Genomic DNA, 55,817 nt, shown 5'->3' with positions numbered 1-55,817 from the left:
CCGGGCGTAGGCGACGATGTCCGCGGTGCCGCCCGGCCCGCGGGCCGGCAGGCCGTCCCACACCGCGAACAGGTGGTCGCAGCGGTCCACCACGGCCTGGCCGGCGGCGAGATAACCCGCCTCGCACGGCTCGGTGAACGGCATCGTGATCACCGTGGCCGCGGCCCGCAGGAAACCCTCCAGCCGGGTCCGGCCGCCGTCCGGGGCCAGCGTGCCGGCGTAGTCCGCCCACGGCGACGGCAGGATCGCCTCCAGGGTGCCGCCGGCTGCCAGCACGTGCGCGGCGAACAACTGGTCGGCGCCGTCAGCCAGGCTGGACACGCCGAGCAGATTCGCGCCGGTGGGCAGCACCCGACGCCAGTGGTCCACCGCGCAGCCGGCGATGCCAGGCGGCAGCGACCGGTGGCCGGTGACACCGAATCGCACCTGGGTTCCCCTCACGACGGCTCGCCGGGCGGCGCAAGCACCCCGACGATGCGTCAACAGATCGACTGGTGGGGAAGCTCGGGAACGTAGCGGTCCCACTCGTCGGCGTCGAGCCCGCGGCCGGCGATCGCGCAGGCCTGCCGGGCCGGGTCGGCGGCGAGTTCCGGCCGCACCGTGGTGTCCCAGACGGTGATGTTCCGGCTCTCCGTGCCGAACCCGCCGCCGGCCGCCACGGTCCGCCCGTCCGGGCTGATCGCCGCGAAGTAGGTCTGCAGGTCGGGGGTCTTGACGGTGGCGAACGGCACCGGGGTGGCGGGGTCGGCCAGGTCCCACAGCATCATCGCGTCGTCCAGGCTGGCGCTGGCCACGGTGCGCCCGTCTGAGCTGAACGCGACCCAGCGCAGCTGACTGGTGTGCCCGGTCATCGTGGCGATCCGGGTGGGCTGCTGCGGGTCGGCGACGTCGAACACCATGACCGTGGCGCCGTCGGTGCCGGCCACCAGGGTGCGCCCGTCCGGGCTGAACGCCAGCGCGTTGGCGGTGTAGGTGCTCCAGTCCTCCTTGAGCGCGATCGACGTGAGCCGCGCCGGGGCGGACCGCTCGGCCAGGTTCCACAGTGACAGGTTGTAGCCTTCGCCGGCGGCCATGGTCTGCCCGTCCGGGGCGAACGCGAGCGCCGACACCGGCGCGTTCAGCGGCAGCACGGCCAGCGACAGGGGTTGCCGGGGGTCGGTGAGGTCCCACAGCGAGGTCCGGCCGTCGCGCCGCCCGACGGCCAGGGTGTGCCCGTCCGGGCTGAGCGCCACCGCGCGTATGACGTCACCGGTCTCCTTGACGGTGGACAGCAGGGCGGGCCGGGTGGGGCGGGTCAGGTCGAACAGCGTGACCGTCCGGTCGGAGCCGGTGACGGCCAGCGTACGGGCGTCGGCGCTGAGAGCGGTCCCGGACACCGTGCCACCGACCAGCGGCACGACATCCCCGCGGACCGGATGGGCCGGATCGGTCAGGTCCCACGGCACCGCGGCGCCCTGCTGGCCCACGGCGATCAGTGAGCGATGGTCCGGGCCGTACGCCAGTCCCACGATCTTCCCGGGGAAGGGTCCGGGCAGCACCGCTGCCACGTCCCGGGCGAAGCGCCCCCGCGCGTCCCACAGCGTCGCCGTGCGGTGGCCGCCGGCGGCGGCCAGCGTCCGCCCGTCCCCGGCGAAGGCGAGCGACCGGATCGGCCCGGCGTCCGCGTTCAACGTGGCCAGCAGGGTCGGCAGCCACGGGATGGTGTCGTCGTCGACGCTCCACAGCGCAGTCGACCCGTCCGAGTCGGCCAGGGCCAGCGTGGTGCCGTCCGGGCTGAACGCCATCGCGCTCAGATGCGCCCCGCCGGTCGCCGCCAGCTGGGAGAGGCCCTGCCGCGGGTGGGCCGGATCGCTCAGATCCCAGAGCCAGACGTAGTCGCCGGTGCCCTCGACGGCCACCAGCGGCAGCTTCGGGTTGAACTCGATCGCCGCGTCGACCATCGGCTCACCGAAGATCAGAGCGAGCGTGGCGCCCCGCACCGGATGGGCCGGATCGGTCAGGTCCCAGACCGCGACCTCGGCGCCGCTGGTCACCCCGGTCCGCCCGTCCGGGCTGAACCTCAACGCGGACACTCCCGGCAGCGTGGCCAGCGTGGCCGGGGCCGCCCCACGGACGTCCCACAGGACTGTGTTCTTGTCCCGGTTGCTGGTCGCGACGGTGTGCCCGTCCGGGCTGAAGGTCACCGCCACGATCCCGGCGGCGTCGGTCAGCGGCGCCATCCGGACCGGCCGGGCCGGGTCCGCGAGGTTCCACAGCGCCGCCCGCGGGCCTCCGTCGAAGACGGCGAGCGTACGCCCGTCCGGGCTGGCCGTCAGGGCCTCGCCCGCCGTCCCGGGCACGGGCACCGAGGCCAGGCGGACCGGCTTCGCCGTGTTCGCCGTGTCCCACAGCGACACCGTCGCGCCGGCGTCGACTGTCGCGATCACCTGCCCGCTGACCGGGGCGACGTCGTCCACCTCACCGAGCGCGCCGGCGTAGTGGGTGGACATGACGAGATGGCTGACCTGCTCGCGGGTCGGCGCGTCCGGGTTCAGCCGCTGCGCGGTGGCGCCCAGCATGAGGGCCTTTTTCGGATCGTCCAGGATCATGGCGCGCGCCCGCGCCAGCAGCCGCCGGCTGATCTGGGCGCGCTGCTGCGCCGCCGCCTCCTCCCGGGTGCGGTCGGCCTCCTCCTGCGCCTGCTGGGCCAGTTTCTCCTGCCGCTCGCGCTCCTCCTCGGCCTGGCGGGCCAGCTCCCGGTACTTCTCGGCGAGCTTGCGCTGCTCCTCGGCACGCGCGGCGGCCTGGTCCGCGAGCACCTGTTGCCGCCGGGCGTTGGCCATCTCGCGCTCGGCGTTCCGCTTCTGCCGTTCGGCCTCCTCGCCGGCGCCGGTGGCCCGGGCCTGCATCCGCTCGGCGGTCGCCTTCTGCCGTTCCGCGCTGATCCGGTACCGCGCGGCGGCCTCCTGCTCGCGCTGCGCCTCGGCGGAGGCCTCCACGGCCAGCGCCCGCTGTTGCTGGGCGAGCAGCGTCTGCCGTTTCGTCTCGGTCTGCGCCGCCCGGGCCCGGTCCTCCTGCACCCGGGCGTTCTCCAGCTGCCGCTGCGACTCCTGGGTGGCCCGCCGGGCGTTGCCGCGCTGCTGCGTCGCCTCCTGCTGCTGCAGCTGGGCCTCCAGCACCGCGGCGTTGGCCCGGTCCACGTTGCGCACCGCGACCATCCCGGTCAGCGACGCCACCATGGTCAGGGCCACCAGCATCGCCACCGCCACGACGGACAGCCGCCGCGCCCGCCGGTGCTGCCGGACGTCCTCACCCTCCAGCTCGTCCTTGCTCATGCCGTGCATCGGCGCGGCGAGCTGCGCGATGGCGTCGCGGAATCGGACGTGCTGCAGGCTCAGGTGCAGGTCGTCGCGGGCCCAGCGCAGGTCCAGGAACAGCGGCTCCTCGGCGAACACGCCGCGCAGCGCCGCCGGCACCGCCGTGGAGTCCGCGGTGAAGTCCTGGGCCGCGGAGTCCCACTGCCACTCGCCGTCGGTGACCACCGGCAGGATGTGGTCGGCCGACTTCGTGGCCAGCCAGTGCTCGATCTCCCGGTTCACCCAGGGCGAGCGCGCCGCCTCCGGAGAGGCGAGCAGCACGAAGTGGTTCGAGCCGTCCAGTGCCTGTTGGATGGAGGTCCACAGCTTGGGCGTCACGCTCAGCCCGGTCTGGTCCCGGAAGATCCACAGTGCGCGGCGCCGGTGCCAGGGCTTCGCCAGCCGGTGCAGACCGCGTTGCACTGCCGGCGCGAGCCGTCCGTCCGCGGCGTGGCTGTAGGAGATGAAACCATCGAAAGGCATAGCTGTTCCCGCGGTCGGCATGATCGGCGGGGACCGATTCTCCATGTCACCGGCCCGGAGGTAAAGCCGCGCGCCCCGCGCATGGCGGGACGCGCCGCCATGTGGTTTGATCTGTCTGGGCCGGGCATCTTCCCCCGTGGATGCCCGGCCCCTATAAACGCTGGGCCCCCGATGAAACGCTGGGCCCCCGACGAGCGCTCAGCCGTCTTGGACGCTCAGCCCTCTTGCACGCTCAGCCCGCGCATGCGGGGTCGGCTGGCGCGCGGGTCAGGCGCCGGTCGACGCGGCCTGCGCCGCCTGCCACAGGGCGATCTGCACGCCGACCACGAAGACCTGCAGCGGCAACGGCAGGCCGGGCAGATCGGCCTCGATCGACCCGGACCAGGGGCTGGTACGCCGCAGCCAGCCGGTCGGCACGCCGCCGGTCAGCATCTCCTGCCGGCTGCTGAAGATCGAAGGGCGGCGGAACTCGTACGCCCGGTCGCCGGCCTGCACTGTCCAGTGTTTGCGCCCGGCCCGCTCGACCAGGGCGATCTCGGTGCCGGCCGCGTCGAGCATCCGGTACTTCGTGCCCCACCCGTTGGCCCGTACCTCGAAGTGCTGCCCGTTGATGCCGACGCTGCCGCCGCCGCGCCACCACGACGGATCCCACACGGCAACCGGGCGGCCATCGCTCTCGATCTCATAGCGGCCGTGCCACATGCTTGCTTTCCGTGCCGTCAACATGACCCGACGGTATCGACGGCGTGCCAATCGGGCGCGGCGGGCCGAGGGCTCCCTTTTCCCCCGATGGTGGTACGGCCCGGCCGGCGCCGCCCGCACGATCCCGTCCCGAATAGCGTGATCGTCATGAGAACCCGACGCGGGGCGCCACCGGCCCGGGGTGTGCGATGAGGACCGTCCCGCTCGGTGTGACCGGCCGAGCCGTCCCCAATGTCGTCCTCGGCATGATGCGCATCGCGGACCGGACCGACGACGAGATCCGCGCCCTGGTGCGCGCCGCCCGCGACGCCGACGTCGACTTCTTCGACCACGCCGCCGTCCACGGCAGCCGGCAGCACCACTGCGAGGAGCGGTTCGCCGAGGCGCTGCGGCTCACGCCGTCCGCGCGCGCCGAGATCACGATCCAGACCAAGGCGGGCATCGTCCGGGACGGGTCCTGCGACTCGTCGTACGACCATCTCGTCTCCTCCACCGAGGAGTCGCTGCGGGCGCTGCGCACCGACTACCTCGACGTGCTGCTCCTGCACGGCCCGGACGCGCTCGTCGAGCCGGAGGAGGTGGCCCGGGCGTTCGACGACCTGGAGTCGGCCGGCAAGGTCCGCGCGTTCGGCGTCTGCGACCACACGCCGCCGCGGATCGAACTGCTCAGGACGGCCGTACGCCAGCCGATCGTGGTCAATCAGCTGCAACTGTCGATGACCCACGCGCCGGGCGTCGCCGCGGACCTGGCCGGGACCGGCCATCCGGTGGCGCTGGACGGCGGTGGGGTGCTCGACTACTGCCGGGTGCACCGGATCACCGTGCAGGCGTGGTCGCCGTTCGAGGCCGGCTTCTGCACCGGCACGGTCCTCGACTCGCTGGAGTACGCCGACCTGAACGCCGTGGCCGACCGCCTCGGCGAGCGCTACGGCGTCCCCGCGATCGCGATCGCGACCGCCTGGATCACCCGGCACCCCGGCGGGATGCAGGTGGTGCTCGCAACCGCGGCGCCGGAGCGGGTGACCGGCGCCGCGCAGGGCTCGGACGTGCCGCTGACCCGCGCGGAGTGGTACGAGTTGTCCCGCGCGAGCGGGCACCGCGCCCCGTGACGGTCGTACCCCTTCAGGGGTTGCGGTAGGTGATCGCGGTCGGGGCGGTCCAGTGCCGCACCATGGCGATGATCCGGAACAGGAAGACCGCCACCGCGGCGCACGTCGCGACGACCGGCATGGGCAGCTCGGCGCGGTACGCGAGGGCGACGACGGTGGCTCCGGCGGCGGCCGGGATCGCGTAGAGGTCGGTCTCGACACGGACCAGGGCCGGGGTCTCGCGGGCGGTGATGTCGCGCAGCACGCCGCCGCCGACCGCGGTGACCACGCCCAGCAGGATCGCCTGGACCGGGCCCAGGCCGTGGTCGAGCGCCTGGAGCGTGCCGGTCACGCAGAACAGGCCGAGCCCGGCCGCGTCGAAGACCAGCACCGGGAAGGACAGCCGGCGCACCAGCGGGTGGGCGAAGAACGTCACGACGGCGGCGGCCAGCGGGATGATCAGGTAGACGACGTCGCGGAACGCGGCCGGGGGAGCGGTGCCGATCACGACGTCGCGGACGATGCCGCCGCCCAGGGCGGTCAGCAGGGCGAGAACCACGATGCCGACGACGTCGAAGCCCTTCTGGATCGCCATCAGGGCGCCGGAGGTGGCGAAGACGTAGAGGCCGACCAGTTCCAGGGCGCTGACCATCGTGCTCGCGTGCATGGGAAGCAGCTTGTCAGCCCACCCGGGCCGGGCGTCGGGCGACCGGACCGGCGATGCCGCCGCGGCCGCGTCTACGAACCGCCGGAAACGGGTATCAGCACGGCACCGTTGTGAGGAGGGCTGTGCCAGATGGACAAGACCACGATCGTCAAGGCCGCGCTGCCGATGGCCACCACCGCCGCCACCGCCTGGATCATGAAGAAGACCCGCCTGCCGGCCATCGCCACGCCGGTGGTCAGCGTGGCCGTCGGCGGCGTCGTCGCGAAGCTGGCCCAGCGGATCCGCTGAGCCGAGGCCGGTCACCGTGGACCGGCCTGCTGGTAGACGTCGGGCACGCCGTCGGCGTCGGTGTCCAGTTCCTCGGCCGCGCACAGCCGCTGATAGTGGCGGTTGCGGACGCGCAGGACCACGGTGGCCAGCAGCGCCGCGACCAGTGAACCGGCCAGGATGCCGATGCGGGCGTGCTCGTCCTGCTCGCTGCCGGCGCCGAACGCGAGCTCGCCGATCAGCAGCGCCACGGTGAAGCCGATCCCGGCCAGCAGCGACAGGCCGAGCACGTCCCACCAGCTCACGCCGTCGCCGAGGGAGGCTCCGGTGACCCGCCGTACCAGCCAGGTGGTGGCCAGGACCCCGGCGCACTTGCCGAGCACCAGGCCGGCGACGATCCCGATCGTCACCGGGTCCCGCAGCGTGGCGCCGAGGCCGCCGGTGACCGGCACCCCGGCCGCGAAGAACGCGAACACCGGCACCGCCACGCCTGCCGACAGCGGCCGCCACCGGTGCTCGAAGTGCTCGGCCAGGCCGGGGCCCGGCCCTTCGGCGCGGCGCGGCACCGGCACCGCGAAGCCGAGCAGGACTCCGGCGACGGTGGCGTGGATGCCGGAGGCGTGCACCAGCGTCCAGGTGGCCGCGGCCAACGGCAGCAGCAGCCACCAGGAGCGCACCCGCCGCTGCACCAGCACCGCGAACAGCCCGAGCGGCGCCAGCGCGGCCAGCAGCGGCAGCGGGCGCAGCGAACCGGTGTAGAACACCGCGATGACGACGATCGCCAGCAGGTCGTCGACGACGGCGAGCGTCAGCAGGAACGTGCGCAGCGCCGCCGGAAGATGGGTGGAGATCACGCCGAGGACCGCGAGCGCGAACGCGATGTCCGTCGCGGTGGGCACCGCCCACCCGGACAGCGCGCCCGCGGAGGAGCCGGCGTTGATCGCCGTGTAGATCAGCGCGGGGACCGCCATGCCGCCGACGGCAGCGGCGACCGGCATCACCGCCCGGCGCGGATCCCGCAGGTCACCGGCGACGAACTCGCGTTTGAGCTCCAGACCGGCGACGAAGAAGAAGATCGCGAGCAGGCCGTCGGCCGCCCACTGGGCCAGGCTCAGGTCCAGGTGCCAGGCATGCGGGCCGACGCGCAGGGCGCCCAGGTCCCGGTAGGCCGGCGCCCACGGGGAGTTCGCCCAGAGCAGGGCCAGCACCGCGGCGCCGAGCAGCAGCGCGCCACCGACCGTCTCGGCGCGCAGCACGTCACCGATCCGGCGGGTCTCGGGCCAGCTGCCCCGGCCGAAGAGGAAACGGCGCGGAGTGGACGGTGTTCCGGTCACGGGACTCCTTCACCAGGGCACGACAAGATCGTCGCCGACCAGTCTTCCCGGCACACCTGCCCGCGAACTTACCGGCTCACTGCGGCGACCGCAGCGGCTCACCGCACCTGGCCGCGTGTGTCTGGCGGCGACGAGCTCGTGCTGTTCCGGCCGGGCCTGCCGGCCGTCGACGCGATCCGGCCGGCCGAGCGGGTGGTGACCGACGTCCCAGCCCGGTCCGGTGCCGGTCGTCCGAACAGCCAGTGCACGTCGACCGAACAACGCATCGACGACCATGACCGATATCGCCCAGAGTGGTGCGGTGACCTTCAACGCGCCGCCCGCCTCCCGCAAGAAGCCCGGCTGGAAAGTGTTCGCCGGTGTCGCCGCCGGGGTCCTCGTGCTCTGCTGCGGCGGTGTCACCGCCATCAACGCGTTCACCGGCGCACCGGCCGTCACCAGAGCCGCGGACACCACCCTGCCGGCGGTGGCCGCGCCGGTGAGCCGGAGCGCCTCGCCGGAACCGGCCGCCACCACGGCCACTGTCACCTCGAGGCCGAGACCGGCCAGCAAGCCGGCCGTCACCAGACCGAGCACCACCACGCCGGCGACGACCAGGCCGCCGGCTACCAAGCCGGCGACGAAGCCGGCGACGAAGCCGGCGACCAGGAAGCCGAGCACCGCTTCGACACAGTCCGGGGTGCGTCAGGGCGCGTTCTGCTCGCCGGTGGGCGCCTACGGCACCACCAGCAAGGGCACCCTGATGCGGTGCGCCAGCAAGGACGGTGAGCAGGCGCGGTGGCGCAAGGTCTGAGACCCGCCGGCTCAGAGCCCGGCCGCGTCGTCGTACCGGCGGCGCAGCTCGGCCATCTCCGGCTCGGACAGCGCCTGCGTGAGCGCGAGTTGCGCGTAGCGTTCCGGGAACATCTGCCGTAGCCGGTCGACGTACTTGACCTCGGCGGTCGCCTCGACCACCTGAATGCCCGGAGGATCGGTGGACAGGTCCAGGATCACCGGGCCGGCCAGCTTGACCGCCACGTCCCAGGGGCGTTCCGGCTCGGCGACACCGCACAGGTGGAAGCCGTAGACCGTGCGCACCCCGGCGAGCGTGGTGGCCTCGGCCGGCTCGAAGCCGTAGACGCGGACCCCGCAGATCACCGCCGGATCGGTGGCCGTCTGCCCGGTCCCGTGCCCGGCGTGCTGGTGCTGCTCGGGGGTGGACTGCTCGAGCGTCGTACGCATCCGGGTCATGATCTGTTCGCGGATGTCCGTGGGCTGGGCCCGGGAGCCGTCCGGCTCGTACAGGGTCACCACCGCGGCGGCCGCGGCCAGCAGGATCACGGCGGCCCAGAGGTAGCGGTAGCGGAAGGTCATCTCGTCTCCACGTCGTCACGGAGCCTGTGAGGTCCCGGCCCAGGACCTTCGGTGGACGTCCTGGGCCGGGAAGCCGATCAGGCGAAGGTCACGTCGCTGCACCACATGTAGGCCTGGTCCTGGTGGGAGGCCTGCCAGATGACGAAGAGGATGTGGTGGCCGGTGTATCCCGAGGTCGAGATGTTGAACGAGATGTTCTGCGCCGGCGCGTACCGTCCGGTCTGCGTGATGAAGTCGAGGTTGCCCCAGCCGAGGCTCTGCGTGGCCGGGTTGTACCCCTGCTTGCTGACGTAGACCCGGAAGTAGTCGGCGCCGTGGCTCGCCTGGTCGTACAGCTGGACGGTGAAGTTGCGGGACACGGTGGTGGTCTTCCAGGCCCCGGGCTTGTTGAGGCTGTCGTTGCGGGTCAGGCCGTTGCTGCACAGCTGCCCGTCCGGGGTGCGGGCCTGGAACTGGCCGCCGAGGCCGTCCCGCAGCGCGCTCATCCAGTTCCACATGGTGTCCGGGTTGGCCTGGAACGCCTGCCAGCACATCGGGTCCTGCTGCTGCATGGCCGGGTTGGTGTGCTGGCTGCCCCAGGTCTTCCAGCACTGGTAGGCGCGGGAGGCCGGGTTGACGATGGTGCCGTGTGCCTGCGCCGCTCCGGCCCAGGGCAGCAGGCTCATCATGGTGGCCAGCGCCACGATCAGCACCTGGACCGGCCGTCGAGCGGATCGGTGGGATTCGCGTGGGGGCACGATGGATCCTCCATTCTTCGGCTTACGGGGATGGGAGCGCTCCCAGCACCATGATTGCAACAATGTGTCCAGATATCAACTGATGTCTATGACGATGGCATGTTCCGGTGCGCGTGGGGAAGACGGGACCCGGACAGAAGGAGCGGGAATGATGGATCTGACGGTGGAGCGGGCCGGCCCGCACGACTTCATCGCACGCAACGGGCGGGGCGCCACGGTGCGGGTGGGGCGCACCGGCGCGCCCGGCGCGTTCACCCCCGGCGAGCTGCTGCAGCTCGCCGCCGCCGCGTGCGCCGCGATCACCACCGAGGAGCTGGTCACCCGCCGCGCCGGCCCGGACGCCCGGATCGTCGCCGAGGTGGACCACGAGCGGGCCGCGGGCGCGCGTGAGTACCAGGCGCTGCGCGTGCGGCTGCGCGCCGACCTCTCCTTCCTCGACGACAGCACGCGCGAGCGGGTGGTCCACGCCATGCGCATCGCGGTCGAGCGGCAGTGCACCGTCAGCCGCACCGTCGAGCGGGGCGCCCCGGTCCGCCTGACGATCGACACGGGAACTACCCAGGTGTAGTTCCCGCCGGCCGGGCATCGGTGTGACCTGCGGCGGGTACGCCGAACGGGTGACCGTTGAGCCGGTGATGCCCGACCATGTCGCACCGATGCTCGCCGCCGCGGGAGCGATACCCGCCGGCGCCGGGTGGGCGTTCGAGTTCAAGTTCGACGGCGTACGGGCGGTCGCCTACGTCGACGGCGACCGGCTGCGTCTGCTGTCCCGCAACCACAACGACGTGACCTCTACGTACCCGGAGCTGCGGGAACTCACCGCCCGGCTCCGGGGCAGGCGGGCGATCCTGGACGGCGAGATCGTCGCGTGCGAGCCGGGGGACCGGCCCTCCTTCGCGCGCCTGGCCGCCCGGATGCACGTGAGCTCCCCGCCCCCGGCGCTGCTCGGTTCCGTGCCGGTCGTCTACTACGTCTTCGACCTGCTGTGGCTCGACGGCCGGTCGCTGCTGGACGAGCCGTACCAGGTGCGCCGGGCGGAACTGGCCGGGCTGGCCCTCGACGGCCGCGCGGTTCGCACGCCGCCCGAGTTCACCGGTGTCGACGGGCGCTCGGTGCTGCACGCGGCCGAGCTCGGCGGCCTCGAGGGCGTGGTCGCCAAACGGCTGTCCGCCCCCTACCGGGCCGGCCGGCGGTCGGCCGACTGGACGAAGGTGCCGCTGATCCGTACCCAGGAAGTTCTGATCATCGGCTGGAGGCCCGGCGCCGGTCGCCGGGCCGGCCTGATCGGATCCCTGCTGCTGGCCGTCGAGGACGGTGGCCGGCTGCGGTTCGCCGGGCACGTGGGCACCGGATTCACCGACGTCATGCTGCGTCAGCTGGGCGAGCGGCTGGCCCCGCTGCGGCGCACCACCGCGCCGGTGCCGGACGTCCCCCGCGAGCACGCCCGGCACGCCCAGTGGGTCGAGCCCGGCCTGGTGGGCGAGGTCGCGTTCCGCAACTGGACGGCGGAGGGCCGGCTGCGGCACCCCTCGTGGCGAGGGCTGCGCCCGGACCGGGCCGCCGGCTCGGCCCGCCGGCGCCCGGACCCGGTGGCCCCCGCGGGAGGACAGGTGCGCGGCGCGCTGGAGACCCCCGACGGCCGCTGGCGGGTCGAGGCCGTCGCCCGCGGAAAGGACCAGTTCTACCGGCTGATCCACGGTGACAACGTCGTCGACGGGCTGGTCATCGCTACCCTGCACCGCCTGCTGGCGGAAGCGGGCGTCGACCTCGCCGACCTGGTCGAGGTCCACGAGCCCGGACCGACCGCCGGGCGGCGCGGGGTGGCGTGACCGAGCCGGATCACTTCCTCAGCCGGTGCGCGGACAACCTGTCCAGTGCCGCCGCCGCTGCCCCCGCCGCCGCTGCTGTCTGCCGGTGCTAACTGCTGCCGGTGCCGGGCTCGGCGCCGGGGCGGGCCTGATTCAGGGCTGCGGCCAGGCCGGAGTGACCGCGGCGATCGCCAGGTCGACCAGGCCGTCGGCGTAGTCGTCGGTGAGCGGGCCGGTGCGCAGCATCCAGCGGTGATAGAGCGGCCCGAACAGTAGCTCCACGACCTGGTCGAGGTCGAGGCCGGGGCGCAGCCGGGCGGTGCGCAGCCGCTTCTTGACCGCGTCGAGTTGGGGTCGCAGCAGCCGGTCGCGGACCTGCGCGGCCAGTTCCTCGTCGAGCAGCGTCTCCACGGTGATCGCACGGGTGGTCTCGGACAACGCCGGATCGGCGAATTCGGCCACCGTGGCGCGCATGACCAGGAGCAGGTCGGTCCGCAGATCGCCGGTGTCGGGCAGCTCCCGACCGGCGTTCTCGGCGGCCTCCACCATGGCGTCCAGGACGACCGCCCCCTTGCCGTTCCACCAGCGGTAGATCGTCTGCTTGCCGACGCCGGCCCGGGCCGCGATCGCCCCGATGGTGAGGTCGGCGTATCCGGTCTCGGTGAGCAGCGCCCGGGTGGCCTCGAGGATGGCGCGGCGCGAGCGCTCGTTGCGGCGGGCGGGGTCCGGAACCGACATGACGTCACTCTATCGCAACGAGACGATCCGTCTCGTCTTGACAGGCGGCGTTCACGTGCGGCACGGTAGGAGGACGAGACGAGACGACTCGTCTCGCACTGAAGGGACCTCGCATGCCGCACATCGCCATGGTCAGCATTCCGTTCCACGGGCATGTCAACCCGAGCCTGGAATTGCTCGGCGCCCTCGTTGCGCGTGGCCACCGGGTCTCGTACGCCAATGACGTCTCGTGGTCCGGTGCGGTAAGCGCCATCGGCGCGGAGCTGAAGCCCTATCGATCGACCCTGCCCCGGGACGGTGACGGTTGGAGCGGAGACATGATCGACCAGCTCACGCTGTTCCTCGATGACGCGATGGCGATGCTGCCCCAGTTGCGCGCCGCTTTCCACGACGACAGGCCCGACCTCTTCCTGTACGACATAGCCGGTGCCCCGACTCGCCTGCTCGGCGCGGAGTGGGGGATCCCGGCGATCCAGCTGTCGCCCACCTTCGTCGCCTGGCAGGGCTACGAGATCCCGAGTTTCGCCGACGACCCCCGCGGCGCCGACTACTACCGCCGCTTCACGACGTGGCTGACCGAGCAGGATTCTCCGGTCACCGACGGACCATCCTTCATGGGCCGGCCGGACCGTGGACTGGCGCTCATCCCGCGGGCCTTGCAGCCGCACGCCGACCGGGTGGACCCCGAGGTGTTCCAGTTCGTCGGCCCGCTGCTCGGCGAGCGGGCCGACGGGGAGCAGTGGACCCGGCCGGCCGGCGCCGAGAAGGTGCTTCTGGTGTCGCTGGGATCGGCGTTCACCAGGCACCCGGACTTCTACCGCCGGTGCATCGCCGCCTTCGGTGCGCTGCCCGGCTGGTACACCGTGCTGCAGATCGGCAGCGAGGTTCAAGAAGGAGAGCTGGGGGAGATCCCGCCGTCGGTCGAGGTGCGCTCGTGGGTACCGCAGCCGACCATCCTGGCCCAGGCCGACGCGTTCCTGACGCATGCCGGGATGGGCGGCAGCAGCGAGGGGCTGTTCCACGGCGTGCCGATGATCGCCGCGCCGCAGGCCGCGGACCAGTTCACCAACGCGGAGCAGCTGGCCGCCCTCGGGGTGGGCCGGGTCGTCGACCTCGAGACCGTGACCGCCGAGCAACTGCGGGCCGCGCTGGTCGCGCTCACCACAGATCCCGCGGTCGCGGAACGGTGTGCGGCACTGAGCCGGGAGGTGCGCGCGGAAAGCGGCGTGGAGCGGGCCGTCGGCCTGATCGAAGCGGTGCTCGACCATCGTTGATCACGCTCCGTCCCCGCGGCGCGATCTCCGCCGGGCCAGCGTGCCCAGGATGATTGCGAGGAGGCCGAACGCCAGGGCCGCGTAGCCGCCGACGATGCCGTTCCCGGTACCGGGACCACCGTCGGCGGTGGCCACCACCACGCCGCCGACAATCATCCCCGCTGCTCCCGCTGCTCCCGCTGCTCCCGCCGCTTTGGCCGCTTTGGCCGCTTTGGCCGCCGAGAGTGACCCGGTGGTGACAGGACCGCGCGTACCGGCGGAGGCTTCAGCGGCCCCGGTGGCTTCAGCGGCCCCGGAGGTTCCAGCGACTCCAGCCGTTCCAGCGGTCCCGGGAGGTCCGGCGTCGAGAAAGCGGCCCGTGCCGGCGCGGTTGGCCAGGGCCAACGCACCAGCGATCACGCCGGCCACCGCGACCAGCGCGGCGACGGTGGCCACGGTGCGGTCGGTGGTCGGCGCATAGGTCGCGGCGAACAGAGACATGAACATGCCGCCTCCTTCGGGGGAAATTCGATGGCACCGATCGTGGCCGCCGGACGGCCCCGGCGCATCGTGCCGCTGTGGGCTTCTCCCGCTGCTGCGGGCGTGGCAGCGTCCCGTGATCTGCCGCGGTCGTAGTAGATCGGACCACTGCGCGCGCATGATTCGCCGGTGGGCCGGGCCCGGCTATGGTGCCCGCATGAGCGGTACGCGGATCGAAGGCCGGGACTGGCTGCTGGGCGTCGGAGTCGCGGCGACCCTGGTGGTCGGCGGGCTGGCCGAGCGCCCGGCCGCCTCCGGCTCCGTCCTGCTCGGCTACACGTTGCTGGCCCTGGCCGGCCTGGCGCTGACCGCCCGTCGGCGTGCCCCGGTCACCGTCCTGGTCGTCACTGGACTGTGCACGGTGGCCTATCAGGCCACCGGGTTCACCGTGTTCGCCGTGGCCTACCTCGTCGCCGTCTACGCGGCGATGCGCGCCGGCCGCCGCCTCGCGACCGGATCGACCAGTCTTCTCATGCTGGTCGCGCTGCCGGCCGCCGCGATCGCCGCAGGCCGGCCCGCCGCGGAGGCGTTCGCGCAGGCCCGGGCAGTGCTGGGGGTGGCCTGGCTGGTCGCCGCCGCGGCTGCCGGTGAGGCGCTGCGCCAGGCCCTGCGGCAGGCGGAGGAGGCGGAGCGCACCCGGGAACAGGCCGCGCTGCGCCGCGCCGGTGAGGAGCGGCTGCACATCGCCCGGGAACTGCACGACACGCTGACCCATCAGATCTCGGTGATCAAGGTGCAGGCGGAGGCCGCCGTGCACCTGGCACAGAAACGGGGCGAGCCGGTGCCGGAGGCGCTGCTGGTGATCCGCGACGCCGGCCGGGAGGCGGCCCGCGAGCTACGCGCCACCCTGGAGGCGCTGCGTGACGACGACCGGCTCGCGTCGTATGGTCTCGGGCAGCTCACCGATCTGGTCGAGCGGGCCCGGGCGACCGGGCTGGACGTCTCTCTGACCGTCGACGGGCGCCGGGACGGGCTGCCCGCCGCGGTGGACCGGACCGCGTACCGGATCGTGCAGGAGGCGCTCACCAACGTCGCCCGGCATGCCGGCGCCACCAGCGCGTCGGTCCGGATCGGCCACCACCCCGGCCTGGTGACCGTCCGGGTCGACGACGACGGCTCGGCGACTCCGCAGACGCCGCCCGTGCCCGGGGTCGGGCTGCTCGGCATGCGGGAGCGGGTCACGGCGCTGGGCGGCAGCTTGTGCGCACGGCCACGTCCCGAGGGCGGATTCCGGGTCAGCGCCGAGCTGCCGGTGGAGCAGGCGTCGTGATAGGGCAGGTGTTGGTAGAAGGCCCCCGGCCTGGTGGTCAGTTCGGGGCCGGGCGTCCTGGCTGGTCTCAACTCAACGGTCAGGCGGGCGTCGTGATCGGGCTTGTGCTGATCGGCGGTCCCGGTCTGGTCACCAGTGCCGGGTCGGGCTTGCCTGCCAGTGCCGGGCCGTCGGTGGGGCGGGCGTCGTGATCCGGGTGCTGCTGGTCGACGACCAGCCGCTGATCCGCAGCGGATTCCGGGCGCTGCTCGACGGTGAGAACGACATCGAGGTGGTCGCCGAGGCCGGTGACGGCGCCGCGGGCGTGGCGCTGGCCCAACGGCACCTGCCCGACGTGATGCTCGTGGACATCCGGATGCCCCTGGCCGACGGCATCGAGGCGACCCGCCGGGTAGCCGCCGACCCGTCCCTCGCCGGGGTGCACGTCGTGATCCTGACCAACTACGGGCTCGACGAGTACGTCCTGGACGCGCTGCGCGCCGGTGCGGCTGGGTTCCTGGTCAAGGACATCCTTCCGGAGGACTTCTTGTACGCCGTGCGGGTCGCGGCCCGGGGCGACGCGCTGCTGGCGCCGGCCATCACCCGCAAGCTCATCGACCGGTACGTCACCCAGCCGCCACCGGCCGACGCCGCCACCGTGCTGGGGCACTTGACGGCACGCGAGCGCGAGGCCGTGGCCCTGGTCGCCCAGGGGCTGTCCAACGACGACATCGCCACCCGGATGGTGATCTCGCCGGTGACCGCGAAGACCCACGTGAACCGGGCGATGACCAAGCTGCACGCTCGTGACCGTGCCCAGCTCGTGGTCATCGCCTACGAGACCGGCCTGGTCACCCCGAGAAGCGGTAGCCCGTGAAGCGAGCCCGACTACGGTGACGGGAAAGCCGTCACGACGCGACCACGCTGACCGGCGTCGCGGTCCTCCTCTGGCGCTTCCCGCTTCACTGGGCTGGGTTGCGGTGGTCGGGACGTGATCAGGGGCGAGTTGCGGTGGTCCGGATGTGATCAGGGGCGCGTTGCGGTGGTCGGGACGTGACCAGGAGCGGCTGGCGGCGGTCCGGACGTGACCAGCCGCTACTCCGTGCTCTACGGGGCGGCGTTGCGACAGCTCGGAGGTGATCAACTGGGTATGAGTCCCGATAACGTGCCATCCTCACCTCGTGGTGGGCGCTTGGCGTGACCGAGCGCGCACCGTGGCGGCATGAAGAAGCTGACCAGCATCGTCACCGCCGCCGCGGCGACCGGGATGGCCCTGTTCGTCCCCGCCGCCGCGCACGCCTCCACCACCGCGCCGCACTGCACCGCGGTCCGTCCCACCTCGGACTTCTACGCCGGCGGCCGGATCGCCACGACGCCGATCACCGACGACAACGCGAGGTGCCGCACCATCTCGGTGTCCGGCATCCGGGACGTGGCCGACCCGGCCGACAACTGCCAGACGTTCCTGGTGGCCCTGCTCTCCGCCGACGGCCGCGATCCCACCTACACCGAGCCGGTGCAAGCCTGCTCACCCACGCCCGGCGTGCGCACCGTGCTCGCCACCGGCGTGCCCACCGGGACCCAGTACCGGGTGCTCTACCAGGTCGACTACATCGACCCGCAACCGCAGCAGGTCCGCTTCACGGTCTGGCACTGAGTTCCGTCCGGCGCCGCCCCTCCGGCGCCGCCCGCCGGGCCTTGTTCGCCCGGCGCCGCCCTCCCGGCGCCGGGCGCTCATCTCGCCTCGTCAACGCGCCGGCCCTCCTCACCTCCGCCAGGTGCGCCGCGGCGGGGCCCACCACATCGTCTCGTTGAGCTGGGACTCCTCACCTCCGCCAGGTGGGCCGCGGACCACTCGGCCAGGTGCGCGAAGAGCGGGACAAGGATCTGCCCCAGCTGGCTGATCTGATACTCCACCGTCGCGGCTACGAGTTGGCCGGGCCGGCGCTGAGTACGCCCCGGGAGGGCGCCGCGATCATCGGTGAGCTGCTGGGGGAGCCGGTGGGGTTCGCCGAGCCGAGCCGAGCCGAGCCGGGCCGGGCCGGGCCGAGCCGGGCCGAGCCGGGCGCAGGCGCGTCCCGGGATGCTGCGGTTCATGCCGGAGCCGGTGCCCGACGGCACCGTGGACGTCATCGGCCGGCCCATCGCGGCGCAGCAGCGGATCAGCCCGCACGTCGAGCAGGTTCCGGGACGGGCGCCACGGACCTTCGCCGACGTGCGGCCGCCGCGCCCAGCGTGCCGCTCGAAAGCCCGTGAACCGTCATCCCGCTGGACCCACCGGCGACCGTCCCGGCGAAGATCGCCAGCCAGCGCAACCAGGGCGCCCGCGGTCGGCCCGGTCCATGCCGGGTGCGCGGCCGGGGAGGTCAGCGCCCGCACGAACAGGGTCTGCCCGACAGAGCCCGAGGTCGCTGTCGGACGAGATCAGCGCGGTGAACGCGTACCCCATGGTCTCCAGGGCGGCGAGCCGGTGCCGCCGGCGACACCGATGACCAGGCCGTCGGTGAGGTCGAGACGGCGCCGGCGGGGAACGCGGTCAGGACGATCACCGGGATCGAGGGAGGAAAAGGCGGCCAAGGTCCATTGACGTCGGTTACCGGGAGATGACAGCGTTGTCATAGAAAAGTTTCGTTCGCGTCCGATGGGGAGCGTCTGTGCGCGATCTTGTTCGAAGGAGGGTCGCCGCCGCGGCCTCTCTCACTCTGGTGACGGGCGGCCTGGCGCTGGCACCGTCCTCGTCCGCCGAAGCCACCACCCGCCACCGGCAGAGCGTCGTCTCGGGCGACGCCCGGTTCCAGGTCCTCTCGCCGACCCTGATCCGCACCGAGTACGCCCCCGGCGGCCGGTTCACCGACTCCGGCACCTTCAACGTGGTCGGCCGCGACGACTTCGCGCCGACCCGGTTCACCGAACGGATCTCGCACGGCTGGCTGACCATCGACACGGCCGCGGCCACCCTGCGCTACCGGGTCGGTTCCGGTCCGTTCACCAAGGACAATCTGAGCGTACGACTCAAAGCCGGTCACCAGAGCGTGCTCGCCGAGCCGTGGGCCGGCACGGGCGCCCCCGACTGCGCGCCCGGCGCTCTGTGCGAGGCCGAGGCGCTCGCGCTCAACGGGCCGAGCGCGGCGACCGACCACCGGGACTTCACCGGCCGGGGCTTCGCGGCCGGCTTCGAGGGCACCGGCCACGCGCTGACCTTCGCCGTCACCCCGGCGGCCGCGGAGACGCGGCAGCTGACCGTCCGCTACGCCAACAGCACCGGTGGGGACGGCCAGAACGTCACCCGCACGCTGACCGTCACTGTCGACGGCGCCGCGGCCGGCACGCTCAGGCTGCCGCCGACCGGGAACTGGGACACCTGGGCGCTCGCCTCGCTGCCGCTGGAGCTGACCGCCGGCCGGCACGAGATCAGCCTGGTCCGGACGGCGAGCGACTCCGGCAACGTCAACGTCGACAGTCTGGCGGTGCTCGCGCCGGGCGCCGCGTACCCGGCGCCCACCCCGCCCGCCGCGCAGCCGTGCGCGTTCGGCGCCGTCTGCGAGGCCGACACCGGCACGCCGGCCGGCGGGGCACGGCTCGCCGACGACCACAACGGATACTCCGGCGACGGCTTCCTGGCCGGCCTGGAACGTACCGGAGCGGGGGTCGCCCTCACCGTGACCGGCGTGCCGCGCGCCGGCGACTACCGGGTGCAGCTGCGCTACGCCAACGGGCCGGCCGGCAACCAGCCGGTGCAGAGCCGGACGGTGACGGTGGCCGCGAACGGTGGCACGCCGGTCCCGGTCGTCCTGCCGCCGACCAGTGGGTGGGACTACTGGCGTACCGCATCGGTGGTGGTCGCCCTCAAGAGCGGGACCAACACGGTGGCGCTCGGCTGCCCCACCGATCAGAGCTGCAACGTCAACGTGGACACCGTCGCGGTCGCCGCGGAGAACGCGCCGCTGCTCGCCCCGCACGCGCCGCTCGGCGGGTACCGGCGCGGCCTGGACAACGTCAACGGCGGCGCGCGCACCTACGGCGGGCTGCTCTACCAGGACGGCTGGTCGCTGGTCGACGACTCGGCTTCGGCGCCGCACCGGGCCGGCGTGCAGGACGGCTACGTCTTCGCGTACGGCCAGGACTACCGCCGTGGCCTGCGGGAGCTGTCCACCCTGACCGGGCCGACCAAGCTGCTGCCGAAGTGGGCGTACGGCGTCTGGTACTCGGAGTACTACGACCGTACCGCCGCCGGGTTCCAGGACATCGTGGCGCGCTTCACGACCGAGGGCGTGCCGCTGGACGCGTTGGTCGTGGACACCGACGTCAAGGCGCCGGACAGGTGGAACGGCTGGTCGATCGACCCGGCGCGGATCCCGGACTGGAACGCGTTCGCCGCGCAGCTGCGCGAGCAGGGCGTGCACACCGGCCTGAACATCCACCCGAGCATCCTCGGCTCCGACCCGCACTTCGCCGGGGCGCAGGAGATCGCGAAGGGCAAGCTGCAGCGCACCGGCTGCAACGGCGGCGCCGACTGCTACGTGTTCGACTTCGGCGACCCCGACCAGCTCAAGGCCTACTTCTGGCTGCACGACCAGATGGGTGCCGACGACCTCGACTTCTGGTGGCTGGACTGGTGCTGCGACGCCTCCCGCTCCACCAAGGCCGGTGTCACCGGGGACGCGTGGATCAACCAGCAGTACGCCGACCGGACCGGCTTCGCGTTCTCCCGGGCGTACGGGTCGCTGCAGGCCGGCGGCTACGGCAACCCGGGCCCGGCGCCGACCGGCCCGTGGGCCGACAAGCGCACCACGCTGCACTTCACCGGCGACACCATCTCCAACTGGGAGACGCTGCGGTACGAGGTCGGCTACACCCCCGGTGAGTCGGCGGCCACCGGGCTGGCCGCGGTCAGCCACGACATCGGCGGGCACACCGGCGGCCTGCAGGAGCCCGGGACCGAGCCGGGCAGCACGAAACTGCCGGACGACCTGTACGCCCGGTGGGTGCAGATGGGCACGTTCCAGCCGATCGACAGGCTGCACTCCAACCACAGCGACCGGCTGCCGTGGCAGTACGGCCCGGCCGCGAACGCCTCCGCCAAGAAGTTCCTCAAGCTCCGGAAGAAACTGCAGCCCTACACGTACGCGGCGGCGGCCGAGGCGACCCGCACCGGCACCCCTATCGTCCGGGCCATGTACCTGGCGTACCCGGGGGAGCAGGAGGCCTACGCGACGGCCGGCAGCCAGTATCTGTACGGTCCGGACCTGCTGGTCGCCCCGGTGACCACGCCGGGTGGGACCGCGTCCACCACGGTCTGGTTCCCGCCGGGCAACACGTGGACGGACTACTTCACCGGCAAGCGGTACGCGGGTGGCACCACCGCCACGATCACCACGACGCTGGACACCATGCCGGTCTTCGTCCGCTCCGGAGCGGCGAAGCCGTAAGCACGGACGAGTGGACGCCGGGCGGTGTGAACGCCCGGCATCCCGCCGCCGGGGTCTACGGGTCGAGGCGCAGACCTGGGTGGCGGCCGGCGACCGAGCGCATCCGCCACTTGTTCGGGAAGCAGGCCAGCAGCGCGTCGTCGCGGACCCGGGTCATCACCTCGATGCCGGCCTCGCCGCGCAGGATCTCCCGGCCGGCCGCGTCGGTGCGGGCGGTGATCTCGTACGGCAGGTGCTGGACCTGGACCTTGACCCCGAACTCGGCCTCGAGGCGGTAGGTGGCCACCTCGAACTGCATCGGCCCGACCGCCGCCAGCACCGGTGACTGGTCGCCGCGCTGCTCCGAGCGCAGCACCTGGACCACCCCCTCGGCGTCCAGCTGCTCGACACCGCGCCGGAACCGCTTGAACGCGGCGGTGTCGGTGGTCCGGATCACCGCGAAGTGCTCCGGCGGGAAGGACGGCAGCGGCGGGTACTGTACCGCCTTGCCGACGTAGAGCGTGTCGCCGATCCCCAGCGCTGTCGCGTTGACCAGGCCCACCACGTCACCCGGGAAGGCCTCGTCGATGGTGTCCCGGTCCTGCCCGAACATCTGCTGCGCGTACTTCGTGGTGAACGGCCGGCCGCTGCCGCCGTGCGTGACGATCATGCCGCGCTCGAACCGGCCGGAGTTGATCCGGACGAAGGCCACCTGGTCGCGGTGCGCCTTGTTCATGTTCGCCTGGATCTTGAAGACGAAACCGGAGAAGGAGCCCTCCACCGGCTGCTGGTCGCCGGAGGCGGTCGGCCGCGCCGCGGGCGGCGGCGCGAGCTCGATCAGGACATCGAGCAACTGGCGTACGCCGAGGTTCGCGACCGCCGCGCCGAACAGCACCGGCGTGCTGGCGGCCGCGAGGAACGCCGCCTGGTCGTGGTCCGCGCCGGTCATCGCGAGCAGGTCCAGCTCCTCGACGGCGGTGTCCCAGTCCCCGCCGAACCGGGCCTGCGCCTCGCCGGCCTCCATCTCCTCCTCGATCGCCAGGTCGGCGCCGCCGGGGGAGCGCTGCATCCGGATGAACTGCTTGGTCCGCCGGTCGATCACCCCGTGGAACTGCCCGGCCGGGCCGACCGGCCAGGTCAGCGGAGTCGGGCGCAACCCGATCCGCTGCTCGATCTCGTCCATCAGCGCGAGCGCGTCCTGCCCGGGCCGGTCCCACTTGTTGATGAACGTGATCACCGGGATGGCGCGCTGCCGGCACACCTCGAACAGCTTCAGCGTCTGCGGTTCCAGGCCCTTGGCCGCGTCCAGCAGCATCACCGCGCTGTCCACCGCGGTCAGCACCCGGTAGGTGTCCTCCGAGAAGTCGGCGTGCCCGGGGGTGTCGAGCAGGTTGACGACGGCGTCCCGATAGGAGAACTGCAGGGCGGCGGAGGTGACCGAGATGCCACGCTGCTGCTCCATCGCCATCCAGTCGGAGACGACGCCCTTGCGGTCACCCTTGCCGTGCACCGCGCCGGCCTGCCCGATCACTCGCGCGTGCAGCGCCAGCGCCTCGGTCATGGTCGACTTGCCGGCGTCGGGATGCGAGATCACCGCGAACGTGCGCCGCCGCGCCGCCTGTGCGGCGACTCCCGCCGCTGCTGCCAGCGCGCCTTGACTCACTGTTCGACCCCTCAGTCCGTACGCCCGGCCTGCAACTCTAACGGCGTCCCGGCCCCACGCCGGAGTGACCCCGCTCGCAGCCCCACCGACGACCCGGCCCAGACCCCGCCCGCATCCCCGCGAGGCACCCTCCACCGCGAAGCAGATCATGGCCGTCTCCGCCGACGAGGACGAGGTGACCTGCCGGATCGTGGTCGACGGTCAGGTGCTGGCGGAAGTGACGACGACCCGGGTCGCGGGCGGCACCCCCGGTCGCCGGGCGGAGCACGTGGCCTCAGGCGGCCGGCGCCGATCGTGATGCTGGCGGGGTAGTCGGCTGCGAGGGCGGGGATACGGGGGCGGAAGCCGTCCAAGGCCGTAGGAGGGGCAAGGCAGCCATGGAAACCGTCCCGGGCGAGGACCTGGCCACCGCGCTGAGCGAGGTGGCCCGGTTCCTGCACAGCGAGCACGACGAGCAGAGCACCCTGGAAACCATCGCGGCGGCCGCTGTCGACACCGTGCCCGGCGCCCGCCACGCCGGCCTGATGGTGGTGCGGCGTCACCGGGAGATCGAGACCCGGGCCGCCACCGACGACGTGGTGCGCGACGTCGATCAGGCGCAGCTCGACACCGGCCAGGGCCCCTGCCTGGAGGCGGTCTACCAGCGGAAGACGGTGCGGCTCGGCGACCTGACCCGCGAAAAGCGGTGGCCGGTGTTCGCCGAGCGCGCCGGCGGGCTCGGCATCCGCAGCATGCTGTCGTTCCAGCTCTTCGTCGAGGATGACAGCCTCGGGGCGCTCAACCTGTACGCTCCGGAGCCGCAGGCTTTCGACGACGACTCGGAACACATCGGTGCGCTGTTCGCCGCGCACGCGGCGATCGCGTTGACCGGGGTCCGGCAGCAGGAACAATGCGGCGACGCCACCCAGGTGCGCGATCTGATCGGCCAGGCCAAGGGCATCCTGATGGAGCGTTACCAGATCACCGCCGACCTGGCGTTCGGGCTGCTGGTACAGGTCAGCCGGGGCACCGGGACCAAGATGGTGGACGTGGCGCGGCACCTGGCCGACACCGGCGATCTGCGCCAGTAGCGCGGACGCCGGTCAGTGCGGCAGCGCGCGCAGCGCCGCCACCACCGGGCCGGGCGCCCGCAGCGGCAGGAAATGGTCGGCGCCGGGCACCCGTACCAGGCGGCAGCCGGGGATGCGCCGCGCCGCCTCCACGCAGGCCGGGACGAACGACGGGCGTTCCGGATCGCCGAGCAGCAGTACGGACGCGACGCCGACGCCCTCCAGGCTGATCAGGCAGTCGTGAGAACCGAGAGTTCCTACGACTGCCTGATCGTGGAGGGATGTGGCCGGCTCAGACCGTGGCGCCGAGCTGCTTGTGGAGCTTCGCCAGAGCCTTGGTGAGCAGGCGGGAGACGTGCATCTGGGAGATGCCGATCTGCGCCGCGATCTCGCTCTGCGTCATGTTGCCGTAGAACCGCAGGCTGATGATCTTCTGCTCGCGCTCGTCCAGCGTGGCCAGCGCGGGCCCGAGGGCGACCCGCAGCTCGGCGTGCTCGAAGCCGTTGTCCTCGCCGCCCAGCGTCTCGGCGAGGGTCGTCGTGCCCTCGGCGTTGACCGGGGTGGACAGGCTTGTGGAGTTGTAGGCGCGGGCGCCCTCGAGGCCCTCCAGGACCTCTTCCTCGGTGATGTTCAGGTGCTCGGCGATGTCCGCGACCGTGGGGGAGCGGCCCAGCGTGTTGTGCAGGCTGCTGTTGGCCGCCGTGATGGCCAGCCGCAGCTCCTGCAGCCGCCGCGGGACCCGCACCGACCAGGTCCGGTCGCGGAAGTGCCGCTTCAGCTCACCGATGATCGTCGGGATGGCGAACCCGGCGAAGTCGATGCCCCGCTCGGCGTCGAACCGGTCGACGGCCTTGATCAGGCCCAGCACGGCGACCTGGTAGAGGTCGTCGACCGGCTCGCCGCGCCCGGCGTACCGGTTGGCCAGGTGCCGGGCGAGCGGCAGCCAGGCCTCGATCGTGTCGTCCCGCAGGCGGGCCCGCGACGGATGCCGCGCCGGAAGCGCTGCCAGCGCGGTGATCAGCTCGGTGCTGCGATCCTTGGACGTCTCGAGGTCCGGCGTGGACGTGCTGGTGGCGGGATTGGCGACGGTGGTCAAGGGGGAACTCCTTGCGTTCCGGGCTGGCGATCGAAGTGGCACCGCTATTCCCACCCCGACAGATCTCCTAAACCTCGGATCCGGGTTCGTTCCCCATCGCCGTCGGAGCCGATCGCCGTCGACGATCGCCGATGCCTGCCGGCTCTGTCCAGCCCTGCCCGGTGTGCCGGGCCGGCGGCGGTCACGCTCCCGTCCGGGGCGACCGGATCGACACGCTCACGGCAGCCGGCCCGGGACGGCGGCCCCTGTTGCTGAACGTGTTTCGCTTACTTATCCTCCCGGTGAACATCCTGCTGAACCGGGAGGCGCCGCCGTGGTGATCGTCGTCGGGATCGACGGGTCCGGTACGTCGCTGCGCGCCGGGGCGTACGCCGTCGGCATGGCCCGGCGGCAGGGCGCGCGACTGATCGGCGTCTTCGTGCGGCCGCCGTCCGGGGGCACGCTGTCGCTCGGGGATCCGTTCGGCGCGTCGATCGCCTCGGCCTTCGCGCGTCCCGAGGCGGTGGAGAGCGAGTTCCGCGACACGCTGCGGCGGGAGCGGCTCGCCGTCGACTTCGAGACCGTCGTGCGCACCGGGGACCCGTTCACCGAGCTGTGCCAGGTGGCGACCGAGCGCTGGGCGGACGCGGTGGTCGTGGGCCGCTCGGAGCGAATTCTGCACCGGATCGCCGGCTCGGTCGCCGACCGCCTGGTGCGCTGCGGCCGCTGGCCGGTCACCGTGGTCCCCTGACAACAGGGCCGCGGTTCCGCCGGGTCGAAAGGGCGGTGAAGGGCCGCGCTCCCGCGAGGACGAGAGCGTAAGAAGGGCCGGCGCGCCATGACGACGCGCCGGCCCCGGGGTGAAGCGGAATCAGCAGGTGGGCTCACCGGACTGGGCCGGCAGGCTGACCGCGTTCCACGCGGCCTTCACCGCGTTGAACTGGGTGCAGCTGCCCGGGTACAGGTTCTTCGCGGCCTGCAGCGTCCAGACCCGGTACTTCGCGTACGACGAGCTGGAGGTCTTCAGCAGCATCGCGTTGTACATGATCTTCATGGCGGTCTGGATGCCCAGGCCGGTCACCGTGCTGCCGTTGCAGGTGGAGCTGGCCGGCTGGCCGTTGCCGCTGCTGCCCTGGGCCAGCAGGTAGAACCAGTGGTTGCCGGGGCCGGCGGCGGCGTGCACCTCCTGGCTCGGGGTGCTGCTGGAGTAGCAGTTGCTGTCACCGGCGAGCGACGGGTTGTACATGTACCGGATCGGGCCGCTGCCGACCAGGTTGATCTCCTCGCCGACCTGGTAGTCGAACGGGTCGTTCGGGTTGTTCGCGTACGCCTCGGTGGCCGCGCCGATGGTGTCGGCGACGAACTCCTGGGTGCCGCCCTTCGAGATGCCGCCCGGGGTCTTGTCGTCGATGCCGTGGCCCAGCTCGTGACCGACCACGTCAGCCGAGGAGATCCACTTACCGGCGGTGTTCTTGCCGATCTGCACCTGGGTGCCGTCGTAGTACGCGTTCTGGTCGTTCAGGCCGACCCGGATCGGCCACGCGCCGCCGGAGCCGTTCTGGCCGTTGCGGCCCAGCCAGGACGAGAGCATCCCGACCTGCTTCTGCGCCACGTAGAGCGCGTCGACGCAGCCGGTCTCCTTGTTGGTGCCGGTGCCGTTGCCCCAGACGTTGTCGGAACCGCTGAAGGTCGTGTTGTTCGACGCGTCCTGGCAGCTCAGGTTCGTGACGCTCGGGTCCTTGAGCGAGTACGTCGAGCCGGACTGGGTGGTGTTCAGCGACACCGAGCCGTTGATCCAGCCGGTGCCCGTCCCGGTGGCCTCGGTGACGTGCTCCTCGGTCGAGAGCACCGTGCCGGTCAGCGCGTCCACGTCGACGGTGAGGCGGCTGACGCCCTCGGCGCTGGTGCCGTTCACCGTGGTCTCGTACGCCAGCTTCGCCGCCGTGCCCTCGGCCGCGACCACGACCAGCGACGTGGCCTCGACGCCGGTGACGGTCTTGAGCTGGCTCTTCGCGGTCGCGATGGCCGCGCTCTCAGAGATCGTGGGCGTGGTCGACAGCTCGCCGATCGGGTTGTTCTGGGCGACCGACGTGTACCGGGTCTGTCCGGCGTCGTCGGTGACCACGACCAGGTCACCGCCCTTCACCGCCAGGCCCTTGTAGGTCCGGTCGTAGGCCGAGTAGGTCAAGCCCTGCGACTTGATGACCTGGCGCCGCTGGAAGGCGTCGTGCGCGCTCGCCTTCAGGGCGGCGGGGCGGGCGGCGACCACGGCGTCGGCCCGGGCGGCCGCGTCCACGGCCGGGGTGGTGGGCTGCGCGGCTGCCGGACCGGACACCGCGACCATCGCAGAGGCGGCCGCGGTTCCGGCTGCCAGCGCGATGACCAGGGACTTTCTTGCCATTCTGGTACTCCTTCCCCGCCCGTGGGGGTAGCGGGCGGGCTCGATCTCCGGCGCGGCGAGGTGGCCGGCACCGGGCGAAACAGGAGTGACGCTATAAACATATGTGGATCAGTGAAATAGGGAAAACCCTTGCTTTCCGGTACGGGGCTCGCCGCGATTCCCGCGAGTCGTGAGAACTTCGCAGCTCAGACCACACGGCGGCCGCATCGGTCCGGCCCGACGGTTAACACTGGCGTGACAAACCCGTGACACGGGAGCCGCCGGTCAGCGTGCGCACGGAAGTCCGCGGGCCGTTCCGGGGAGCCCCGCAGCCGCTCGGCATTGCCGGTACCGGTCGCCGGCGCGTCCGGATGCGACAGTCCACGACGCGGGCTCAGGCCGGGTAGCCCGGATCCGCGGCCACGTGGACCGGGCGCGCCACGTCGGGGGAGCAGGCGTGGCCGTGTTGATCCCGGCGCCGCTGCCCGGATGGGACGCAACGTCGGTGACTATCCGCTCGCCAGCGCCGGGAAGGACCGCCGAGCCAGCCGGGGGGAAGTAGCCGGGCACCGCGCCCGCGGGGGTGTCGTGCTCGTCGGGGCAGGGCCGTGATCGTAGGGCCGGCAAGGGCCCGCTGCGGCGCCGTCCCGGATGAGAGGGTCAGATTGATATGACCCAGATCTTCCCCGGATCTACGTACATTACGACTTCGACCTCGATCAGGTCCCTTCCCCACCCCCCCATGGAGGAACGATGCGGGTCCGACAACTTACCTGCGCCGGTGTCGCCGCGGCGCTCACCGCCGCCCTCGCGGTCACCGGCGCGGCCTATGCCGACTCGGCCCCGCCCGCTGCGGCCGCGGCGCCCACGGTCGCCGCCGCGCCGCCGGTGATCAGCGCGGACGTCTCGATGGCGCATCTGCAGAAGCTGATGGACTTCGCCCGGGCCAGCAACAACACCCGGGTGATCGGCAGCGCCGGCTTCACGTCCACGGTCTCCTACCTCAAGCAGCAGCTGGACGCGCTGGGCTGGCAGACCACCGTGCAGAACTTCACCACCGGCGGCAAGGCCGCGGCCAACGTGGTCGCCGAGTGGCCGTACGGGGACGCCGCCCACGTCGTGATGGCCGGCGCGCACTCCGACTCGGTAGCGGCCGGCCCGGGGATCAACGACGACGGCTCCGGCGTGGCCGCCCTGCTGGCGAACGCCGCCGCGATCTCGGAGGCCAAGCTCCGGCCGCAGAAGCGGATCCGCTTCGGCTTCTGGGGCGCCGAGGAGCAGGGCGACGTCGGCTCCAGCTACTACGTGTCGCACCTGGCCAGCGGCGAGTCGAAGAAGATCGACGCGTACCTGAACTTCGACATGATCGGCAACAAGCCGGAGAACGGCCGGACGGTCGGCTGGAGCCTCTACGTCGAGGGGCAGTCGAACGGGCTGAACGCGCCGCTGCGGACGTACTTCAGCGCGCAGGGCATCACCGTCAACCCGTCGCTGGACACCGACGACCGCTCCGACCACGCCGCGTTCAAGCGGGCCGGCGTCAAGGTCACCGGCGTCAGCTCGGTCCGCAGCCTCAGCGCCCTGGGCGCCTGTTACCACAAGGCCTGCGACGACCTGACCGACGTCGACCGCAACAGCATGGCGCTGGGCTCGAACGCCATCGCCGCGGCGGTCTGGTCGCTCGCCGGCTGACCGGCGTCCTGATCACCTGGGCGGTGCTGGCCGCCGCCGCCCTGGCCGGCGAGGTCAGCCTGGTGCTGCTCGACCTGGACGGCTTCAAAGAGATGAACGACACTCACGGCCACCACGCTTCGCGGACCTGATGCGTACGGCGGACCGGCGCATGTACCACCACAAGCACGGTAAGAGCGGACGTACGGCGGACCGGGACGGTTACGCCGCGACGCGGTGAGCATCGCCGGCTTGGTGACGGCTCCCGGCCAGCCGGCCGGGAGCCGCCGACCGGTTCAGAGGTGGCGCCAGAGGCCGAGCAGGCGCTCGGGCTCGCCGGCGACGAGCCGGATGATCCGCCACGCGCGCCGGCGCCGGCGCGGCCTGGCCGAATACAGATACACCCCGGTGACGGTGCAGAACAACATCGCGCACGTGATCGCCATGCCGGCCAATCCGCAGGTCATGTGAGTTCCCTCCTCGTGTCGAGCCGCTTTTTCGGTGCCCTGCCGCGAAAGTGCGGCCACTGGCTACACAATCGCCGTCGCCCCGGCCGCCGTCACGCCTTCTTTCCAATCTTTTACAAACTTTCCGGCGCCTGCCGAATGCTGCCGACGCGATCCTCCGGAGGAGGGCTTGTGATCTATTCGACTTCTCCAGATACTGGCACTTCCAGTCGCGCCTTCCTTGTGGAGAGAAGATGAACGGTCCTCTGCGCAGGCTTCGTGACGCACTCGAAAACCTGTACCTGGACGCCGGGGCCCCGTCCACGCGGAAATTGTCCTCGATGTCCGGCGGCGCGATCAGTCACACCTCGGTCGGTCAGGTGCTGCGGTGTGATCACCTGCCCACGTGGCGGACGATGTGGCTGGTCGTCCGGTTGCTCGGCGGCGGGGACGACCTGGAACATTTCAAAGAATTGTGGAATTCGGCGAAAAACGCGTCGGAATTCGAGCCGGCGGCACCCGGCGAAAGCGTATCGGACGGTGCGGACGACTGGAACGTGTTCGATATCGGAAGCGTCCGGCGGAGGCTGGCGCTGAAACCGCACCCATTGATGCGACTTCTCACCGACGTGCGGTCCGCGATCGAGCCGGTAGCCGCGTTCCTGGCGGCGGAGCATCTCACCGAGGCGGATGCCGACAAGCTGTCCGGCCTGGCCCGGCAACTGCAACAGCTCGGCCGGGACGAGCTGTTCCGCGCCGACGACGAGAGCGGAGCCGACTGGCGGGAGAGATACCGGGCGGTCGACGTGGAATTCCACGTCACGATCCTGCGCGGCTGCCGGAACGACTTCTTCTCCGGTTGCACCGGCCACGTGACCGAGGCCCTCGACTACCGCATCCGCCACGACCGGCTCGGCACCGGCGGCAACAAGCCGTTCCCGGACGCTCCGACCTCTATCGCGCTGTGGTTGCACCGCGGGCTGGCCGCGGCGATCCAGCAGCGGCGGTGCTCGGCCGCCGAGGCGTTCTCCCGCGCCATCCTGGCCGAGATCCGCGAGGGTCCGCTGCCGGAGTCCGTCGCACAGGCGCTCCGCGGCGCGTACCAGTGCCTGGACCCGGCCCTGTTCGGCCCGGGGCGGGCGGACTGGTCATCGTTCGAGGCCGAGATCGTGCACCTGCTCGACAGCGAGGTGTGGCCGGGCCGCTGAGACGCCGACGAGGCCGGCCGGGATCGTGCGCCTGTTCGACAGTGAGGTGTGGGCCGGGCCGCCGAGATACCGATCCGGTGATGCCGGAGTAGACCCGGGAACGCCCGGGTATGCGACCCGGCGTCCGTTCACCCGTTTATTTCGGAGGCTATTGTGACCCAAACGTCCAGCACCGATGTGATCGACATCCTGACCAGCGACCATCGGGACGTGACGGCGTTGATCGGCGAGATCTGGTCGGTCACCGACCCGATGATCCGCCGCGATCTGACCGACACCGCGATCAGCGAGCTGGTGCGTCACGCCGTCGCCGAGGAGATGTACGTCTACCCGGCGATGCGCAAGCACCTGCCCGACGGGGAGAAGTCGGTGGAGCACGACGTCAAGGAGCACAAGGAACTCGAGCAGCTGATGAAGCGGCTGGAGGCGGCCGACGTCACCGGCGCCGAGTTCGACGCCACCCTGCGCCAGCTCGAGACCGTGCTGGCCGACCACGTGCGCGACGAGGAGGCGGAGCAGTTCCCCGAGCTGCGCCGGCACATCCCGCGCGAGGAACTGGTCGAACTGGCCGGCAAGGTGGAGACCGCGAAGAAGCTGGCTCCGACGCGGCCGCACCCCGGCGCGCCGAACAACGAGCTGTTCCACAAGCTGGTCGGCCCCGGCGTGGGCCTGGTCGACCGGCTCCGCGACAAGCTGACCGGGCGCGCGACCAAGTGAGGCAGAGGGGCCGGCGTGCCGGCAGCCGGCCCCACCTCCCGAGGATCAGCGGACGTCTCCCCATGGGATGGCCGCTGGTCCAGCTGGCGGCCGCGCTGCCCGGCCGCGAGGTCGGCTCCTTCGCGGTGGCCCACGCCGCCGTCGGCAAGTAGGGGCCGGTCAGCGCCGTAGCGTGCAGTAGGTGGTGACGGTGGCATCCGGATCGCTCTCCGAGGTGATGGTGACCGCCACCCTCCCGGGCCGCCGCCCGGCGTGGACGTCCACCGTCGCCGTGCCACCGCCGGCCACCCCGATCACCGTGCGGGTCAGCGAGGCGCCGGGCGCCGAGACGCGGAACACGTCGTCACCGCGGCCGGTGTTGCGGACCGCGATGGCACACTGCTCCGAGCCGGAGCGCGGCGACGCCGCCACCCCGCGCGCCCGCGGCCCGGCGCCGTCCAGCGAGCGCACCGCCACCTCGTACGACAGCACGCCGTTGCGGTCCCGCCGCCGGTCCAGGACGTAGAAGTGCAGGCGGTTCGCGGTGTCCACGTATTCGAAGCGGCTGCCCGAGCCGGTGCCCGCGTGGAACAGCGCGTCGGAGAGCTGCCGGTAGTCGCCGATCGTCATCTTCTGCGGTGTCCCGTCCGGCAGAACGAAATCCACCTTGTCGATGTCCTGCGGATTGGCGTCGACGGTCCAGATGAACGGCGCGTCGTCGGCGTTCTTCGTCTTCGCCAGCAGCACCCCGGAGTCCGGGGTGAACGAGTCGAATCCGATCCGGTCGACCACTTCCAGCGTGTAGTTGTCGTACCCGCCGCCGTCGCAGTACGGGTCCGCGGCTGGATCGCAGGCGGCGCCGTGGTCACCGCCGTCCAGGGTCACGTTGATGCCGGCCAGTCGCCGGCCGGCGGGGTCCACCTCGCGCGCCGTCACGCTGGCCAGCACGACGCCGGACTCCGCCAGCGCGTCGCGGGACAGTCTCAGCACCGCGCCGTCGTCGACGATGCCGAGTTTCAGCTTGTTGCGCAACATGTGATGGGCGCCCATGGAGGATCCCGCGGTGCCCGGGATCAGCCACCGGCTGTGCGGCCCGCCGGGCCCGTTGAACGTGCCGCGGCTGAGCATCTCCCACGGCCCGCTGTAGTCGCGGCGCGGCGGGAAGCCGTACGGATTGTTGTAGTTGTCACCGATCCCGAGGATGTGGCTGAACTCGTGCGCGTAGGTCGACATGCCGGAGCTCTCCGCCTGCAGGGAGCTGCCCCGGGTGGCGTTGGGCCAGATGTTCGACGAGGCCTGCCAGGAGGTCCAGTCGACGTAGCGGGTCGCGTTCCAGTTCGGCAGCGACTCGTCCGGCGGCCCGAAGCCGTCGGAGACCTGATCCCTGCCGGCGAACTTCATCTGGCCGAACTCCTGCCAGGTCGACGACTCGTCCTGGCCCGCGGACAGGAAGAAGACGAAGTCGAACGAGGCCGCCTTCTCCGCGCCGACCGCCGTGGTCCAGGCCGCTTGCGCGTCGGTACGCAGGTCGCGGCCGCACCGGTCGCCCGCCGGGCAGCCCAGTCCCCGCTGCATCGAGTTCTCGATGCCGTACTCGTGGCTCTTGCCCGGCAACTGGTAGACCCCGAACTCGCTCAGCTCGATGCCGTACCGCCCGTTCGAGTCCTCCATCCAGTACTCGTGGATGGTGTGGCCGCGGTTGAGGCCGCCGGGCTTGTTGAGGAAGTCCCGGTAGAACGCCGGAACCGCGGCACGGTCCAGATTCTGTACGCCGGACGGGTTGCCGTAGATGGTGGAGTTGGCCGGCTGCGTGACCACGAACGGCTGGTTCGGGAAGTCGACGAGCACGAGCGCGCCGCGGAAGGTGCGTTCCGAGCCGCGTACCGCCGGATCGGCCCAGTCGGTCCCCGGCACCTGCCGGTAGTCCGACCAGGTCATCGTGTCCGGCAGCTCGTAGCGCTGCGGGTCGATCGGCGCCGGCCCGCCACCCGGGTGCGCCAGCGCGGCCGCCTCGTCGGCCTGCCACGGCTGGGTCCACGGCCAGTGCCGCGTCCGCCAGGGTGTCTGCGGGTCGGTGTCTCCCGGCGGCGCGGCGGTCGCCGGTGTCGCGGCGAGGGCGCCGGCCACCGTCAGCACCGCGACGGACATTGCCGAGAACAGACGCCGCGCCGAAGTCATGGCGCCATCCTGGCATGCCTATCGATACATATCAATGATTATCGCGCAGGCCGTCGAGCAGGAAGCGCAGGCGGCGCTGGTAGTCCTCGCGGGTCTGCTGGGCGCAGGCCTGGACGATCGCGCCGCGTTCCAGGATCAGCCAGGCCAGGTCGTCGGCGGTCAGGTCGTTGCGGACCACGCCGGCCCGTTGCGCGTCCCGCAGCAGGCCCAGGGCGAACCGCTGTGCCCGCTCGCACAGGCTCAGCAGCGGCTCGGAATCCGGCAGGGCACGGATCAGCACGTCGTTGACCGCCGGCTCGTCGTACTGCAGAAGCCACATCCGCAGCAGGTACTCCTCGAACCGGGCGAGCGGGTCGGCCAGTTCCCCGACCGCCGCGATGATGCCCTGGATCCGCTCGGCGACCAGCTCGTCGACGATCGCGTCGATCAGGCCGCGCCGGCTGCCGAACCGGTGGTAGATCGTGCCCTTGCTGACGCCGGCCGCGCGGGCCACCTCGTCCAGCGGGGTGGTCAGGCCGCTCGCGCGGAACACGTCGAGGGCGGCCCGGCGGATGCCCTCGACGTTGCGGCGGGCGTCGGCGCGCCGCGGGCGCTCCGGCGCGGTCATGCCGGCTGGGCGGCCCGGTCCTGCCAGGACAGGTCCAGTGCCCGGCGGAACGTCTCGACCGGCTGGGCGCCGGAGACCGCCCGCTTGCCGTCGAAGACGAAGAACGGGACCCCGGAGATCCCGTACTGCCGGGCCTGGGCCAGGTCGGTCTGGATCTCGGCCTCGAAGGCGCCGGCGGCCAGCGCCTCGGCCGCGCCCTCGCGGGACAGGCCCAGCTCGGCGGCGAGGCCGGCGAGCACCTCGTGGTCGGCCAGGTTGAGCCCGTCGGTGAACTCGGCCTTGAACAGCCGCATCACCATGTCGTGCTCGCGGCCGGCGGCCTTCGCGAAATGGATCAGCCGGTGCGCGTCGAGCGTGTTGACCATCAGCGCGTCGGCGAACCGGTAGTCCAGCCCGGCCTCGGCGCCGCGCGAGCTCAGCTGGGCGTGCGAGGCCTCGACCTGGGCGATCGGCATCCGGTGGTTGCGGGCCAGGTACTCGTCGGCCTTGATCGCCTCGCCGGCCGGGAAGCCCGGGTTGAGCTGGAAGCTGTGGTAGCGGACCCGCACCGCCCCAGCGTGCGGGAACTGCTCGATGGCCTGCCGCAGGACGCTGTCGCCGAGGTAACAGAACGGGCAGACGACGTCGCTCCAGACGTCGACGACGATCGGCTCGGCGGCCGGGCCGAAAGCGCTGGCGCTCATCAGTCGCACACCCCGTCCACGTCACAGATGCCGGCGTCGTCCGCCGACTCCAGGAAGATCAGGGCGGGAACGGCCGGCGCGGGGCCGGACTGCTCCGGCTCCGCCGGCTCCGCGAGCTGCGGCCCGCTGAACTGCGGCGAGTAAGTTGACTCCATGGTCAAGAAGTTAGCAGCAACTTGACGCGGGCGACAAGATCGGCGGCGGGGTGATTAGGTCGGCCGTGACGGGGCAAGCGGCGCGGTGTGAAAGCTATTGCGCTGGATGACTACGGCGATGCCGACGTGCTGCGACTCCGCGAACTACCGGACCCGCCGGTCGGGCCGGACGTGGTGCGGATCAAGACGCGCGCGGCCGGGCTCAACCCGGTGGACTACAAGATCCGGCAGGGTTACCTGCGGGACGCCATCCCGCACCACACGCCGCTGATCCCGGGGTGGGACGTGGCAGGCGTGGTGGAGTCGGTGGGCCCGGCGGTCACCCGGTTCGCCGCCGGGGACGAGGTGATGGCGTACGCCCGCAAGGACACCGTGCAGCACGGCACGTACGCCGAACTGGTCTCGGTCGCCGAGACCGCCGTCGCGCACAAACCCGCGGCCCTCAGCTTCCCGCAGGCCGGCGGACTGCCGCTGGCCGGGCTGACCGCGCTGCAGGCGCTCACCGCGGTGGACGCCGGCCCGGGCGACACCGTGCTGGTGCACGCCGCGTCCGGCGGGGTCGGCCACCTCGCCGTCCAGATCGCCCGGGCGCTGGGCGCCACCCGCGTCTTCGGCACCGCCTCGCCGGCCAACCACGACTTCCTGCGCGGCCTGGGCTGCGAGCCGCTGGAGTACGGCGACGATCTCCCGGAGCGCCTGGCCGCCGCGGCCGGCGGCGACGGCCGGGTGGACGCCGCGCTGGACTTCGTCGGCGGCGACGCGCTGACCCAGTCGCCGCGCCTGGTCCGCTCACCCGCCCGGCACGTCTCGGTGGTCGACCCCCGGGCCAAGGACCAGGACGGCAGGTACGTCTTCGTCCGGCCCAGCGGCGCCGAACTGGAACTGCTGGCCGGTCTGGCCGACTCCGGCCGACTGCGGCTCGAGGTGGAACGCGAGTTCCCGCTGGCGCAGGCCGCGCACGCGCAGCAGGTGCTGGAGAAGGGCCACGTACGCGGAAAGCTGGTGCTGACCGTCGGCGGCTGACGCGGCCGGCGACCGGCACACTCCTGGCCGCCTGGGTTACCCTGACCAGCCGCGGCCCTGCCGAGCCCGCGGCGCTGGCGAACCCGCACACAGGGAGGTGCCCGGGTGGGCATGTCGTTCTACGTGGGCACGCCGCCGCGCACCGGCCGGGAGTACGTCTCGCGGCCGGACCAGCCGACGCTCTGGGAGCGCGGCCAGCACACCAGCTTCATGTTCTGCGCGCAACTGGCAGCCGTGGAGCAGATGCTGCGGATGCCCAGCGGAGTGGTCGACACCGGGATGGACGAGGTCTACGTCGATCCGCCGGTGCTGCGCGCGTTCATCGTGGCGATGTTCGACTTCCTCGGGCACAACGGGTCGATCCCGCTGCGCCGGATGCTCGCCGGGGTGTTGCAGACGGCGCTGTTCGTGGACGCCCGGGCCAGCGGCGGGCCGCTGCCGATCCCGCCCGGGTTCGAGGACGTCGAGGAGGGGCTCGACGACATCAGCTAGCCGGGGCGGCCCGGGCCGTCGCGGTTTTGTGGGCCGCCTGGCGCGGGCCGCTGGCGTATCACTTCGCGCGGGGTCAGCGCCCGTACTTGTCGAACGGGACCGTCCAGTCGCCGAGACCGTTCCAGATCGTGAGCTCCCGCGGGCTGTTCTTCACGTCGACGATGTCGCCGAGGATGAAGTTCTCGTACACCCACTTGGCGTCGGCGGTGCTCAGGTTGATGCAGCCGTGCGACAGATTCGCCCGGCCCAGCGAGCCGTTCCACGGAGCGGCGTGCAGGAACTCGCCCGAGTAGGTGATCCGGGTGCAGTACTCCACGTTGTCGGACACGTAGTAGTTCGGGTTGCTCGGGTCGTTCACGCCGTAGCTCGCCGAGCTCATGGTGTGCGTCCGCTCCTTGGAGAGCACGACGTGCGGGCCACCCGCGGTCCAGAAGCTGATCTTCTGCCCGTTCGCCCCCGTGGTCCCGCCGCCCCGGCCGAGGCTGCTCTTCATGGTGCGAACCAGTTTGCCGTCGATGTACACCTTGGTCATGTGCGTCCGGTTGTCGCTGATCGCGATCAGCTGGCGGTCGACCCGGAAGTGGGTCGACGCGTCCTTCTCGCCGTAGACGCCCTTGCCCAGGTTGACGCCGCGCAGGTTGACGTTCACCTTGACCGTGGTGCCGCGCGTCCAGTACTTCGCCGGCCGCCAGTGCACCGTCTTGTCGTTGGCCCAGTAGAACTTGCCCTCGACGGACGGCGACGTCCTGATCTCGATGGCCCGCTCCGCCGCCTTCTTGTCGACGGCCCGGTTGAACGCGACGATCACCGGCTGGCCGGCGCCGTACGCCTTGCCGGTCTTCAGGGAGCTCATGGCGTTCGCCTGGAACGTAGCCCGGACCAGGTGCGCCGGCTTCACCGTGGAGAACGAGGCGGTCTCCTCGTGCGTCGTCCCCGCGCTGTCGGTGGCCTTGGTGACCACCTTGTACGTTTTCGCGTAGTCGAGATCCTCCGACGAGCGCCACGTCCCGTCGGACTGGACCGAACCGCTGATCTTCTCCTTGCCTGCGGTCACGGTGACCGACTGCAGCGTGCCGTCCGCGACAGTGACGACGATCGGCTTCACCGGCGACACCCCGGTGGCCCCGCCCTCGGGCGTCACGGTGACCTTGACCGGCGCGACGGGGGCGGGCGGCGTGGTGGGCTGCGCCTCGTTGTTCGCCACCGGCTCGGTCCAGAGGGTGGTGCCGTTGTTCGTCGTCTTTTCCTTCGAGGAACAACCGGCGGCGGTGGCGGCGGCAGCCACACCCAGCGTGCCGATGATGACCTTACGTCGCTGAATCATGGCTCTCACAATCGAGGGGATCCCGGCCGGCGCCGATCGGGCCGTACAAGATTATGACGTTGCTGTAGCCCCACAGGTTGCCTGGTCAATCGATCATTTTCAAGTGCGCAGGACTTCGTGACAATCCGAGATCAAACCGCTACGTCGAGTGGCAATCGTCGCTGCGTCCGGCGTCCGGCGTCCGGCGTGCAGCCGTCGTGCGCCGCCGACGCCCACCGCGACGTCGAGACGGGTCACGGCCGCGGGAAAGTGGTCCTCCTGATCCCTTGAGACGTGGCGTCTTGATCGGGTTTGCGACAACAGGGATGCCGAACCGGGCTCCATTGGGGATCGTCCGTGTGGACCCGACGACTTCGAGCAGGAGACGCTCCGACGATGGCATCCCCGCTGGCCGATTCATCGCAGATCCAGGGCAACGTCCTGCGGCCGTTCCGCGACGACCACCAGGCGTTCCTCTTCCTATCGTTCCGCAGCGACCGGGCCGGAGCGCGGACCTGGCTCGACGCGGCGGCGAGCCGCGTCACCGGCACCGAGGACGTTCCGCAGAACCGGCCCGCGCCGGACGGCACCCCGGCGCGGGCCCTGCTGAACGTCGGCCTCACCGCGACCGGCCTGGTCCTGCTGCAGCCACAGGTGGCGGGCGACCTGGCCGGCCATGCCGCGTTCTGGCAGGGGCCGCTCGGCACCCGGCTGGACGACTCCGGCGCGATCACCACCGCGCCGGCGCTGCTCGGCGACCTCGGACCCGGCGACCCGTCACAGTGGGTGGTGGGCGGACCGGGACGGCCGGTCGACGCGCTGCTCACAGTCGCCTCCGGCGGCCAGGGAACATTGCAGGACGCGGTCGAGCGGGAGGTACGCGAGGCCGCGCGCCATGGTCTCGAAGTGCTGCTCGTGCAGTGGGGCGAGGCGATCCGCAACGACGACGGCAAGCGCATCGAGCACTTCGGTTTCGTCGACGGCATCTCCCAGCCCGGCGTGCGCGGCTTCCCCGACACCGTGCGCCCCGGCGCGCCCGTGATCGCCGCCGGCGAGTTCGTTCTCGGACACCCCGGCGAACGGCGGCCGCCGTCCTGGACGCCCCGGCCCACCCCGGCGCCGTGGATGCGCAACGGCTCCTTCCAGGTGTTCCGGCGGCTGCGTCAGGACGTGGCAGGCTGGTGGCAGCACATGGGGAGGCTGAGCGACGACCCGTCGCACGCGGCGGCCCGGGCGCTCGGCCGGCACCTCGACGGCCGACCGCTGGCCGCCGCCGACGACCTCAACAGCTTCAGCTACCAGGGCGACGACGACGGCTCCCGCACACCGCGCTACTCGCACATCCGTAAGGTCAACCCGCGCGAGGACGCGGTCTTCCGCGACCGCGGCCACAAGATGCTGCGGCGCGGCATCACCTTCGGCTCGCGGCTGCGCCGCGACGAGCCCGACGACGGGCAGGAGCGCGGCATGCTCTTCAACGCCTACCTGGCCAGCATCGAGGACCAGTTCGAGTACGTGCAGCGCCGATGGGCCACGGACCCGGCCTTCCCGTCCTCCACCCTGTCGCGGTACGGCCGCGCCGGCGCCGGCGTCGACGGCCTCGACCCGGTCCTCGGCCCCGACGCGCGAGCGGCCGCGGCCACCCTGGCGCCCGAGGTGGTCCGCGGCATCCCGGCAGCCGCCTTCGGCGGTTTCGTGACGACCACCGGCGCGGTGTACGCCTTCGCGCCGTCGCTACCGGCCCTGCGCTTCCTGGCAGGAAGCTAGACCGGGCCGGCCGGTTTCTTCAACGGCCTGGGCGCTGAACGTTGTGTCGGTCAGGCCGCTCGGGGCTCCCGTGCCGAGCGGTCTATCCGCCGCAGCAGATCCGCCAAGTCGGCGTCGTCCTCGGCGGCGATCCAGTCCGGCAACTCGGGAAGCGGCGGCCCGGGCGGCAGCAACTCGCCCGTCAACCGCCGGTAGGCGCGCCGGTACTCGACGCTCGGGGCCCGCTCGTAGAGAGTGCGGTAGATGCCCGCGGCGGTCGACCGAGCATCCTCGTCCTGCGGATCGAGCTGGTGTACGGCATCCAGCAGCGCGGCCACCTCGTGCGGCTCGTTCCACTCCTCGGTGGCCTTGCGCAACAGGTCGGTGGCGACGCCCGATTCCAACTGACCGGCCCGAACCCGCAGACGAACCGAGAGAACGTACGCGCTCACCCGGGCGTCGCGCTCGTCATGCTCCTCAGCGATGCGCAGCGCCTCGGAGTTGAGGCGTTCCGCCTCCCGCGGCCGGTCAGCAGCAAGATGCAACCGAGCCAGCCGATGCAGCCAGTCGCAGAGGTAATAAGGAGCGTTGAGCCGCCGGGCCAGCTCGACAGCGCGCTCCAGCAAGCGCTGAGCATCGTCGGTATGCCCCTCGGCAGCCGCGATTGCCCCCAGATTGGCAATCTGGTCGGCCACAATCAGCCAGTCACTGAGATCGACGCCTATTCGGAGAGCATGCATCGCGCAGAGTCGAGCGTGCTCGAAGTCACCCTCATCGCGATAAATTTCACCCATGTTGCCAACAATGATGTTGCCGGTATGTCCGCCGCCGATGTCGCGTGCCACCTCCAGGCCACGCCGGTATGACGCGATTGCCTGAACGTGGTCGGCGCGGCGCATCGAGGCCCAACCCAAGTTACAGGCCGTGTTGAGCTCTCGTTGTCGATCACCCGCCTGCTCGGCGGCGGCCAGGGCTCGGCGCAGGTGATCCAGCGCCGCCTCCAGCCGGCCGGTGTTGAGGTACACCAAGCCGATGTGTTCGAGTGCGGCGCTCATCGCCGCGAGGTCATCCGCCTCGTCTGCCATCGCGAGATGACGCTCGGCCATGGCAAGGGCTTCGGAATACGCGCCTTGGCGGTACAGGGCAAAAGTCATTCGGTCCATCGTGCGTGACTGGCCGGCGACGTCGCCTACGCGTTCGAATCCGGCCAGCGCACGTTGTAACCAGGCAACCGGTTCAGCATCGGAGCGGGTGTACGTGAGCAGGTCACCCAGTTGGCGCTGTGCACTGGCGAGTACCTCCGGTCGCTCGGTGGCCGTCGCGAGTCGCATCGCCTGCAAATAATGGTCCTCGGCCTCCTTCCACTGCCCAGTGTGCTGGTGCACAGTGCCGATTTCGACATGTAGCTCCGCACGTTCTGCCTCGGGCAGGATTGGGAGAAGAAGACCGAAGTAGTAGGTCGCCGTCTCGTTGGCGAAGATCTCCTTTGCGCGGTCGCCTGCAGCCCGGAACCAAGTTCGCTGCTTGTCCGCTCTCTCTGTCCGGGCGTAATGATGCGCCAGCACATCGACGTACTGGATCAGCTGATCGGCATAGGTGTTCTCGATGTGCTGGCCGACTCGTTCGTGCAAGGAGGCGCGGGTGTCGTAGGTGATGCTCTGGTAGGCGGCTTCCTGCGTGACCGGGTGTTTGAACTCGTACTCCGGCACGTCGGCGGCACTCGTCAGTGTCGTGAGATCCAGGGCATGCAGGCGACTCAGGTGCTCCGCCACCTGTGCCGCCGACCCCGCAGCCGGGTAGACGGAGGCTATCCATGGCGGCTGAAACCGCCGCCCGATTACGCTCGCAACCTTTATGGTCGCCTTCTCGTCGTCGCTGAGCTGATCTATGCGAGCCATGACGAGTCGCTGCAGATTGTCAGGGACGGGTACTCCGGCCAGCGCTCGCGGATCACTCGGGTTGACGCCGCGACTGTGCAGATAGCTGACCAATTCCTCGATGTAGAACGCGTTGCCGCCAGCCTGGTCTGCGATTTGATCCAAAATTTCCGGCGCGATGTCCGTAACGGGACCGTACCGTTCGCGCAGTCGGAGGGTCGCGAGCTCTTCTGCGTCCCCTTGGCTCATCAAGTCCAGCCGGAGATCGGCGACGTGCGCCAACCCGGTCAGCTTCTCCGGCATCGGTTCCCGCGAGGTGGCTACCACGAGCACTGGCAAGTCCGCAATGTGGTGGACGAGGTGCTCGAGTAGGGCCAGGGAGGCTGGGTCGATCCAGTGGCAATCCTCCAGCAGCACCAGCAGCGGTCCGTCGGCAGCGCGGTCGCGCAGGCATGCCATCAGGGTCGAGCGGAGCAGTTCCTCACGCCTGGATGGTTCCAGCTGGGCCGTCAGTTCACTATCCGCCATCGGTAGATTGATGACCGCCGCAAGCAGTGGCGCGCGTTGACCGGTGCCGTCATATCTTGCGATCCGTTCTGTTAGCGCGGACCGTTGTACCGTGATCGGCAGAGTGCGATCAACTTTTAGGACGGCTCGCCAGATCGCGCGCCAGACCAGATAACTAGAGCTTCTTCCATGTGACCGACAGCCTCCTACGTACTCGGTGAAGCCCAGTGGACGGGTTATCCGGCATGCTTCCTCGACCAATCGGGTCTTACCGATGCCGGCCTCGCCGTGCAGCCAGACCAGATATCCACTGCCGGAACTCACATGGCGGGCGAAGGACTCTAACAGCCTTCGCTCCGGCGAGCGGCCGACCAACGGCCCGTGAGTTGGCGCAGGCCTCACCACCGTGGGACCGGCCTCCAGCGCCTCACCCACAATCCACACCGGTACGGGCTCAGCCTTACCCTTGGCGGTTACGGCCGCAGGCCGTTCATCGACGATGATGTCCTGCACCCGATCGTGCGTAGCCTGGTCGATGAGCAGGCGGCCGGCGGGGGCTGCCTGCATGAGTCGGGCTGCCAGGTTGACGGAATCGCCCACGACGGCGTACTCCCGGCGGATGTCCGAGCCTACCTCGCCGCAGTACACCCGGCCTGTGGTGACACCTCCACGGTAGGGGCCGCCGGGGAGTGCCAGCAGTTCCAGACAGCAACGCAGCGCGCGTTCTTCGTCGTCCTCGTGACTGACCGGCGTACCGAAGACGGCGACCAGCACCGTTCCCTTGTCGTCGGCCATGAGGTGCCGAAGATGGCCGTCGTACCGTTCGATGATCGCGACGCCAACACTCAGGTATTGCTGCAGAGCCTCGACAGTCTGGGGATCCTGCACGGAAAGGTCCGGCAGCCTGACGAATGCGGTGGTCACCTTGCGGTGCTCGTTGACCAACTCGTGACGGCCCGATCGAAGCCGCGCACGGATCGCGGGATGGAGGAACGGCGTCAGCAATCTCTCGAGATCAGCGATCGGCTCCGCCCGGACGGCCTCAGGGAGGGAGGTCGTTGTGGCGCTCGTCGCGGATTCCGAGGGGTTCGAGTCGATGACGATCGCGCCGCGTTCAGCGCGATGCAAGGCCGCCACCGCTCGGTCCAAAGCCGGTCCCGCGACTAGGTGCTGCAGCCTGATCGTCGGATCGCCGAGCACCATGACCAGAAGGGGCCCGGCGGCGAGGCCGACGCGGATGGCCAGTGAGCGCTGACCGTCCGGTGTGGGGACCGGTGCGACGGATGCCGTAGCTTCCCGGATCAGCTCTGCGCACCGAATGGCGCGATGTGCTACTGCGTCCGCGGACTTCGGTCCATACCGAAACATGCCGACAAGGGCATCGCCGGCGAAGTCCACAACACTGCCGCCTGCACTCGTGATGGCCTCCGCGGTGAGCGCGAACCAACCGTTGATCACTGAGGTAAGGCGCTCGGTACCGTAGCTGCCGGATCCAGCCAGGCTCTCGGCCATGGCGGTGAAGCCTGCCACGTCCGCGAAGAGCACGACCGCCGTGACCTCCTGGGATACCGGCAGATTGCCGACACTTTCATGGGGCCGAAGTAGACCGATGGCATGATCGGGCAGGTATGAACGCCAGGTCGCGGACAAACCGTCCGCGAGCTGTGACGTGTGACGAGAGTCGTCGGTCACGTCCGGTCTTGCCACCCTTCGGGGTCTTGGCGTCCAAGGCATTCTTCATCGAACGTCGGCCAGGAAGGCAACGGAGAATATGGGTGTAGCGGCCAGCGACGCTGCGTTCGAGCTCGTCGGCGCATGCGTTCACTCCCTGCGGTTTGCGTTCGCAACCCCTCTCGACTATCCCTATGCCGTGGCCGGTATCTCGACGACGAAGCCACCACCGGCGCTGTTCCGGCGGGTGCAGGTTGCCTCGCCGCCGCCGTTGCGTGATGGTGAGCCCTGGCAGATGGGCCTGACCTTGGACGACAAGCCGTTCCTGCCGGGCGTTCCCTCTGACCGCCTAGCCGAAGTGCGCGTCGAAGAAGGCGTCCCCGCGCTTGATCTGCCGGATCCGTCCAGCATCGTACTTGATCGATGGTTCGACATCCCCCGCCAGCGGGCCACGATCGCCTTCCCCGGTCCGGACTCCGGACAGTATCTGTTGTCCGTCCAGTACTGGAATCCGGTCCCGGCTGATGGGCAGACCGTCACCAGGGACGTGGACTACCACGGGACGTACCGTCTGGACTTCGATCGCCGGCCCGCCGGCGACTGGATCGCGGTGAGCTTCGACGCGTTCTGGCCGCCCGAGCGGGACAGCGCCGACATCCTGATCCCGCTCGGCGAGTGCGACGAGAACTGCCCTGCGGAGAGCTGACATACGACGAAGCCGCCGCCCGACACCCAGGCGGCGGCTTCTTTGCTGAGTCAGCGTGGACAGAGCCCGTCGCATGCTCCCAGTGGGATCAGTACTTCTGCGCTGTCCCGCTCGGCAGGCCAGAAGGCGTCGAAACTACCGCGGCGCGATCTTCGGGTTCGGCGCCCACCTTGCCCGGCTGCGCCGGTCGGTGACCGCCCTCGGCTTCACCCGGATCCGGTCCGACGAGGAGATCATCGCGGCGGTGGCCGAGACCCTGAGAGCCGATGCGATTTACGACGCCGTGCACGTACGCCTGACCCTCACCCGCGGCCGCAAGGTCACCAGCGGCATGGACCCCGCGCCTCGACCGCGCCGGACCGACGCCGATCGTGCTGGCCGAGCACAAGCCCCCGGTCCACGACACGGCCGGTCTGGGCGCGTCGGGACGGGGAAGCGGGCGGGGTCGCGCCATCCCGGACGGCGGGCGCAGAATCCGGCCATGACGACATCCGAACCGCGACTGCTGGCCGATGGCTTCACGATGCTCGAGTCCGGCCGCTGGCACGACAACCGCCTCTGGGTCGCCCACTGGGCGTCCGCCGAGATCGTGGCGATCGACCCGGACGGGCGCACGGAGCGGGTGGCCGACGCGCCGGACGGCTACGGCTGGGCGTTCGACTGGCTGCCGGACGGCCGGATGCTCACCACGGGACCGGATCTGACCACCGCCGACGGCACGCCGTACGGCCACCTCGCCGACGTCGCGCCGCACGGCTGGAGCGAGATCGTGATCAGCGGTCGCGGCGACGTCTACGTCAACGGCTTCGAGTTCGATTTCTCCGCGGGCGTCCCGGCCCCGAAGCCCGGCGTCGTCGCCCACGTCGCCCCGGACGGAACCACCCGCCTGGTCGCGGAGGACCTGCGGTTCGCCAACGGCATGGTGATCACTCCGGACGGCGCGACGCTGCTCGTCGCCGAGTCGTTCGCGCGGCGGATCACCGCGTTCGACATCGCCGGCGACGGCACGCTCGCCAACCGCCGGGTCTGGGCGGAGAACGTCGGCCCGGACGGCATCTGCATCGATGCCGAGGGCGCGGTGTGGTGCGGCTCGCCGGACATCCGGATGATGGGCGGCGGGCCGGACGCTCCCGAGGGCGCGCTGCTGCGCGTCCGCGAGGGCGGGGAGATCACCGACCGCCTGGAGTTCGACCGCCCGGTCTTCTCCTGCGTTCTCGGCGGCCCGCACGGGCGCACCTTGTTCGCCCTGGCCACACAGTGGCAGGGCTTCGAGAACATCGATGCCAATGCCGCCCGCCGCACCGGCCGGGTGATCGCCGTCGACGTCGCGGTCCCGGCGTCAGGATGGTGAGCAGAACGCCGGGGCAGGCCCGTTCCGGTATGTTCGGCGCCATGATCGTCGTACGCTCGCTGGTCCTGTTCATGCTGGCCGCCCTCGCCGAGATCGGCGGTGCCTGGCTGGTCTGGCAGGGCTGGCGGGAGCATCGCGGGCTGTGGTGGATCGCCGCCGGGGTGATCGCGCTCGGCGCCTACGGCTTCGTGGCCACCCTGCAGCCGGACGCCAACTTCGGCCGCATCCTGGCCGCGTACGGCGGCGTCTTCGTCGCCGGCTCGCTGGCCTGGGGCGTGGTCGTCGACGGTTTCCGCCCCGACCGCTGGGACCTGTTCGGCGCCGGCATCTGCCTGGCCGGCGTCGCGGTCATCATGTACGCGCCGCGGACCGCCCACTGATGGCGTTCGCGCTGGCGCCCCGGTTCACCGTCGACGACCGGGAGTTGAGCGCCCTGCACGCGCGTGCCTTCGGCGGCGACCCCGCCGTGGTCCGCCCCTGGGCGCGGCGCCTGGCCCGGCACGCCCTCACCTGGATCGGCGCCTTCGAGGCCGGCGAGCTGGTCGGCTTCGTCCAGGTCTGCTGGGACGGCGGCCCGCACGCCTTCGTGCTGGACACCGCCGTCGACCCGGACCATCAGGGCCGGGGGATCGGCACCGCGCTGGTCAAGGCCGCCGCCGAGGAGTCCCGCGCGGCCGGCTGCGAGTGGCTGCACGTCGACTTCGAGCCGCATCTGGAGCACTTCTACCTACGTCAATGCGGCTTCCGCCCGACCCCGGCCGGGCTGATCGCACTCTGACCGGGACCGTGCACGGCGCCGTCCGCCCGCTCAGCCCAGGACGATCGGCTCGAAGATGGAGGAGAACGTCTGCTGCTGCTCGGCGGTGTTGAAGTTGACGTAGTAGTGCAGCTTCGCGTAGTCGGCCGCGCTCGGGAAGACCAGCGGGCTGGACGCCACCTGCTCCAGGTCCCTGCGATCGGTTCCGGACAGCTTCGCCGCGTCCCGCTTGATCTGGGCCTGCGCGGCCGGGACCGGGCACACGTAGTTGATGTACTCGGCGAGCGCCGCGGCGTTCTCCACCTCGTAGAAGAAGTCGATGAGCATCAGCGCGTCCACCGGGTTCGCGGCGGTGACCGGGATGGCGAAGTTGTCGGTCCAGATGGTCCCGCCCTCCTCCGGGATGACGAACTTGAGGTTCGTACCGTCGGAGAGGTTCTTCTGGAAGATGTCGCCGGACCAGGCCTGGGTGATCCAGACCTCGCCCTTGCCGAGCGCGTCGACGTAGTCCTGCTCGAAGTACTTGCGGACGATGCCGGCGTCCTTCTGTTTCCTGAGCCGGGCGGCCGCCTTGCGCCAGTCGTCCTCGCCGGATCCGCCGGGCTTGACGCCGGCCGCGAGCAGGCCGAAGTTGGCCAGCTCGGTCAGGTCCGACATCATCCCGACCTTGCCCTTGAACTTCGGGTCCCAGAGGTCGGCCAGGCTGGTGATCTCCCGGCCGGTGCGCTCCGGGTCGTACGCGATGCCGGTGATCCCGGACGCCCACGGCACGCTGAACACGTTGCCCGGGTCGAACGACTCCTGGGCGTACTTCCCGGCCGCGTTCGCTGTGACGTTGGGCAGCCTGGCGTGGTCGAGCGGGGCCAGGAAGCCGGCCGAGCGGAACTGGCCGAACTGGATGCCGTTGGTGATCACCATCAGGTCGTACCCGATGGCCTGCTTCGCCGACAGCTGCGGCTGCACCTTGGCGAACCAGGGCCCCATCTCCTGGATCACCTCCTGGTAGTTCACCTGGATGCCGGTGCGCGTGGTGAACCTCTTCAGCTCCGGGCGCTCGGGGTCCATGTACAGCGGCCAGTTCGCGAAGTCGAGCTTGCCGTTCTGCTTCTTGCCCTCCCAGAAGGAGGCCACGGCGCCCGCGTCCACGCTGGCCGCCGGGTTGTTGCCCGTGCCGTCCACCCCGCAGGCGGCCAGCGCCGTGCCGAGCGCGGTCAGGCCACCGAGCCGGAGCGCGTCGCGGCGGCCGAGCCGCCGCCGGGTGACGCCGCGCAGGAGGGAGGCGTCGGCAGTGGTGCGGTGGAACATCAAACTCCGATCACGGACGGAAGGCGGGCTCACGATCGTACGACCAAGATCGCCTTTCCGGTCGCCGGTGTGGGCCTTATCGCGTGCCCGTCGGCTCCGGCGCCATGGCCTGATGGCGGAATCGGACGCCGGGCGACGTACCTGGTCCGCGGGGTGGCGCCGGTGCTATCGGCCGACGGTTACCACGATCTTGCCGACGTGGGTGTTGGCCTCCAGGTAGCGATGCGCCTCGACGATCTCGGAGAGATCGAAGGTGCGGTCCGGAGCGGCGCCGCCGAGGACGCTACTCCGTTAGTTCGACTGCGGTCACGTGTCGAACGAGCCGCACGTCATCTCCGCGCCGCTGCCGGCACCTCGGCTATCTCGACTTCTACCAGGCCCCCGCCGGGCGTGACGAAGCGCGGGCCTTCCTCGCCGACCGGATGACCCGCGGCTAGTCCATCGTCCTGCTGGCCCGCGCCGGTGACTCGGCGGCCGGCTTCGCGCAGGTCTACCCGCTGTTCAGCTCGGTTCGCCGAGCCCCGATCCGGCTGCTCGACGACTTGTACGTGGATCCGGCCCACCGCCGCCACGGGGTGGGGCGCGCCCTGCTCCGGGCGGTAGCCGACCGGGCCGGGCAGGCCGGCGCCGTCCGGGTGGAACTGTCCACGGACAAGACCAACGAGCAGGCGCAGGCCCTCTACGAGTCGGAGGGCTTCGTCACCGGCCTGCCGGTCCGCCACTACCTGAGGCCGATCAGCCTCCGGTGACCGACCAGTGCCACGCCTCGGACGGCAGGTTCACGAAGCCGTACTCGCGGGCGTTGGCCTTCAGCCACGTGAAGGCGGCCGTCTTCGACGAGATCGTCCTGCCGCCCGACGAGATGTCGACGGCCAGGCCGATCTCGTGCAGGGAGCGGCCCGGGATGGCGGTCGGGACACGGCACGACGACGCCGGCGCGGTCCACACGTCCGGGCAGCCGTTGATCGTCCGCAGCTGGATCTGACGCTCCTTGGTGCGGAAGCCGCCACCGGAGATCTGCACGCCGTCGGCCCTGGCGTCGTCGATCATCCGCTTGAGGGTGTACGAGATGGCGCGGTGCACCGTCACCCCGTACACCTTCGTGGTGTCGGTGGTCCTGAAGGCGGGGCGGACCTGGGCGACCATGTCGTCGCTGAGCGACGCGGCCTGGCCGGCCAGGGTGGCGGCGGCGGGCAGCGCGGCGATCGCCTTCTGGCTCTTCGAGACGGCCGCCCGCCCGGACTCGACGGCGGCGTTGGCCTGCTCGACGCGGGCGGCGGCGCCGCGTGACGCCTTGCCGGCGGCGGCCAGCGCGGTGGCGGCCTTCTGCGCGAGCGCCTTCTGCGCGGTGGCGGTTTTGGTGGCCGCCACGACGGCCCGGTTCGCCCGGCCGACGACGACGGTGCTGCGCGGCTTGCGCTTCGACGCGGTGGTCAGGGACTGCTTCGCTGCCGTCAGGGCCTTGCGGGCCTTGGTGTAGCGGCTCTGCGCGCGGGTGTTGGTGCTGGTGGCGTCGGCCAGCGTGACCCGGGCGCCGCGCTGGGCCTTCTCCGCCGCGGCGACCTCGGCGGTGCCCTTCCGGACGGCCGCCTGCTGGCCGGCGAGCGTGGTGCGCAAGCCCTTGAGCTGCACGTCGTGGGTGAGGCTGCGGTACATCAGGCTCGACCATCTGGTGGCCACCTTGGGCACCGCGGCCTGGGCCGGGGCTGGCCCGCCGAGCGCCGATCCGGTGGCGGCCAGCGCGATGATCGCCGCGGCGGCGGACTTCTGCAGAGTTCGCTGTCGTGTCGTCACCCCGGAGACTGTGCGGTCCGGCGGGTTCAGTGCCCGTTCTCGATCGGTATCCGGGCGGTTGCGGATCTCAGTTCGGCGTGACCAGGCTCTGGAGGCGGCGCCGAGATGCGCGACGGCGCGGTGCGCCCAACATGATCCGGTAGCCGACGATCACGTTGGTGAATATCTCAGCGCGGCGCCCTTCGGGTGTCCGACGATGAGGTTTGCGACCTCGATGAGGGGAGACGCGATGATTCGCAGGCTCACGCTTGGTGCGCTCGTGGCCAGTTGCGCCGCGGTGGCGGCGCCCACAGGTCCTGCCTCGGCGACTCCTGACCCGACCACGGCAGCCACCGGTCCGGCGGCCGCATTCGCGCAACTCCGGCGGTCGATGGCCCTGACCGGCGCGACGGTCGCCGATTCCGCGCCGTTCAACCTGCACGTGGCCGGACGCGGCAACGGGTACTGCCTGGACAACTTCGCCTCCGGAGGAGGCCGGAACGACTCGCCTGTCGGGTTGTGGACCTGCAACGGCGGTCGCACGGAGTTCTGGCGGTGGCGCATCTTCAATCAGAACATCTATTACGGCGTCGAGCTGGTCAACAACGCGAGTGGGCGTTGTCTCGACTATCCGGCCTCGGTGGGAAACACGGTCGGTGCGCAGTTCAACGTCTACGATTGCCGGAACGGTTCCGCGCCCGGCCAGAACTTCCACCTCACCAACGCGTCCGGCGGTGTCGCGATGGAGTCGGAGGCGACCAACAACTCGGTCGCCGTGGACGCGTTCACCTCCAAGTGGCACGGCGACGGCAGCCCGGTCGGTCTCTGGTACTACAGCCCTCCTGGAAACGCCTTCCAGCACTGGTACAAGTAGGAGGAACCAGGCGTCAGGACAGATCAAGCGGCGTCTCCACCGGGGCGGCGATCCAGCAGGATCCGCGCGCCCGAGCTCGAACGGCGAGCTAAGCCAGGCTCAGCCGACGGTCCGACACGGCGATCCGGACCCGCTGCCCCCAGGACAGCTCCAGCGCGTCCGGCTCCAGGCCGTCGGCGAACACGACGAGCCGTTCGCTCTCGCTGGTCAGCTCCAGTCCCTGCCCGGCGGCCAGCAGGCCGTCGACGTGCCGCACGCCGGTGGCCGGGGAGGGCCAGGCCTCGCGTACGAACCAGCACAGCGCCCGGTCGCCCGGCGCCGGCAACCCCGGAGCGCCGGCCCGGCCCCGCGCGATCGACGCGCACCACCCGGTGGCCCCGGTGCCGGTGCCGACGATCAGCCCCGACGACGACTGGCGCTCCCGGTGGCCGTCCGCGGTGGTGAGCACGTAGCGCGCCGACTGGTGGCCGGCGTGACCGACATAGATCTCGTTGAGGCCGGACAGCTCCTGCCCGTCGTCGAGCCGGGCGGTCACCATCGTCAGCTGCTCGGTGCGGATCCGGCCCCGGAGCAGCCGCCCGACCTCGTCCGCGCGGTGCCGGACCAGTACCCCGGGGTTGCGGCCGGGCTCCGGGTTCACGCCGATCACGGGCTGCCCGTCCAGGTACTTCGCCACGTTCGCGACCAGGCCGTCCGGGCCGACGGCGATGACGTGGTCCTCCGGCGCGAACAGGAAGCGGGGCAGGTCCGTACGCTCGACCTGGCCGCGCCGCCAATCGGCCGGAACGGCCCCGCCCACCTCGGTCAGCGCCCGCCGCAGCGCCTCGTGTCGCTCGGTGACCTCGTCGAGGTCGCGCCCGCGCTGCTTGAGGAAGTACGCCGCGGCGCCGCGGGTGCCGTGCCGGGCGAGGAGCTCGTCGAGCTCGCTGCGCCGCGACACGATCACCACGCGCGGGGTCAGCGTGCTCATGATCCGAGCCTGCCGGCCAGCTTGCTGAGCAGGTCCGGCGTGATGGTGAGCTCGCCGATCGCCGGGACGTGCTGCGCCAGCTCCCGGAGCGCGAGCGCCCGCAGCACCTCGGCCGGCAGGTCCCGGTACGCCGCGAGACGCGCCGCCTCGGCCTCTGCCTCGGCCAGGCCGACCACCCGGGCGCCGGCCGCGTGGGCCTCGTCGCGCAGCCGCCCGGCGTCCGCCTCCGCGGCCGCGGCCAGGCGTGCCCGCTCGGCCTCGCTCTGCGCCGCCACCAGCTGCGACTCGGCGTCCAGCTCGGCGCCGCGGCGGGTGTTCGCGCCGTGCTGCTCGACCAGCTGCTGCTCCTGGCGGGCCAGCTCGATCTTGCTCTGCAGCTCGTTCTCGGCGATGGCGCGCTCCTGCTGGACCGCGTGCGCGCGCCGGGCGTACGTCGCCCGGTCCGCGTCCTGCTGCACCTTCTCCCGGGTCGGGGTCTGCAGCGCGCGTTCCAGCTCGGGCTCCGGCCGCAGCGCGACCACCCGGGCGCTGACCACTGTCACGCCGGTGTCGGTCAGCCGCGGGTCGGTGGCCAGCGCGTCCGCGACCGACTGCCGGACCGGGGCGATCCCGGTGGTCAGCGCCTCGGCCAGGGGCAGCCGGGCGAGCACGTCGAGTGCGGGCTGCTGGGCCAGCTCGGCGAGCAGCGTGGCGACCTGGTCGAGCGGCTGCCCGTTCCACCTGCCGCGGTACGGGTCGATGGAGAAGTCCAGCCGGCCGGCGGCAGCGGCCGGGTCGCTGAACCGGTAGGTCACCGTGGCCTGCACGGTCACGTCGGCGAAGTCCTCGGTGCGGGCGTGGAACAGCAGCGGCAACTCCCGGTCGTCGACCGGTACCTCGGAGAGCACCGCGGTGAGCGGCCGGTACCAGAACGCGAGGCCGGTGCCGGAGCGCTTCGCCTTGCCGGCGACGGTGTGGCTGACCCAGCTGGTCGGGGCGGAGCGCAGGTGGCGCAGGTGCAGTCGGCGTTTGACGTCGGCCATCGGAGGGGTCCTTCCTTGTTTCTCGTCGTACTGACGATAAAGCGCTGAGGCTATTATCGTCAACATGACGCTATGCATGGCGGCCGTCACAGTCGATCTCGTGTTGCTGACCATCCGGCAGGGGACGCTGCAGGTGCTGCTGATCCGCCGGGGGATCGAGCCCTACCGGGGACGCTGGGCGCTCCCCGGCGGCTTCGTCCACGACGACGAGGACCTGGACGCGGCGGCGGCGCGGGAACTGCGCGAGGAGACCGGAGTGGACCCGTCCACCGGCCATTTCGAACAATTGGCGACGTACGGCACGCCGGGGCGAGACCCGCGCGGGCGGGTGGTGACCGTGGCCTACCTCGCGATGCTGCCGGACCTGCCGGCGCCGGTGGCCGGCAGCGACGCCGCCGGGGCGGAATGGCGCCCGGTGGCGGAGTCCGCCGGGCTTGCCTTCGACCACGACCGGATCCTCGCCGACGGGGTCGAGCGGGCCCGGGCCAAGCTGGAGTACACGCCGCTCGCGACGGCCTTCTGCCCGCCCGAGTTCACCGTGGCCGACCTGCGCGGGGTCTACGAGACGGTGTGGCGGACCCGGCTCGACGCCCGCAATTTCCACCGGAAGGTGACGACGGCGGAGGGGTTCGTCGAGCCGACCGGCCACAGCGTCACCCGCGACCGTGGCCGGCCGGCGCAGCTGTTCCGGCGCGGGCCGGCGAGGCTGCTGCATCCGCCGCTGCTGCGCCCCGCCCCGGCGCCCGACCGCTCCGGGAGCGACCGCTGAACGATCCCGTTTCCCGGGGACGGGCGGGGCCGGGTGACGGGGGAAGTGTCCGACGAGGCTGTCCGGCGGGCGCAGGCGCGGCCGCCGCCGATCAGGTCAGGAAGCTGACGTTCTGCGCCAGGGACAGGGTGCTGGAGTAGTTCACCGTGTTGGTGGCCCGCCGCATGTAGGCCCGCCAGGCGTCCGACCCGGACTCCCGGCCGCCGCCGGTCGCCTTTTCCCCACCGAACGCGCCGCCGATCTCCGCCCCGGACGTGCCGATGTTCACGTTCGCGATCCCGCAGTCCGACCCGTCGGCCGCCAGGAACCTCTCCGCCTCCTGCTGGTCCCGGGTGAAGATCGACGAGGACAACCCGTGCGGTACGTCGTTGTGCAGCGCCACGGCCTCGTCGAACGTGTCGTACGTGAGCACGTAGAGGATCGGCGCGAACGTCTCCTCCCGGACGATCGCGGTCTGCCGGGGCATCCGCACGATCGCCGGTTCGGCGTAGGCCCCGGGGCCGCCGGTCCGGCGCCCGCCCGCGACCAGCTTGCCGCCCTCGGCCTGGGCCCGGTCCAGCGCCGCCGCCATGGTGTCCGCGGCGGCCTCGGTGATCAGCGGCCCGACCAGCGTGCCGTCGTCGAACGGGTCGCCGACCGGGAGCCGCCCGTACACCGCGGCCAGCCTCTCCACGAGCTGGTCGGCGACGTCGCGGTGCACGATCAGCCGGCGCAGCGTGGTGCAGCGCTGCCCCGCCGTGCCGGCCGCCGCGAACACGATGCCGCGCAGCGCCAGGTCGAGATCCGCCGACGGCGCCACCACCGCCGCGTTGTTGCCGCCGAGCTCCAGCAGCACCCGGCCGAACCGGGCGGCCACCCGCGGCCCGACCTCGCGGCCCATCCGGGTCGAGCCGGTCGCGCTGACCAGGTCCACCCGAGGATCGCCGACCAGGGTCTCGCCGGCCTCGCGCCCGGCCAGCAGCAGCCGGTGCAGCCCGGCCGGGGCGCCGGTCCGGGCGATCGCGCGGTCCAGCAGATGGCTGGTGGCGATCGAGACCAGCGGGGTCAGTTCGCTCGGCTTCCACACCACGGCGTCGCCGCAGACCAGCGCGATCGCGGTGTTCCAGGACCAGACGGCGGCCGGGAAATTGAACGCGGAGATCACCCCGACCACGCCGAGCGGGTGCCAGGTCTCGGCCAGCCGGTGGCCGGGGCGCTCGGAGGCGATGGTGCGGCCGTAGAGCTGCCGGGACAGCCCCACCGCGAAGTCGCAGATGTCGATCATCTCCTGGACCTCGCCGAGCGCCTCCGAGCGGATCTTGCCGACCTCGATGGTGATCAGGTCCGCCAGGTCGGCCCGGTGGGCGCGCAACAGGTCGCCGAGCGTGCGGACGAGCTCGCCGCGCACCGGCGCCGGCGTGGTGCGCCAGGCCCGGAACGCCTCGGCGGCCTCGCCGACCGCCCGGGTGACCTCCCCGGCGGTGCTGGCGCGCAGGGCGAACAGCTCCGCGCCGGTGATCGGGGTGCGGGCCGCCAGCCCGGTTCCCGAGGGGACTGCCGCACCGATCCGGCGCAGGCTCGCCCGGGCCAGGTCACGCAGCTGATCGGTGCGGTCCGTCATGCTCACTCCTCGAGAAGATCGAAACCCGGCTTTGGTACGGACGTGGCCTGCTCCCGGGCGTACAGCGGAAACGGCCGCCATCGCGGAACCATGTCGTCCTCCTAGACGATGTGCGACTCCGGCCGGCCCGCCGCGCCCGCCAGGAAACGGTCGGCGGTCAGCGGCCCGGTGTCCACCACCGGCGCCCGGTCCAGGTAGAGGTCGCGGATCACCTCGCCGACGGCCGGCGCCTGCAGGAAACCGTGCCCGGAGAAGCCGGTCGCGTACAGGAAGTTCGACGAACGCCCGATCAGCGCGTTGTGGTCCGGGGTCACCTCGTACAGGCCGGCCCAGCCGGTGCGCAGGCCGATGTCGAGCAGCTTCGGCGCGCGGGCCCCGATCGCGGCGCCGAGCCGGGGCAGCCAGTCCTCGCAGTAGCCGAGGTGGAAACCGGGCTCCTGCTCCGGATCGGACATGCCGATCAGCAGGCCGGGGCCCTCGCGATGGAAGTAGAAGGTGCTGGTGAAGTCGATGGTGAACGGCACGGGCCCGGTCAGCTCCGGCATCGGCTCGGTGCAGACGATCTGCCGGCGCAGCGGGGTGACCGGCAGGGCTACGCCGGCCAGCTCGCCGATGGCGGCCGACCACGCCCCGGCGGCGCAGACCACGGCGCCCGCGCGGATTGCGCCACGGTCGGTGCGCACCCGGCCGGCGGACATGTCCAGATCGGTCACCGTGACACCGGTGAGCAGCGTGGCGCCGAGCCGGCGGGCGCCGCGGGCGTACCCGAGCACCACCGACTCGGGCGTGCAGTGCCCGTCGCCAGGCGACCACGCGGCGGCGAGCAGGCCGTCGGTCGCGATCAGCGGGGACAGCGCCCCGGCCTCGGCCACGTCGATCATCCGGCTGGCGACGCCCAGGGTGTTCTGCAGGGCGACGTCCCGCTCGAACGACGCGACGTCCTCAGGCGTGGAGAGCAGGAAGAGGTAGCCGACCCGGCGCAGGTCGATCTCCTGTCCGGGCCGCCGCCCGAACCGCGCGAACGCGTCCAGGCTGCGGGCGCCCAGCTCGATGTTGATGCGGTCGGAGAACTGCGCGCGGACACCGCCCGCGGCCCGGCAGGTGGAGCCGGCGCCGAGCTCGCCGCGGTCGAGCAGCACGACGTCGCGGACACCGGCCTCGGCCAGGTGGAACGCGATACTGGTGCCGATCGCGCCGCCACCGATCACGACCACCTCGGCGGAGCGGGGGACGGCGGTCATACCGCCATGATGGTCCATGACCCCCGCGCCGGCCAACCATTCGTTGTTGTCGATGTC

The 55,817-nt window shown here is 71.5% G+C and carries 53 protein-coding genes and 1 pseudogene (1 of these 54 running past the window's edge); 26 read left to right on the top strand and 28 right to left on the bottom strand.

Going from position 1 to position 55,817, the window contains the following annotated elements; all coding sequences use genetic code 11:
- The 3 genes from Asi03nite_RS12495 to Asi03nite_RS12485 all read right to left on the bottom strand — a co-directional run.
- Positions 1-426, bottom strand: partial view of a hypothetical protein gene (locus Asi03nite_RS12495; RefSeq protein ID WP_203679331.1) — the 5' portion only. 54 nt of this gene lie to the left of the window's left edge; only the first 426 of its 480 coding nucleotides appear in the window; the start codon lies at positions 424-426; its stop codon lies beyond the left edge, outside the window.
- A gap of 53 nt (positions 427-479) precedes the next feature.
- Positions 480-3,818, bottom strand: coding sequence for a TIR domain-containing protein (locus Asi03nite_RS12490; RefSeq protein WP_203679329.1), 3,339 nt, complete (start codon positions 3,816-3,818; stop codon positions 480-482).
- Positions 3,819-4,085: 267 nt separating this feature from the next.
- Positions 4,086-4,544, bottom strand: coding sequence for a hypothetical protein (locus Asi03nite_RS12485; RefSeq protein WP_203679327.1), 459 nt, complete (start codon positions 4,542-4,544; stop codon positions 4,086-4,088).
- Between the two features lie 164 nt (positions 4,545-4,708).
- On the opposite strand from Asi03nite_RS12485, the gene Asi03nite_RS12480 reads away from it, so the two are divergent.
- Entirely contained in the window at positions 4,709-5,629 is a 921-nt protein-coding gene (locus Asi03nite_RS12480; RefSeq protein ID WP_203679325.1) for an aldo/keto reductase, read from the top strand.
- Between the two features lie 13 nt (positions 5,630-5,642).
- Here Asi03nite_RS12480 and Asi03nite_RS12475 read toward each other — a convergent pair whose 3' ends face one another.
- Positions 5,643-6,275 (bottom strand): trimeric intracellular cation channel family protein, encoded by a 633-nt coding sequence (locus Asi03nite_RS12475; protein ID WP_203679323.1) that lies wholly within the window; start codon positions 6,273-6,275, stop codon positions 5,643-5,645.
- A gap of 129 nt (positions 6,276-6,404) precedes the next feature.
- On the opposite strand from Asi03nite_RS12475, the gene Asi03nite_RS12470 reads away from it, so the two are divergent.
- Complete coding sequence (locus tag Asi03nite_RS12470) at positions 6,405-6,563, top strand: hypothetical protein (RefSeq protein WP_203679321.1); 159 nt, start codon at positions 6,405-6,407, stop codon at positions 6,561-6,563.
- Between the two features lie 11 nt (positions 6,564-6,574).
- Here Asi03nite_RS12470 and nhaA read toward each other — a convergent pair whose 3' ends face one another.
- The 4 genes from nhaA to Asi03nite_RS12450 form a co-directional block, all read right to left on the bottom strand.
- Complete coding sequence (gene nhaA / locus Asi03nite_RS12465; RefSeq protein ID WP_203679319.1) at positions 6,575-7,876, bottom strand: Na+/H+ antiporter NhaA; 1,302 nt, start codon at positions 7,874-7,876, stop codon at positions 6,575-6,577.
- Between the two features lie 9 nt (positions 7,877-7,885).
- Positions 7,886-8,536, bottom strand: a complete 651-nt coding sequence (locus tag Asi03nite_RS12460; RefSeq protein ID WP_203679317.1) for a hypothetical protein — start codon at positions 8,534-8,536, stop codon at positions 7,886-7,888.
- Positions 8,537-8,680: 144 nt separating this feature from the next.
- Positions 8,681-9,229 (bottom strand): hypothetical protein, encoded by a 549-nt coding sequence (locus Asi03nite_RS12455; protein ID WP_203679315.1) that lies wholly within the window; start codon positions 9,227-9,229, stop codon positions 8,681-8,683.
- 77 nt (positions 9,230-9,306) lie between these two features.
- Positions 9,307-9,966, bottom strand: a complete 660-nt coding sequence (locus tag Asi03nite_RS12450) for a lytic polysaccharide monooxygenase auxiliary activity family 9 protein (RefSeq protein ID WP_203679313.1) — start codon at positions 9,964-9,966, stop codon at positions 9,307-9,309.
- A 148-nt stretch (positions 9,967-10,114) separates the two neighbouring features.
- Between Asi03nite_RS12450 and Asi03nite_RS12445 the strand changes: the two genes are divergently transcribed.
- Positions 10,115-10,534 (top strand): OsmC family protein, encoded by a 420-nt coding sequence (locus tag Asi03nite_RS12445; RefSeq protein WP_203679310.1) that lies wholly within the window; start codon positions 10,115-10,117, stop codon positions 10,532-10,534.
- 49 nt (positions 10,535-10,583) lie between these two features.
- The gene (ligD, locus tag Asi03nite_RS12440; RefSeq protein ID WP_239102639.1) at positions 10,584-11,795 is read left to right on the top strand and encodes a non-homologous end-joining DNA ligase; all 1,212 of its coding nucleotides are present in this window, start codon (positions 10,584-10,586) and stop codon (positions 11,793-11,795) included.
- 132 nt (positions 11,796-11,927) lie between these two features.
- On the opposite strand, the gene Asi03nite_RS12435 is transcribed toward ligD, so the two are convergent.
- On the bottom strand, positions 11,928-12,512 hold the full coding sequence (locus tag Asi03nite_RS12435; protein WP_203679307.1) for a TetR/AcrR family transcriptional regulator: 585 nt from the start codon (positions 12,510-12,512) through the stop codon (positions 11,928-11,930).
- 113 nt (positions 12,513-12,625) lie between these two features.
- Between Asi03nite_RS12435 and Asi03nite_RS12430 the strand changes: the two genes are divergently transcribed.
- On the top strand, positions 12,626-13,786 hold the full coding sequence (locus tag Asi03nite_RS12430) for a macrolide family glycosyltransferase (protein WP_203679303.1): 1,161 nt from the start codon (positions 12,626-12,628) through the stop codon (positions 13,784-13,786).
- Here the strand turns inward: Asi03nite_RS12430 and Asi03nite_RS12425 are convergent, their stop codons facing one another.
- Positions 13,787-14,272: a DUF6223 family protein gene (locus Asi03nite_RS12425; protein ID WP_203679300.1), complete on the bottom strand. Its 486-nt coding sequence runs from the start codon at positions 14,270-14,272 to the stop codon at positions 13,787-13,789.
- 190 nt (positions 14,273-14,462) lie between these two features.
- On the opposite strand from Asi03nite_RS12425, the gene Asi03nite_RS12420 reads away from it, so the two are divergent.
- The 4 genes from Asi03nite_RS12420 (at position 14,463) to Asi03nite_RS12405 (ending at position 20,983) form a co-directional block, all read left to right on the top strand.
- A complete protein-coding gene (locus tag Asi03nite_RS12420) occupies positions 14,463-15,575 on the top strand; it encodes a sensor histidine kinase (protein WP_203679299.1) in 1,113 nt (370 codons plus the stop codon).
- A gap of 187 nt (positions 15,576-15,762) precedes the next feature.
- Positions 15,763-16,431 carry a response regulator gene (locus Asi03nite_RS12415; RefSeq protein WP_203679298.1) on the top strand — a complete coding sequence of 223 codons (669 nt, stop codon included), beginning with the start codon at positions 15,763-15,765 and terminating at the stop codon, positions 16,429-16,431.
- A gap of 345 nt (positions 16,432-16,776) precedes the next feature.
- Entirely contained in the window at positions 16,777-17,211 is a 435-nt protein-coding gene (locus tag Asi03nite_RS12410; protein WP_203679295.1) for a hypothetical protein, read from the top strand.
- Between the two features lie 1,048 nt (positions 17,212-18,259).
- Positions 18,260-20,983, top strand: coding sequence for a TIM-barrel domain-containing protein (locus tag Asi03nite_RS12405; protein WP_239102638.1), 2,724 nt, complete (start codon positions 18,260-18,262; stop codon positions 20,981-20,983).
- A gap of 55 nt (positions 20,984-21,038) precedes the next feature.
- Here Asi03nite_RS12405 and Asi03nite_RS12400 read toward each other — a convergent pair whose 3' ends face one another.
- On the bottom strand, positions 21,039-22,625 hold the full coding sequence (locus Asi03nite_RS12400; protein WP_203679293.1) for a peptide chain release factor 3: 1,587 nt from the start codon (positions 22,623-22,625) through the stop codon (positions 21,039-21,041).
- A gap of 148 nt (positions 22,626-22,773) precedes the next feature.
- Here Asi03nite_RS12400 and Asi03nite_RS12395 point away from each other — a divergent pair, with 148 nt between their 5' ends.
- Both Asi03nite_RS12395 and Asi03nite_RS12390 read left to right on the top strand, forming a co-directional pair.
- The gene (locus tag Asi03nite_RS12395) at positions 22,774-22,923 is read left to right on the top strand and encodes a hypothetical protein (RefSeq protein ID WP_203679292.1); all 150 of its coding nucleotides are present in this window, start codon (positions 22,774-22,776) and stop codon (positions 22,921-22,923) included.
- A 79-nt stretch (positions 22,924-23,002) separates the two neighbouring features.
- Complete coding sequence (locus Asi03nite_RS12390; RefSeq protein ID WP_203679291.1) at positions 23,003-23,695, top strand: GAF and ANTAR domain-containing protein; 693 nt, start codon at positions 23,003-23,005, stop codon at positions 23,693-23,695.
- A gap of 12 nt (positions 23,696-23,707) precedes the next feature.
- On the opposite strand, the gene Asi03nite_RS38885 is transcribed toward Asi03nite_RS12390, so the two are convergent.
- Both Asi03nite_RS38885 and Asi03nite_RS12385 read right to left on the bottom strand, forming a co-directional pair.
- Positions 23,708-23,827 carry an alpha/beta fold hydrolase gene (locus tag Asi03nite_RS38885; RefSeq protein WP_373872103.1) on the bottom strand — a complete coding sequence of 40 codons (120 nt, stop codon included), beginning with the start codon at positions 23,825-23,827 and terminating at the stop codon, positions 23,708-23,710.
- 139 nt (positions 23,828-23,966) lie between these two features.
- Complete coding sequence (locus Asi03nite_RS12385) at positions 23,967-24,770, bottom strand: SigB/SigF/SigG family RNA polymerase sigma factor (protein ID WP_203679290.1); 804 nt, start codon at positions 24,768-24,770, stop codon at positions 23,967-23,969.
- 313 nt (positions 24,771-25,083) lie between these two features.
- Between Asi03nite_RS12385 and Asi03nite_RS12380 the strand changes: the two genes are divergently transcribed.
- Entirely contained in the window at positions 25,084-25,500 is a 417-nt protein-coding gene (locus Asi03nite_RS12380) for a universal stress protein (RefSeq protein WP_203679288.1), read from the top strand.
- Between the two features lie 120 nt (positions 25,501-25,620).
- Here the strand turns inward: Asi03nite_RS12380 and Asi03nite_RS12375 are convergent, their stop codons facing one another.
- The gene (locus tag Asi03nite_RS12375) at positions 25,621-27,150 is read right to left on the bottom strand and encodes a M4 family metallopeptidase (protein ID WP_203679286.1); all 1,530 of its coding nucleotides are present in this window, start codon (positions 27,148-27,150) and stop codon (positions 25,621-25,623) included.
- A gap of 732 nt (positions 27,151-27,882) precedes the next feature.
- On the opposite strand from Asi03nite_RS12375, the gene Asi03nite_RS12370 reads away from it, so the two are divergent.
- Together Asi03nite_RS12370 and Asi03nite_RS12365 are read left to right on the top strand one after the other, a co-directional pair.
- Positions 27,883-28,821 (top strand): M20/M25/M40 family metallo-hydrolase, encoded by a 939-nt coding sequence (locus Asi03nite_RS12370; protein WP_203679284.1) that lies wholly within the window; start codon positions 27,883-27,885, stop codon positions 28,819-28,821.
- A 23-nt stretch (positions 28,822-28,844) separates the two neighbouring features.
- On the top strand, positions 28,845-28,952 hold the full coding sequence (locus Asi03nite_RS12365) for a diguanylate cyclase domain-containing protein (RefSeq protein WP_203679276.1): 108 nt from the start codon (positions 28,845-28,847) through the stop codon (positions 28,950-28,952).
- 144 nt (positions 28,953-29,096) lie between these two features.
- Here Asi03nite_RS12365 and Asi03nite_RS12360 read toward each other — a convergent pair whose 3' ends face one another.
- Positions 29,097-29,267, bottom strand: coding sequence for a hypothetical protein (locus tag Asi03nite_RS12360; RefSeq protein WP_203679266.1), 171 nt, complete (start codon positions 29,265-29,267; stop codon positions 29,097-29,099).
- 233 nt (positions 29,268-29,500) lie between these two features.
- Between Asi03nite_RS12360 and Asi03nite_RS12355 the strand changes: the two genes are divergently transcribed.
- Entirely contained in the window at positions 29,501-30,454 is a 954-nt protein-coding gene (locus Asi03nite_RS12355; protein WP_203679264.1) for a FadR/GntR family transcriptional regulator, read from the top strand.
- A 153-nt stretch (positions 30,455-30,607) separates the two neighbouring features.
- The gene (locus tag Asi03nite_RS12350; protein WP_203679263.1) at positions 30,608-31,171 is read left to right on the top strand and encodes a hemerythrin domain-containing protein; all 564 of its coding nucleotides are present in this window, start codon (positions 30,608-30,610) and stop codon (positions 31,169-31,171) included.
- A gap of 159 nt (positions 31,172-31,330) precedes the next feature.
- Here Asi03nite_RS12350 and Asi03nite_RS12345 read toward each other — a convergent pair whose 3' ends face one another.
- From Asi03nite_RS12345 to Asi03nite_RS12330, 4 genes are read right to left on the bottom strand one after another with little or no spacing between them, the layout of a single operon-like run.
- The gene (locus tag Asi03nite_RS12345) at positions 31,331-33,328 is read right to left on the bottom strand and encodes a M6 family metalloprotease domain-containing protein (protein ID WP_203679262.1); all 1,998 of its coding nucleotides are present in this window, start codon (positions 33,326-33,328) and stop codon (positions 31,331-31,333) included.
- Positions 33,329-33,359: 31 nt separating this feature from the next.
- Complete coding sequence (locus Asi03nite_RS12340; RefSeq protein ID WP_203679259.1) at positions 33,360-33,935, bottom strand: TetR/AcrR family transcriptional regulator; 576 nt, start codon at positions 33,933-33,935, stop codon at positions 33,360-33,362.
- The gene (locus tag Asi03nite_RS12335) at positions 33,932-34,618 is read right to left on the bottom strand and encodes a DsbA family oxidoreductase (protein WP_203679257.1); all 687 of its coding nucleotides are present in this window, start codon (positions 34,616-34,618) and stop codon (positions 33,932-33,934) included. Before Asi03nite_RS12335 ends, Asi03nite_RS12340 begins: the two co-directional genes overlap by 4 nt.
- Complete coding sequence (locus tag Asi03nite_RS12330; RefSeq protein WP_203679255.1) at positions 34,618-34,773, bottom strand: hypothetical protein; 156 nt, start codon at positions 34,771-34,773, stop codon at positions 34,618-34,620. Before Asi03nite_RS12330 ends, Asi03nite_RS12335 begins: the two co-directional genes overlap by 1 nt.
- An 87-nt stretch (positions 34,774-34,860) precedes the next feature.
- On the opposite strand from Asi03nite_RS12330, the gene Asi03nite_RS12325 reads away from it, so the two are divergent.
- Both Asi03nite_RS12325 and Asi03nite_RS12320 read left to right on the top strand, forming a co-directional pair.
- Positions 34,861-35,796, top strand: coding sequence for an NADP-dependent oxidoreductase (locus Asi03nite_RS12325; RefSeq protein ID WP_203679253.1), 936 nt, complete (start codon positions 34,861-34,863; stop codon positions 35,794-35,796).
- A 111-nt stretch (positions 35,797-35,907) separates the two neighbouring features.
- Positions 35,908-36,288: a DUF6086 family protein gene (locus Asi03nite_RS12320; RefSeq protein WP_203679250.1), complete on the top strand. Its 381-nt coding sequence runs from the start codon at positions 35,908-35,910 to the stop codon at positions 36,286-36,288.
- A gap of 73 nt (positions 36,289-36,361) precedes the next feature.
- Here the strand turns inward: Asi03nite_RS12320 and Asi03nite_RS12315 are convergent, their stop codons facing one another.
- On the bottom strand, positions 36,362-37,612 hold the full coding sequence (locus Asi03nite_RS12315; protein ID WP_203679248.1) for a L,D-transpeptidase: 1,251 nt from the start codon (positions 37,610-37,612) through the stop codon (positions 36,362-36,364).
- Between the two features lie 375 nt (positions 37,613-37,987).
- Between Asi03nite_RS12315 and Asi03nite_RS12310 the strand changes: the two genes are divergently transcribed.
- Complete coding sequence (locus Asi03nite_RS12310) at positions 37,988-39,358, top strand: Dyp-type peroxidase (protein WP_203679241.1); 1,371 nt, start codon at positions 37,988-37,990, stop codon at positions 39,356-39,358.
- Between the two features lie 50 nt (positions 39,359-39,408).
- Here the strand turns inward: Asi03nite_RS12310 and Asi03nite_RS12305 are convergent, their stop codons facing one another.
- Positions 39,409-43,413 carry a tetratricopeptide repeat protein gene (locus Asi03nite_RS12305; RefSeq protein WP_203679239.1) on the bottom strand — a complete coding sequence of 1,335 codons (4,005 nt, stop codon included), beginning with the start codon at positions 43,411-43,413 and terminating at the stop codon, positions 39,409-39,411.
- Positions 43,414-43,492: 79 nt separating this feature from the next.
- Here Asi03nite_RS12305 and Asi03nite_RS12300 point away from each other — a divergent pair, with 79 nt between their 5' ends.
- The 4 genes from Asi03nite_RS12300 (at position 43,493) to Asi03nite_RS12285 (ending at position 46,227) form a co-directional block, all read left to right on the top strand.
- Positions 43,493-44,098 (top strand): hypothetical protein, encoded by a 606-nt coding sequence (locus tag Asi03nite_RS12300; protein WP_203679236.1) that lies wholly within the window; start codon positions 43,493-43,495, stop codon positions 44,096-44,098.
- 481 nt (positions 44,099-44,579) lie between these two features.
- Entirely contained in the window at positions 44,580-45,449 is an 870-nt protein-coding gene (locus tag Asi03nite_RS12295) for an SMP-30/gluconolactonase/LRE family protein (protein ID WP_203679233.1), read from the top strand.
- Between the two features lie 41 nt (positions 45,450-45,490).
- Positions 45,491-45,829 carry a YnfA family protein gene (locus Asi03nite_RS12290; protein WP_203679230.1) on the top strand — a complete coding sequence of 113 codons (339 nt, stop codon included), beginning with the start codon at positions 45,491-45,493 and terminating at the stop codon, positions 45,827-45,829.
- Positions 45,829-46,227, top strand: coding sequence for a GNAT family N-acetyltransferase (locus tag Asi03nite_RS12285; RefSeq protein WP_203679228.1), 399 nt, complete (start codon positions 45,829-45,831; stop codon positions 46,225-46,227). Before Asi03nite_RS12290 ends, Asi03nite_RS12285 begins: the two co-directional genes overlap by 1 nt.
- 30 nt (positions 46,228-46,257) lie before the next feature.
- Here Asi03nite_RS12285 and Asi03nite_RS12280 read toward each other — a convergent pair whose 3' ends face one another.
- Together Asi03nite_RS12280 and Asi03nite_RS38880 are read right to left on the bottom strand one after the other, a co-directional pair.
- Positions 46,258-47,511, bottom strand: a complete 1,254-nt coding sequence (locus Asi03nite_RS12280; RefSeq protein ID WP_203679225.1) for a polyamine ABC transporter substrate-binding protein — start codon at positions 47,509-47,511, stop codon at positions 46,258-46,260.
- A gap of 165 nt (positions 47,512-47,676) precedes the next feature.
- Positions 47,677-47,766, bottom strand: a pseudogene (locus Asi03nite_RS38880) (zinc-binding dehydrogenase); the annotation flags it as partial.
- 185 nt (positions 47,767-47,951) lie between these two features.
- On the opposite strand from Asi03nite_RS38880, the gene Asi03nite_RS12270 reads away from it, so the two are divergent.
- Positions 47,952-48,260 carry a GNAT family N-acetyltransferase gene (locus Asi03nite_RS12270; RefSeq protein WP_307834005.1) on the top strand — a complete coding sequence of 103 codons (309 nt, stop codon included), beginning with the start codon at positions 47,952-47,954 and terminating at the stop codon, positions 48,258-48,260.
- On the opposite strand, the gene Asi03nite_RS12265 is transcribed toward Asi03nite_RS12270, so the two are convergent.
- Positions 48,247-49,305, bottom strand: coding sequence for a M15 family metallopeptidase (locus tag Asi03nite_RS12265; protein WP_239102637.1), 1,059 nt, complete (start codon positions 49,303-49,305; stop codon positions 48,247-48,249). The two genes, Asi03nite_RS12270 and Asi03nite_RS12265, sit on opposite strands and share 14 nt — an antisense overlap.
- Before the next feature lie 229 nt (positions 49,306-49,534).
- Between Asi03nite_RS12265 and Asi03nite_RS12260 the strand changes: the two genes are divergently transcribed.
- On the top strand, positions 49,535-50,158 hold the full coding sequence (locus Asi03nite_RS12260) for an RICIN domain-containing protein (RefSeq protein ID WP_203679222.1): 624 nt from the start codon (positions 49,535-49,537) through the stop codon (positions 50,156-50,158).
- 88 nt (positions 50,159-50,246) lie between these two features.
- On the opposite strand, the gene Asi03nite_RS12255 is transcribed toward Asi03nite_RS12260, so the two are convergent.
- Entirely contained in the window at positions 50,247-51,128 is an 882-nt protein-coding gene (locus Asi03nite_RS12255; RefSeq protein WP_203679219.1) for a diacylglycerol kinase catalytic domain-containing protein, read from the bottom strand.
- Positions 51,125-52,150, bottom strand: a complete 1,026-nt coding sequence (locus Asi03nite_RS38495; protein WP_203679218.1) for an SPFH domain-containing protein — start codon at positions 52,148-52,150, stop codon at positions 51,125-51,127. The genes Asi03nite_RS12255 and Asi03nite_RS38495 overlap by 4 nt, the downstream gene beginning before the upstream one ends.
- A gap of 64 nt (positions 52,151-52,214) precedes the next feature.
- On the opposite strand from Asi03nite_RS38495, the gene Asi03nite_RS12245 reads away from it, so the two are divergent.
- Entirely contained in the window at positions 52,215-52,919 is a 705-nt protein-coding gene (locus Asi03nite_RS12245) for an NUDIX hydrolase (protein ID WP_203679217.1), read from the top strand.
- Positions 52,920-53,010: 91 nt separating this feature from the next.
- On the opposite strand, the gene amaB is transcribed toward Asi03nite_RS12245, so the two are convergent.
- Together amaB and Asi03nite_RS12235 are read right to left on the bottom strand one after the other, a co-directional pair.
- Positions 53,011-54,519, bottom strand: coding sequence for an L-piperidine-6-carboxylate dehydrogenase (gene amaB, locus Asi03nite_RS12240; RefSeq protein ID WP_203679216.1), 1,509 nt, complete (start codon positions 54,517-54,519; stop codon positions 53,011-53,013).
- A 101-nt stretch (positions 54,520-54,620) separates the two neighbouring features.
- On the bottom strand, positions 54,621-55,817 hold a 1,197-nt coding region (locus tag Asi03nite_RS12235), incomplete at its 5' end, for an NAD(P)/FAD-dependent oxidoreductase (RefSeq protein WP_275409372.1).

The sequence above is a fragment of the Actinoplanes siamensis genome (genome assembly GCF_016862395.1).
GTDB lineage: Bacteria > Actinomycetota > Actinomycetes > Mycobacteriales > Micromonosporaceae > Actinoplanes > Actinoplanes siamensis.
The sequence above is the reverse complement of the archived record's forward strand: the minus strand, read 5'-3'. Positions and strand labels throughout refer to the sequence as shown.

Excerpts from the sequence above, each read along its gene's own strand:
- Asi03nite_RS12490 (WP_203679329.1), bottom strand. The coding sequence starts at position 3,818 with ATGCCTTTCGATGGTTTCATCTCCTACAGCCACGCCGCGGACGGACGG.
- Asi03nite_RS12485 (WP_203679327.1), bottom strand. The coding sequence starts at position 4,544 with ATGTTGACGGCACGGAAAGCAAGCATGTGGCACGGCCGCTATGAGATC.
- Asi03nite_RS12480 (WP_203679325.1), top strand. The coding sequence starts at position 4,709 with ATGAGGACCGTCCCGCTCGGTGTGACCGGCCGAGCCGTCCCCAATGTC.
- Asi03nite_RS12475 (WP_203679323.1), bottom strand. The coding sequence starts at position 6,275 with ATGCACGCGAGCACGATGGTCAGCGCCCTGGAACTGGTCGGCCTCTAC.
- Asi03nite_RS12470 (WP_203679321.1), top strand. The coding sequence starts at position 6,405 with ATGGACAAGACCACGATCGTCAAGGCCGCGCTGCCGATGGCCACCACC.
- Asi03nite_RS12455 (WP_203679315.1), bottom strand. The coding sequence starts at position 9,229 with ATGACCTTCCGCTACCGCTACCTCTGGGCCGCCGTGATCCTGCTGGCC.
- Asi03nite_RS12445 (WP_203679310.1), top strand. The coding sequence starts at position 10,115 with ATGATGGATCTGACGGTGGAGCGGGCCGGCCCGCACGACTTCATCGCA.
- Asi03nite_RS12435 (WP_203679307.1), bottom strand. The coding sequence starts at position 12,512 with ATGTCGGTTCCGGACCCCGCCCGCCGCAACGAGCGCTCGCGCCGCGCC.
- Asi03nite_RS12430 (WP_203679303.1), top strand. The coding sequence starts at position 12,626 with ATGCCGCACATCGCCATGGTCAGCATTCCGTTCCACGGGCATGTCAAC.
- Asi03nite_RS12425 (WP_203679300.1), bottom strand. The coding sequence starts at position 14,272 with ATGTTCATGTCTCTGTTCGCCGCGACCTATGCGCCGACCACCGACCGC.
- Asi03nite_RS12420 (WP_203679299.1), top strand. The coding sequence starts at position 14,463 with ATGAGCGGTACGCGGATCGAAGGCCGGGACTGGCTGCTGGGCGTCGGA.
- Asi03nite_RS12410 (WP_203679295.1), top strand. The coding sequence starts at position 16,777 with ATGAAGAAGCTGACCAGCATCGTCACCGCCGCCGCGGCGACCGGGATG.
- Asi03nite_RS12395 (WP_203679292.1), top strand. The coding sequence starts at position 22,774 with ATGGCCGTCTCCGCCGACGAGGACGAGGTGACCTGCCGGATCGTGGTC.
- Asi03nite_RS12390 (WP_203679291.1), top strand. The coding sequence starts at position 23,003 with ATGGAAACCGTCCCGGGCGAGGACCTGGCCACCGCGCTGAGCGAGGTG.
- Asi03nite_RS12375 (WP_203679286.1), bottom strand. The coding sequence starts at position 27,150 with ATGGCAAGAAAGTCCCTGGTCATCGCGCTGGCAGCCGGAACCGCGGCC.
- Asi03nite_RS12370 (WP_203679284.1), top strand. The coding sequence starts at position 27,883 with ATGCGGGTCCGACAACTTACCTGCGCCGGTGTCGCCGCGGCGCTCACC.
- Asi03nite_RS12360 (WP_203679266.1), bottom strand. The coding sequence starts at position 29,267 with ATGACCTGCGGATTGGCCGGCATGGCGATCACGTGCGCGATGTTGTTC.
- Asi03nite_RS12355 (WP_203679264.1), top strand. The coding sequence starts at position 29,501 with ATGAACGGTCCTCTGCGCAGGCTTCGTGACGCACTCGAAAACCTGTAC.
- Asi03nite_RS12345 (WP_203679262.1), bottom strand. The coding sequence starts at position 33,328 with ATGACTTCGGCGCGGCGTCTGTTCTCGGCAATGTCCGTCGCGGTGCTG.
- Asi03nite_RS12340 (WP_203679259.1), bottom strand. The coding sequence starts at position 33,935 with ATGACCGCGCCGGAGCGCCCGCGGCGCGCCGACGCCCGCCGCAACGTC.
- Asi03nite_RS12335 (WP_203679257.1), bottom strand. The coding sequence starts at position 34,618 with ATGAGCGCCAGCGCTTTCGGCCCGGCCGCCGAGCCGATCGTCGTCGAC.
- Asi03nite_RS12330 (WP_203679255.1), bottom strand. The coding sequence starts at position 34,773 with ATGGAGTCAACTTACTCGCCGCAGTTCAGCGGGCCGCAGCTCGCGGAG.
- Asi03nite_RS12320 (WP_203679250.1), top strand. The coding sequence starts at position 35,908 with ATGTCGTTCTACGTGGGCACGCCGCCGCGCACCGGCCGGGAGTACGTC.
- Asi03nite_RS12315 (WP_203679248.1), bottom strand. The coding sequence starts at position 37,612 with ATGATTCAGCGACGTAAGGTCATCATCGGCACGCTGGGTGTGGCTGCC.
- Asi03nite_RS12310 (WP_203679241.1), top strand. The coding sequence starts at position 37,988 with ATGGCATCCCCGCTGGCCGATTCATCGCAGATCCAGGGCAACGTCCTG.
- Asi03nite_RS12300 (WP_203679236.1), top strand. The coding sequence starts at position 43,493 with ATGGGTGTAGCGGCCAGCGACGCTGCGTTCGAGCTCGTCGGCGCATGC.
- Asi03nite_RS12295 (WP_203679233.1), top strand. The coding sequence starts at position 44,580 with ATGACGACATCCGAACCGCGACTGCTGGCCGATGGCTTCACGATGCTC.
- Asi03nite_RS12290 (WP_203679230.1), top strand. The coding sequence starts at position 45,491 with ATGATCGTCGTACGCTCGCTGGTCCTGTTCATGCTGGCCGCCCTCGCC.
- Asi03nite_RS12285 (WP_203679228.1), top strand. The coding sequence starts at position 45,829 with ATGGCGTTCGCGCTGGCGCCCCGGTTCACCGTCGACGACCGGGAGTTG.
- Asi03nite_RS12280 (WP_203679225.1), bottom strand. The coding sequence starts at position 47,511 with ATGTTCCACCGCACCACTGCCGACGCCTCCCTCCTGCGCGGCGTCACC.
- Asi03nite_RS12260 (WP_203679222.1), top strand. The coding sequence starts at position 49,535 with ATGATTCGCAGGCTCACGCTTGGTGCGCTCGTGGCCAGTTGCGCCGCG.
- Asi03nite_RS12255 (WP_203679219.1), bottom strand. The coding sequence starts at position 51,128 with ATGAGCACGCTGACCCCGCGCGTGGTGATCGTGTCGCGGCGCAGCGAG.
- Asi03nite_RS38495 (WP_203679218.1), bottom strand. The coding sequence starts at position 52,150 with ATGGCCGACGTCAAACGCCGACTGCACCTGCGCCACCTGCGCTCCGCC.
- Asi03nite_RS12245 (WP_203679217.1), top strand. The coding sequence starts at position 52,215 with ATGACGCTATGCATGGCGGCCGTCACAGTCGATCTCGTGTTGCTGACC.
- amaB (WP_203679216.1), bottom strand. The coding sequence starts at position 54,519 with ATGACGGACCGCACCGATCAGCTGCGTGACCTGGCCCGGGCGAGCCTG.